At 40.7% G+C, this 57,671-nt stretch carries 56 protein-coding genes and 1 pseudogene (2 of these 57 cut by a window edge); 37 read left to right on the top strand and 20 right to left on the bottom strand.

Going from position 1 to position 57,671, the window contains the following annotated elements:
• Positions 1-1,378 carry the 3' portion of a L,D-transpeptidase family protein gene (locus OA91_RS12155; protein WP_046016809.1) on the top strand. 305 nt of this gene lie to the left of the window's left edge, so the window shows 1,378 of its 1,683 coding nt (coding positions 306-1,683); the start codon falls outside the window, past its left edge; it ends in the stop codon at positions 1,376-1,378.
• 52 nt (positions 1,379-1,430) lie between these two features.
• On the opposite strand, the gene rlmM is transcribed toward OA91_RS12155, so the two are convergent.
• The 5 genes from rlmM to puuE all read right to left on the bottom strand — a co-directional run bounded on the left by rlmM (position 1,431) and on the right by puuE (position 6,299).
• On the bottom strand, positions 1,431-2,483 hold the full coding sequence (gene rlmM, locus OA91_RS12150) for a 23S rRNA (cytidine(2498)-2'-O)-methyltransferase RlmM (RefSeq protein WP_063338667.1): 1,053 nt from the start codon (positions 2,481-2,483) through the stop codon (positions 1,431-1,433).
• Between the two features lie 100 nt (positions 2,484-2,583).
• Entirely contained in the window at positions 2,584-3,264 is a 681-nt protein-coding gene (locus OA91_RS12145; RefSeq protein WP_046016807.1) for a TIGR01621 family pseudouridine synthase, read from the bottom strand.
• 68 nt (positions 3,265-3,332) lie between these two features.
• Positions 3,333-4,424, bottom strand: a complete 1,092-nt coding sequence (locus OA91_RS12140) for a GGDEF domain-containing protein (protein ID WP_052702049.1) — start codon at positions 4,422-4,424, stop codon at positions 3,333-3,335.
• A 387-nt stretch (positions 4,425-4,811) separates the two neighbouring features.
• Positions 4,812-5,339, bottom strand: coding sequence for a 2-oxo-4-hydroxy-4-carboxy-5-ureidoimidazoline decarboxylase (uraD, locus tag OA91_RS12135; protein WP_046016806.1), 528 nt, complete (start codon positions 5,337-5,339; stop codon positions 4,812-4,814).
• 51 nt (positions 5,340-5,390) lie between these two features.
• Positions 5,391-6,299 (bottom strand): allantoinase PuuE, encoded by a 909-nt coding sequence (gene puuE, locus OA91_RS12130; RefSeq protein WP_063338666.1) that lies wholly within the window; start codon positions 6,297-6,299, stop codon positions 5,391-5,393.
• Positions 6,300-6,686: 387 nt separating this feature from the next.
• Between puuE and OA91_RS12125 the strand changes: the two genes are divergently transcribed.
• The 8 genes from OA91_RS12125 to OA91_RS12090 all read left to right on the top strand — a co-directional run bounded on the left by OA91_RS12125 (position 6,687) and on the right by OA91_RS12090 (position 14,471).
• Positions 6,687-8,288, top strand: a complete 1,602-nt coding sequence (locus OA91_RS12125) for an ABC transporter ATP-binding protein (protein WP_082827925.1) — start codon at positions 6,687-6,689, stop codon at positions 8,286-8,288.
• A complete protein-coding gene (locus OA91_RS12120; RefSeq protein ID WP_046016804.1) occupies positions 8,285-9,358 on the top strand; it encodes an ABC transporter permease in 1,074 nt (357 codons plus the stop codon). The genes OA91_RS12125 and OA91_RS12120 overlap by 4 nt, the downstream gene beginning before the upstream one ends.
• A 13-nt stretch (positions 9,359-9,371) precedes the next feature.
• Positions 9,372-10,304 carry an ABC transporter permease gene (locus OA91_RS12115; protein WP_063338665.1) on the top strand — a complete coding sequence of 311 codons (933 nt, stop codon included), beginning with the start codon at positions 9,372-9,374 and terminating at the stop codon, positions 10,302-10,304.
• Positions 10,305-10,399: 95 nt separating this feature from the next.
• Positions 10,400-11,467 carry a BMP family ABC transporter substrate-binding protein gene (locus OA91_RS12110; RefSeq protein ID WP_063338664.1) on the top strand — a complete coding sequence of 356 codons (1,068 nt, stop codon included), beginning with the start codon at positions 10,400-10,402 and terminating at the stop codon, positions 11,465-11,467.
• A 141-nt stretch (positions 11,468-11,608) separates the two neighbouring features.
• Complete coding sequence (gene uraH, locus OA91_RS12105; RefSeq protein WP_046016801.1) at positions 11,609-11,959, top strand: hydroxyisourate hydrolase; 351 nt, start codon at positions 11,609-11,611, stop codon at positions 11,957-11,959.
• 79 nt (positions 11,960-12,038) lie between these two features.
• On the top strand, positions 12,039-12,920 hold the full coding sequence (xdhC, locus tag OA91_RS12100; RefSeq protein ID WP_063338663.1) for a xanthine dehydrogenase accessory protein XdhC: 882 nt from the start codon (positions 12,039-12,041) through the stop codon (positions 12,918-12,920).
• 15 nt (positions 12,921-12,935) lie between these two features.
• The gene (locus tag OA91_RS12095) at positions 12,936-13,952 is read left to right on the top strand and encodes an adenosine deaminase (protein ID WP_157203838.1); all 1,017 of its coding nucleotides are present in this window, start codon (positions 12,936-12,938) and stop codon (positions 13,950-13,952) included.
• Between the two features lie 144 nt (positions 13,953-14,096).
• Positions 14,097-14,471, top strand: a complete 375-nt coding sequence (locus OA91_RS12090) for a DUF2750 domain-containing protein (protein WP_063338662.1) — start codon at positions 14,097-14,099, stop codon at positions 14,469-14,471.
• 74 nt (positions 14,472-14,545) lie between these two features.
• Here OA91_RS12090 and OA91_RS12085 read toward each other — a convergent pair whose 3' ends face one another.
• Complete coding sequence (locus tag OA91_RS12085) at positions 14,546-16,252, bottom strand: methyl-accepting chemotaxis protein (protein WP_063338661.1); 1,707 nt, start codon at positions 16,250-16,252, stop codon at positions 14,546-14,548.
• Positions 16,253-16,996: 744 nt separating this feature from the next.
• Positions 16,997-17,470, bottom strand: coding sequence for an Mpo1 family 2-hydroxy fatty acid dioxygenase (locus OA91_RS12080; protein WP_063338660.1), 474 nt, complete (start codon positions 17,468-17,470; stop codon positions 16,997-16,999).
• Between the two features lie 169 nt (positions 17,471-17,639).
• Between OA91_RS12080 and OA91_RS12075 the strand changes: the two genes are divergently transcribed.
• The 3 genes from OA91_RS12075 (at position 17,640) to OA91_RS12065 (ending at position 20,832) form a co-directional block, all read left to right on the top strand.
• Positions 17,640-18,668: an AraC family transcriptional regulator gene (locus OA91_RS12075; RefSeq protein ID WP_063338659.1), complete on the top strand. Its 1,029-nt coding sequence runs from the start codon at positions 17,640-17,642 to the stop codon at positions 18,666-18,668.
• A 105-nt stretch (positions 18,669-18,773) separates the two neighbouring features.
• Complete coding sequence (locus tag OA91_RS12070; protein ID WP_063338658.1) at positions 18,774-19,829, top strand: aldo/keto reductase; 1,056 nt, start codon at positions 18,774-18,776, stop codon at positions 19,827-19,829.
• 136 nt (positions 19,830-19,965) lie between these two features.
• Positions 19,966-20,832 carry a PA4780 family RIO1-like protein kinase gene (locus tag OA91_RS12065; RefSeq protein ID WP_063338657.1) on the top strand — a complete coding sequence of 289 codons (867 nt, stop codon included), beginning with the start codon at positions 19,966-19,968 and terminating at the stop codon, positions 20,830-20,832.
• Positions 20,833-20,896: 64 nt separating this feature from the next.
• Here OA91_RS12065 and nadE read toward each other — a convergent pair.
• A pseudogene (nadE, locus tag OA91_RS12060) lies at positions 20,897-22,018 on the bottom strand (NAD(+) synthase).
• Positions 22,019-22,071: 53 nt separating this feature from the next.
• The gene (locus OA91_RS24720; RefSeq protein ID WP_269447909.1) at positions 22,072-22,602 is read right to left on the bottom strand and encodes a nitrilase-related carbon-nitrogen hydrolase; all 531 of its coding nucleotides are present in this window, start codon (positions 22,600-22,602) and stop codon (positions 22,072-22,074) included.
• Positions 22,603-22,673: 71 nt separating this feature from the next.
• Between OA91_RS24720 and OA91_RS12055 the strand changes: the two genes are divergently transcribed.
• On the top strand, positions 22,674-22,916 hold the full coding sequence (locus tag OA91_RS12055; protein ID WP_046016792.1) for a PP0621 family protein: 243 nt from the start codon (positions 22,674-22,676) through the stop codon (positions 22,914-22,916).
• A 30-nt stretch (positions 22,917-22,946) separates the two neighbouring features.
• On the opposite strand, the gene OA91_RS12050 is transcribed toward OA91_RS12055, so the two are convergent.
• From OA91_RS12050 to OA91_RS12030, 5 genes are all read right to left on the bottom strand, one after another.
• Positions 22,947-23,396: a hypothetical protein gene (locus OA91_RS12050; RefSeq protein ID WP_063338656.1), complete on the bottom strand. Its 450-nt coding sequence runs from the start codon at positions 23,394-23,396 to the stop codon at positions 22,947-22,949.
• Positions 23,396-24,274, bottom strand: a complete 879-nt coding sequence (locus OA91_RS12045) for a hypothetical protein (protein ID WP_063338655.1) — start codon at positions 24,272-24,274, stop codon at positions 23,396-23,398. Before OA91_RS12045 ends, OA91_RS12050 begins: the two co-directional genes overlap by 1 nt.
• Positions 24,271-24,648 carry a hypothetical protein gene (locus OA91_RS12040; RefSeq protein ID WP_063338654.1) on the bottom strand — a complete coding sequence of 126 codons (378 nt, stop codon included), beginning with the start codon at positions 24,646-24,648 and terminating at the stop codon, positions 24,271-24,273. The genes OA91_RS12045 and OA91_RS12040 overlap by 4 nt, the downstream gene beginning before the upstream one ends.
• Positions 24,645-25,172 carry a GspH/FimT family protein gene (locus tag OA91_RS12035; RefSeq protein WP_046016788.1) on the bottom strand — a complete coding sequence of 176 codons (528 nt, stop codon included), beginning with the start codon at positions 25,170-25,172 and terminating at the stop codon, positions 24,645-24,647. The genes OA91_RS12040 and OA91_RS12035 overlap by 4 nt, the downstream gene beginning before the upstream one ends.
• Positions 25,173-25,369: 197 nt before the next feature.
• A complete protein-coding gene (locus OA91_RS12030) occupies positions 25,370-26,251 on the bottom strand; it encodes an alpha/beta fold hydrolase (protein WP_063338653.1) in 882 nt (293 codons plus the stop codon).
• A 90-nt stretch (positions 26,252-26,341) separates the two neighbouring features.
• Here OA91_RS12030 and pabB point away from each other — a divergent pair, with 90 nt between their 5' ends.
• From pabB to OA91_RS12010, 4 genes are all read left to right on the top strand, one after another.
• On the top strand, positions 26,342-27,799 hold the full coding sequence (pabB, locus tag OA91_RS12025) for an aminodeoxychorismate synthase component I (RefSeq protein WP_063338765.1): 1,458 nt from the start codon (positions 26,342-26,344) through the stop codon (positions 27,797-27,799).
• Between the two features lie 8 nt (positions 27,800-27,807).
• A complete protein-coding gene (locus OA91_RS12020) occupies positions 27,808-28,452 on the top strand; it encodes a CoA pyrophosphatase (RefSeq protein ID WP_046016786.1) in 645 nt (214 codons plus the stop codon).
• 141 nt (positions 28,453-28,593) lie between these two features.
• A complete protein-coding gene (locus tag OA91_RS12015) occupies positions 28,594-29,328 on the top strand; it encodes a phosphoadenylyl-sulfate reductase (RefSeq protein ID WP_063338652.1) in 735 nt (244 codons plus the stop codon).
• Between the two features lie 87 nt (positions 29,329-29,415).
• Positions 29,416-29,913 carry a DUF523 domain-containing protein gene (locus tag OA91_RS12010; RefSeq protein ID WP_063338651.1) on the top strand — a complete coding sequence of 166 codons (498 nt, stop codon included), beginning with the start codon at positions 29,416-29,418 and terminating at the stop codon, positions 29,911-29,913.
• Here OA91_RS12010 and OA91_RS12005 read toward each other — a convergent pair.
• A complete protein-coding gene (locus OA91_RS12005) occupies positions 29,910-30,185 on the bottom strand; it encodes a LysR family transcriptional regulator (protein WP_052702046.1) in 276 nt (91 codons plus the stop codon). The two genes, OA91_RS12010 and OA91_RS12005, sit on opposite strands and share 4 nt — an antisense overlap.
• 119 nt (positions 30,186-30,304) lie before the next feature.
• Here OA91_RS12005 and OA91_RS12000 point away from each other — a divergent pair, with 119 nt between their 5' ends.
• Positions 30,305-31,657: an anti-phage deoxyguanosine triphosphatase gene (locus OA91_RS12000; protein WP_231870367.1), complete on the top strand. Its 1,353-nt coding sequence runs from the start codon at positions 30,305-30,307 to the stop codon at positions 31,655-31,657.
• Positions 31,658-31,737: 80 nt separating this feature from the next.
• Here the strand turns inward: OA91_RS12000 and OA91_RS11995 are convergent, their stop codons facing one another.
• The 3 genes from OA91_RS11995 to OA91_RS11985 are packed head-to-tail and all read right to left on the bottom strand — an operon-like array spanning position 31,738 to position 34,208.
• Entirely contained in the window at positions 31,738-32,262 is a 525-nt protein-coding gene (locus OA91_RS11995) for a GNAT family N-acetyltransferase (protein ID WP_063338650.1), read from the bottom strand.
• Between the two features lie 2 nt (positions 32,263-32,264).
• A complete protein-coding gene (locus OA91_RS11990; protein WP_063338649.1) occupies positions 32,265-33,314 on the bottom strand; it encodes a DUF2333 family protein in 1,050 nt (349 codons plus the stop codon).
• 12 nt (positions 33,315-33,326) lie between these two features.
• Positions 33,327-34,208 carry a hypothetical protein gene (locus tag OA91_RS11985; protein ID WP_063338648.1) on the bottom strand — a complete coding sequence of 294 codons (882 nt, stop codon included), beginning with the start codon at positions 34,206-34,208 and terminating at the stop codon, positions 33,327-33,329.
• A gap of 121 nt (positions 34,209-34,329) precedes the next feature.
• On the opposite strand from OA91_RS11985, the gene dsbD reads away from it, so the two are divergent.
• The 10 genes from dsbD (at position 34,330) to purD (ending at position 45,901) form a co-directional block, all read left to right on the top strand.
• Complete coding sequence (dsbD, locus tag OA91_RS11980; protein WP_063338647.1) at positions 34,330-36,141, top strand: protein-disulfide reductase DsbD; 1,812 nt, start codon at positions 34,330-34,332, stop codon at positions 36,139-36,141.
• Positions 36,142-36,281: 140 nt separating this feature from the next.
• Positions 36,282-36,731, top strand: coding sequence for a type II 3-dehydroquinate dehydratase (aroQ, locus tag OA91_RS11975; protein ID WP_046016780.1), 450 nt, complete (start codon positions 36,282-36,284; stop codon positions 36,729-36,731).
• A gap of 73 nt (positions 36,732-36,804) precedes the next feature.
• Entirely contained in the window at positions 36,805-37,260 is a 456-nt protein-coding gene (gene accB / locus OA91_RS11970) for an acetyl-CoA carboxylase biotin carboxyl carrier protein (protein WP_063338646.1), read from the top strand.
• Between the two features lie 20 nt (positions 37,261-37,280).
• The gene (gene accC / locus OA91_RS11965; protein WP_063338645.1) at positions 37,281-38,621 is read left to right on the top strand and encodes an acetyl-CoA carboxylase biotin carboxylase subunit; all 1,341 of its coding nucleotides are present in this window, start codon (positions 37,281-37,283) and stop codon (positions 38,619-38,621) included.
• A 241-nt stretch (positions 38,622-38,862) separates the two neighbouring features.
• Positions 38,863-39,750, top strand: coding sequence for a 50S ribosomal protein L11 methyltransferase (gene prmA, locus OA91_RS11960; protein WP_063338644.1), 888 nt, complete (start codon positions 38,863-38,865; stop codon positions 39,748-39,750).
• Between the two features lie 145 nt (positions 39,751-39,895).
• The gene (locus OA91_RS11955; protein ID WP_063338643.1) at positions 39,896-41,194 is read left to right on the top strand and encodes a zinc-ribbon and DUF3426 domain-containing protein; all 1,299 of its coding nucleotides are present in this window, start codon (positions 39,896-39,898) and stop codon (positions 41,192-41,194) included.
• Positions 41,195-41,529: 335 nt separating this feature from the next.
• Entirely contained in the window at positions 41,530-42,498 is a 969-nt protein-coding gene (gene dusB, locus OA91_RS11950; protein ID WP_197477801.1) for a tRNA dihydrouridine synthase DusB, read from the top strand.
• A gap of 100 nt (positions 42,499-42,598) precedes the next feature.
• On the top strand, positions 42,599-42,877 hold the full coding sequence (fis, locus tag OA91_RS11945; RefSeq protein ID WP_046016774.1) for a DNA-binding transcriptional regulator Fis: 279 nt from the start codon (positions 42,599-42,601) through the stop codon (positions 42,875-42,877).
• An 83-nt stretch (positions 42,878-42,960) separates the two neighbouring features.
• On the top strand, positions 42,961-44,538 hold the full coding sequence (gene purH, locus OA91_RS11940) for a bifunctional phosphoribosylaminoimidazolecarboxamide formyltransferase/IMP cyclohydrolase (RefSeq protein ID WP_063338641.1): 1,578 nt from the start codon (positions 42,961-42,963) through the stop codon (positions 44,536-44,538).
• 73 nt (positions 44,539-44,611) lie between these two features.
• Positions 44,612-45,901 carry a phosphoribosylamine--glycine ligase gene (gene purD, locus OA91_RS11935; RefSeq protein WP_063338640.1) on the top strand — a complete coding sequence of 430 codons (1,290 nt, stop codon included), beginning with the start codon at positions 44,612-44,614 and terminating at the stop codon, positions 45,899-45,901.
• Positions 45,902-45,987: 86 nt separating this feature from the next.
• Here the strand turns inward: purD and OA91_RS11930 are convergent, their stop codons facing one another.
• Positions 45,988-46,239, bottom strand: a complete 252-nt coding sequence (locus OA91_RS11930; protein WP_063338639.1) for a hypothetical protein — start codon at positions 46,237-46,239, stop codon at positions 45,988-45,990.
• Positions 46,240-46,298: 59 nt separating this feature from the next.
• On the opposite strand from OA91_RS11930, the gene OA91_RS11925 reads away from it, so the two are divergent.
• The 9 genes from OA91_RS11925 (at position 46,299) to OA91_RS11885 (ending at position 56,894) form a co-directional block, all read left to right on the top strand.
• A complete protein-coding gene (locus OA91_RS11925) occupies positions 46,299-48,569 on the top strand; it encodes a 7TMR-DISM family protein (RefSeq protein ID WP_063338638.1) in 2,271 nt (756 codons plus the stop codon).
• Between the two features lie 64 nt (positions 48,570-48,633).
• Positions 48,634-48,975 carry a histidine triad nucleotide-binding protein gene (locus tag OA91_RS11920; RefSeq protein WP_046016769.1) on the top strand — a complete coding sequence of 114 codons (342 nt, stop codon included), beginning with the start codon at positions 48,634-48,636 and terminating at the stop codon, positions 48,973-48,975.
• Positions 48,976-49,044: 69 nt separating this feature from the next.
• Entirely contained in the window at positions 49,045-49,677 is a 633-nt protein-coding gene (coq7, locus tag OA91_RS11915; RefSeq protein ID WP_063338637.1) for a 2-polyprenyl-3-methyl-6-methoxy-1,4-benzoquinone monooxygenase, read from the top strand.
• Positions 49,678-49,679: 2 nt separating this feature from the next.
• Positions 49,680-50,321 carry a pyridoxamine 5'-phosphate oxidase gene (gene pdxH, locus OA91_RS11910; RefSeq protein WP_063338636.1) on the top strand — a complete coding sequence of 214 codons (642 nt, stop codon included), beginning with the start codon at positions 49,680-49,682 and terminating at the stop codon, positions 50,319-50,321.
• Between the two features lie 209 nt (positions 50,322-50,530).
• Entirely contained in the window at positions 50,531-51,289 is a 759-nt protein-coding gene (locus OA91_RS11905) for a heparan-alpha-glucosaminide N-acetyltransferase (RefSeq protein WP_231870366.1), read from the top strand.
• A 303-nt stretch (positions 51,290-51,592) separates the two neighbouring features.
• Positions 51,593-53,860, top strand: a complete 2,268-nt coding sequence (gene nrdA, locus OA91_RS11900; protein ID WP_046016766.1) for a class 1a ribonucleoside-diphosphate reductase subunit alpha — start codon at positions 51,593-51,595, stop codon at positions 53,858-53,860.
• A gap of 170 nt (positions 53,861-54,030) precedes the next feature.
• A complete protein-coding gene (gene nrdB / locus OA91_RS11895; protein ID WP_063338635.1) occupies positions 54,031-55,164 on the top strand; it encodes a class Ia ribonucleoside-diphosphate reductase subunit beta in 1,134 nt (377 codons plus the stop codon).
• A 17-nt stretch (positions 55,165-55,181) separates the two neighbouring features.
• Positions 55,182-55,469, top strand: a complete 288-nt coding sequence (yfaE, locus tag OA91_RS11890) for a class I ribonucleotide reductase maintenance protein YfaE (RefSeq protein ID WP_197477800.1) — start codon at positions 55,182-55,184, stop codon at positions 55,467-55,469.
• 201 nt (positions 55,470-55,670) lie between these two features.
• Positions 55,671-56,894: an EAL and HDOD domain-containing protein gene (locus OA91_RS11885; protein ID WP_046016763.1), complete on the top strand. Its 1,224-nt coding sequence runs from the start codon at positions 55,671-55,673 to the stop codon at positions 56,892-56,894.
• Between the two features lie 7 nt (positions 56,895-56,901).
• Here OA91_RS11885 and umuC read toward each other — a convergent pair whose 3' ends face one another.
• Positions 56,902-57,671 carry the 3' portion of a translesion error-prone DNA polymerase V subunit UmuC gene (gene umuC / locus OA91_RS11880; RefSeq protein ID WP_063338634.1) on the bottom strand. 502 nt of this gene lie beyond the right edge of the window, so the window shows 770 of its 1,272 coding nt (coding positions 503-1,272); the start codon falls outside the window, past its right edge — the gene reads right to left on this strand; the stop codon is at positions 56,902-56,904.

Raw genomic sequence — 57,671 nt, 5'->3', positions numbered from 1 at the left:
AGAAGCTGGCAGCCATGGACTCAACCCCATTTATTATCACACCAGCACCATTAAAGAATATCTCGCGATTCAGCAACCAAGTACGCAACAATTGGCAGAACTGGATGTAATCGCGACGATTGCACTATCTAGCTATGCCCATGATTTAAGCATTGGCCGCTACGAACCCCTACTTATAGACCCAAACTGGCAGTTAGATGCTCCAACTAGCCAGTGGTCTGAACTACTCTATTTAAACTCCACTAGCGATATGGTTAACTACCTACCTCAGTTAGCACCTCGCCACCCTAACTACCAGGTATTACAAAAGTGGTTGGTTTATTATCAAGACATTGCTAGCAAACAAAAAGATATCCGCGTATCTGCTGGCGTTCCACTATCACTTGGCGATCAAGGCCCAAGAATTGCGCAGCTAAGAGCACGCCTAGTTCAGCTTGGAGATATTCGTTTCTCAACTCGAACGATTCAAGAAGACAAGTTTGATAAAAAAGTTAAGCAAGCTCTTATCAACTTTCAACGACGACATGACTTAAAAGCCGATGGTCATGCCGGTTCCCAGACAATCGAAATGCTTAACGTTCCGATCGAGCTAAGAGCAAAACAAATTGCTTACAATTTAGAACGTTGGCGCTGGCTACCTTCAGAGTTAGAAGCTGAACGAATTTGGGTGGATCTAACCGACTATAAAGTGCACACGATTCTGAATGACCAACACTCCACCATGAAGGCAGTGATAGGCAAAAAAGAACGCAAAACGCCAGTATTTAAAGGTAAAATGACCTATATGGTTGCTAATCCCACTTGGCGCGTTCCTCACAGAATTGCACAAGAGAGCTTACTACCTAAGCTACATACCAACCCTAACTACTTACTAGAACAGGGCTATAAAGTTTATTCCAGCTGGACTGTTGGCGCCAAAGAACTCGATTCAAGCCAAATCGATTGGAAGAAGATCACACCTCAAAAACTTAAATATCGCTTTGAGCAAACCCCTGATGAAGGCAATGCTCTAGGCTTATATAAATTTATGTTTCCCAATCGAAACGAAATCTACCTACATGACACACCAGCCAAGCATCTCTTTAAGGAATCTAATCGTGCCTTCAGCTCTGGTTGCATTCGCCTAGAAGAGCCTGACTTATTTGCCAATAACCTGATCGCTGGCAGCAAACAAGTTGAAGTGTTGCAAAACGCAATTCAATCCAAGCAAACCAAGGTCGTAAGCCTACCCAAGCAACTGCCTGTTTATATTGTCTATTTCACAGTTGTACCTGATAGAAATGGCATGCCAGGATTTCGTAAAGACATCTACGAAAGAGATAAGTTAATGGAAGAAGCTATGGGATATTTTCCATCTCCGGAAAACTCAGCCATTTAAAACTCAAAAGGCCAATCGGATGATTGGCCTTTTTATTGACATGAAATTACCTTTAATGGCAGATAACGCACACTGTAATTTCTTCTCTATCATGATATAGATGCTTCGCCTGTATTTCGTATTGACGACCAGCTTTATCCAGCGAATCTTTCAACAAAGCCAAACAAGTTGAGACTTCTTGGAAACGCTTTTTCATAGGTAGCTTAAGATTAAAAATACTGCGCCTAGTCCAACCTTGACTCAACCACTTGGCCATTAACTCTGTCACCATTTGTGGCTTTTCGACCATGTCACAGACCAACCAATCAACCTGTCTTGGCGGTTGAAACTTAAAGCCATCAGCCTTTTGATGATCAACCAACCCCGTCGCCATTAGCAACTCACCCATAGGCCCATTATCTATAGCGGTAACTCGCATACCACGCTCAACCAACTGATAAGTCCAGCCACCAGGCGCAGCACCTAAATCAACAGCTGTCATGCCCTCTCGAAGTAATACTGGCCATTTCTTTGCAGGCACAAATTCATGCATCGCTTCTTCAAGCTTTAAGGTAGAACGGCTTGGTGCATTCGAAGGAAACTTTAGCCTTCTAATCCCCAAAGGAAATTCACTTCGACATCTTGCGTTAGAAACACCTAAAAAGGCAAGCTCACCACTCACGAGAAATAAATGATGCCTTACCCCAACCGCCTTAGTTCTCAATAAGCTCGCTTTCTTCCAGCCCTGTCGTAACGGCTTGTCTAGTTTTTTAATTAAACCAGCCAGCCCTTTGCCTTCATTTGTATCTGCTGTTTCTATCCAGAGATCTTGAGCCAGAGGCAATTTTTTAGCAGCATCAAGTAGGGCCTCAACACGCCCCCCACTTCCCATACTTATTTCGTCATTCACTGCAATTATCTGACGAGCAAAAATCAAATCAGAAAAAGAAAGCGAATCAATCAGCAATTCACCCGCATCAGACTTTTCCATAACAAAAAGAACAAAGCCCTGCTTTGGCTGCATACGCACATAACCATAGAAGCCATGCATTGCTGCCAATTCGGTAATTTCGCCAGCACAGTCTTTTTCAAAGCCTGGGCGACAGTACAATAAAACATTTTTCATTAAGTTTACCTCTGGCGGGCATTCTACAAGGATTTAATGTAAGAGTCTCAGGCTATAAGGGTTTAATTTATATGCCACAATAAAGCGAGCCTTAATCGGACTATTTAGGCCAAACAAGCTCATTTGGAGTAGAAAAACCTGCTTCTTGCATAACAGGCTCAATCATATTAAATACCTCTCCAAAATCAGGTATGAACTGATAAATTTTTGCCTCACCCAGCCATTCAAAACTTAACTGAAATGCATGCAAATACCCCCTATCACATTCCTCTCCTCCATAACGCACATCGCCAAGAATGGGCGCACCCAAACTTTTCAAAGCGACTCTAAGTTGATGCGTTTTACCCGTTTTTGGCTTCAATAAAAACAAGCGTAATCCAGGCTTTATTGGTGTCGAGAAAAACTGAGTGTGAGCAAGGTTTTCACTTGTCTGATTTAACATCCAACTTCCTCTTCTGCCTTGCTGCATCCCCCCTTTGATACTACCCTGCTTTTTCTTCGGTTTTTTTGCACTTATCGCTAAATAAAATTTAGTCACTAAGTGTTGCTCGAACATAAGCCCAAACTTTTGTGCTGCCTGTTTGTTTTTTGCTAGCAGAATCAAACCTGAGGTAATTTTATCCAACCTATGTACCGGATAAAAAGTTTGATCAGGATATTGCTCATGCATCCATTGCATAAACCCAATTTCTTGACCTTCAGCATGAAAACTCATGCCCGCAGGTTTATTAACCACCCAATAATCGGCTTCTCGATAAAGTACGTTAGGTAAAATAGACATAGAAATTTGATCTAGAAAGAAAAGAAAAATACAAGGATGTATTTATAAAGTATAAAAGTAAGACTTAATTAGAAGCTAGTATAGGCAGAAACGCGATTACGACCCTCACGCTTAGCACTATACAAAGCACTATCTGCTTCAGCTAGGATCTCTTCATATCGGTTTGTCTCAAGGGAAATAGCAGATAAACCAACACTCAATGTAACAGGAACAACAACACCCATATCGGTTTCTATGAGCATATCACTCACTTCTTGGCGTAAGCGATCCATCTCTTGTAATCCCTGTGCTATATCCGTATCAGGCATGATAACGACAAACTCTTCACCGCCATAACGCCCTAACTTATCCGCAGGCCTGATTGTTTCATCCATTTTAGCGGCAACACTTTTAAGCACCACGTCACCAGCTTCATGACCATAGGTATCATTAATTTTTTTGAAATGATCAAGATCGACGATAGCGTAAACACAAGATTCCATATTAATAACGGCATCTGCATAAATATTTACAGCATCCGCAAGCACCTTACGACGGTTAGCAATCCCTGTTAATTCATCTAACTCAGCCAATTTTCGTAAATCAGAGTTAGCTCGCCTTAAACGACCCACTACAAGTGCAGTTGCACCACTGATCGCTGCAAGCGTAATAATAAAGGTTAAATTTCTTACAACCACCTGCTGCTCAGGTGCCATTAGAATTTGAGATGAATTTGGATAGGCATAACACAAAATAAAAATAGCAACACTGACAATTAAAAAGGGGACTCGCCAATGCCTAATTTCACGACTAAATGCAGTATAAACATACACACCTATTACCGCTAAAAACCAATGAAGATGACTTTCGACACCGTAAAACACCATGGTTTTTACTGAGGTATTACATATCACTATGACAGGGAACAGAATCGCAGCGTAATTTTGACGCTGATTAATATTTAGGTATAAGCCAAATAATAAAAAACCAAGGGATAGGATTTCGAAAACAAGCAGGAAAACATTACTAAGCTGAAGACTAGGAAGAAAAAGAATCAAAAAAGCCGCAAAGGTTAGCAAATAAGATAAATTTACAACCTGAACATGGTAGGAACTACTATCAGCATCAACACCAACGCCGAGGCCTAAAAATTGATCTATACAAGCTCGGATACGACTCAAAACTCACCCAACTCCACGCTGCTGCTTTTTTTCTATCAAACACTTAACAAAAAAACACGTTAAAAAACATTAATACAATTCAACAGTATCATTTAAGCAATGATTAAAAACCGAACGACTATCTTACAGAAGCGCCATTAAAAAGCCTACCCTATATGCCAAATTGCTTTTAAAAAACACACCTTTATTGTGATAAAGCATGTTAATTCAATAACAGGTTAAACGTGATTTCCAACTTTCCTTTATTTTCATTAACTTAGCAAAACAGCAAAAAATACATGTACAAAAAAAGGTCATTAGAAAGAACGCTCCCCCAATGACCTTTTAATGAAACTTTCGATTACAAAATATGAGTATTTATCTATATACGACCCATATCTGTTACAGCTACTTTTCCGCTAATCTAAAGCCTGCAATTTTATGAACCTCATTTACTGCACGAGCAAATTCAACCTCAACACTATTATCAATTCTCGCATCAAAACCATCAAAAATTTGTGTTTTGGTTGCGCCTTTCACAGCCATAATAAAAGGAAACTCAAACTTAGCTTTATAGCTGTCATTGATATGCTGGAAGCGCTGAAACTCCTCTTCATTCAGTTCATCAAGACCAACACCTGCTTGCTCTGAGGTTGAATCATCCGTCAGTTCACCTGCAAGGGCAGCTTTACCCGCTAAATCTGGGTGAGCACGTAATAATGCTAATTTAAGGTCATAACTGGCTGTATCTACAATATTTTTCATTTGGGAAGCAATGGCATCTACAGTATCGAAACATTGCTTTTCTACACTCACTTCAAGTTGTTGCCACAACAATTCGGCAACCCAATCAGAATGCTCGTAAACACCTGCGAACTGAGCCATAAAAGCGTCTTTACTTAATTCACTTGGCTTATTGATTAAAATTGTCATCATCTATTCTCTTGTTTAGAAGCACTACACATTAGTACTTCAAATTAATCGGTATTACTTTTGATAAGGGAAATTCTCACGCCAGTGATGAGCAATATCGATACGGCGACAGCACCAAACATCATCAAACTGCTTCACATATTCTAAGAATCGACGTAAACCTGCGATACGAGCAGGACGTCCAATTAGGCGACAATGCAGGCCAATAGACAGCATTTTTGGGGAATCAGCACCTTCTGCATATAAAGTATCGAAAGCATCTTTTAGGTATTGAAAAAAGTGCTCACCCGTATTAAATCCTTGAAGCGCGGCAAAACGCATATCGTTAGTGTCTAGCGTGTATGGGATCATTAGCTGAGGGATACCAGCTTCTTCTTTCCAAAATGGAAGATCATCACTGTAATCATCTGCGTTATATAAAAAACCACCTTCTTCAGCCACGATACGGTTAGTATTTGGGCCAGTACGCCCTGTATACCAACCTAGTGGGCGATTACCCGTTAGGCGCTCAATAATTTCAATCGCCTTATGCATATGCTCGCGTTCTGTTTCTTCATCTACATACTGATAATCAATCCAGCGATAACCATGACTACAAATTTCATGGCCAGCATCAACAAAGGCTTTTGCCACCTCAGGGTGACGTTCTAACGCCATTGCGACAGCAAAAATAGTGAGAGGAATGTCCATTTCTTTAAATAGGTTGAGTAAACGCCATACCCCTGCTCGACTTCCATATTCATAAATGGATTCCATACTCATATGACGAACGCCTTCACGAGCATCCGTACCAACCATTTCTGACAAGAAGGCTTCTGAGGCTTTATCGCCATGAAGAATGCAGTTTTCACCACCTTCTTCGTAGTTAAGTACAAATTGTAAAGCAACACGTGCTTTATTAGGCCATTTAGGATGTGGCGGATTGGCACCATAGCCAGTTAAGTTTCTTGGGTAATCAGACATAAAGTGGCACTCCGTGAAAATTTCTTTTTAAATTTATAGTTGTTAAAACTAAATAGATACGTTAAAAAAATATGAGCATGTTTACGATTGATTAATATCTTCAATCTCATGTTAGATAATTCTTTATGCCCCAACTTTAAAACAAATAAAACGATTATTGAATACCTGAAACAAAAATTTCAACATTTAGATGTTTTTTTCTCAATTTTTAAGTTTCATCTAGACTAAAGTTAGCATCAAGGCGGCAATATCTGGTTCGGCATCCTTTTTGCTTAGCCACACACTAAATAATTAAGTTTGTTTTTGTTCAGCACTCAGATGTTATAAGCCCCCTTCTCCAATAACTGAGCTAGGGTTATATCAACTTAAGCCTTGAGCATTATTACTATGTCTCAAGTAAGTAGAGATGTGATTGTGATAGAGACTCCTAATTTAACTCGCAAAGAAAGCGCTCCTCCTCGCCTCACTCTTAAGAATATCACTAAGGAATATCCAGGCTGTCTTGCCAATGACAATATCAGCATGTCATTAGAAAATGGCGAAATTCATGCCTTGTTAGGTGAAAATGGTGCGGGCAAGAGTACTCTGGTTAAAGCGATCTATGGTGTTGTAGCCCCCAATGCAGGAGAGCTTATCTGGGAAGGCTCATCGGTAAAAATTAGCAATCCAGCAAATGCCAGAGACTTAGGCATAGGCATGGTTTTTCAGCACTTTTCGCTATTTGAAACCCTAAGTGTTAGCCAAAATATAGAGCTATGTCTGAGTAAAGAACAGCTGGCTTCTATTCCAGACTTGTCTCAACGTATCAGCCAACTGTCAGAACAATATGGTTTAAACGTTGACCCTGATAAATATGTTCACTCACTTTCCATAGGCGAAAGACAAAGAGTTGAGATCATGCGTTGTCTAGTTCAATCAGTAAAATTACTCATTCTAGATGAACCAACCTCAGTATTAACCCCTCAGGAAGTTGCAGGTTTATTTGTTGTATTAAAGCAGCTCTCCAAAGAAGGATGCAGCATACTTTTCATCAGTCACAAATTGCACGAAGTAACTGAGATTTGCCAAAGTGCCACTATTTTAAGAGCAGGGAAAGTAGTCGACACCTGTAATCCTAAAGAAGAAACCCCAGCAAGTCTCGCCAAGATGATGGTTGGCGATCTAGCCGAACAAGATGCTGGTTACACTAAAAAAACAGGAGACAAGGTTTGTTTAGAAGTAATAAATTTGAGTTTATCCAGCGCCCAACCTTTTGGCACCCAACTTAAAAACATTCAATTTGACCTTGTTGCTGGTGAAATTTTAGGTATTGCAGGTGTTGCAGGTAATGGCCAAGAAGAGCTGATGTCTGCCATAAGCGGTGAGGATAGCAGAGCAGCACCAGATATGATTAAGCTTAATCAAGTCCCTATTGGAGACTTAGGTGCAGGAAAGCGTAGGCAGCTTGGCATGGCCTATGTACCAGAAGAAAGGCTAGGTCGTGGTGCCGTGCCAGATATGAGCTTAAGTGAGAACACCCTACTCACTCACTCAAAAGGCTTTATTCATAAAGGCATTGTTGACTGGAAAGGTCTTAAATCTTACACCAGTCAACTCATAGATAGCTTTAAAGTAAAATGCCACGGTGAATTCTCAGAGGCGCAAAGCTTAAGTGGTGGGAATTTGCAAAAATTCATAATGGGCCGAGAAATTGGACAGAGCCCTAAAGTCCTTATTTGTGCACACCCTACTTGGGGTGTAGATGTTGGCGCGGCGTTAGCCATACATCAAGCCTTATTAAAGTTAAGAGATGAAGGTGCAGCTATCTTACTCGTCTCTGAAGATATCGATGAGCTTTTCTTATTAGCCGATCGTATGGCGGCAGTATGCGATGGCTTCCTTTCTCCTGTAATACGCTGTGAAGACACTAATATAGATCAAATAGGACAGTGGATGGCAGGCACTTTTATCAGTGAAACAGATACACCAAGTAAGGAGGCTTCAGCATGATTCAAGTTACTGCTCGTATCGAGCCCAGTAAGTTAATGACATTCGCGTCACCTTTACTGGCAATTTTCCTTACTCTTATCTTTGGCTCTATTTTATTTAGTTTACTTGATAAAGACCCATTACAAGCCATGCATCTGCTTTTAATAGCGCCTTTATCCGATGCTTACAACTTCAGCGAAATGCTCGTAAAAATGGGGCCCTTACTCCTTTGCGCAGTCGGCCTATCTCTTTGTTATCGTGCTAATTTATGGAACATTGGTGCAGAGGGGCAGCTCCTCATTGGTGCATTGGGCGGCAGTGCTATGGCGCTTCAATTTGTTGATTCTGAAGCTTGGTTTGCTCTTCCTCTTACTTTAATCGCTGGCATCCTTAGCGGTATGCTTTGGGCCGCAATACCGACGTTCTTAAAACTTAAATTCAACTCTAATCTCATACTCACCACCATAATGTTTAACTATATCGCCCTCTATCTGCTTTTATGGGGCGTGCATGGTCCATTAAGAGATCCTGATGGATTCGGTTTTCCTGAATCGGCTATTTTCTCAGATGCCACTATATTGCCCCTATTAAATGAAGATGGTCGTGCACATATAGGCATCATCTTTGCTATTTTGCTCGCCATTTTCGCCGCCTTTGTCTTGGCTAAAAGCCATTTAGGTTTTCAGATTAAAGTTTTTGGGGCAGACGAACCAGCAGCAAGATACGCAGGCTTTAACCAAACAAAGTTAACTTGGGCTGTTATGTTGTTTGCAGGCGCCCTAGCTGGGCTTGCAGGTGTTTCTGAAGTTGCGGGCCCAATAGGCCAACTGGTCCCTGGTATCTCTCCGGGTTATGGTTACTCTGCCATCATTGTCGCCTATCTTGGGCGTTTACATCCTCTTGGGGCCTTACTTTCAGCCACTTTTATGGCTGTTTTATATATGGGCGGTGATCTTGCTCAAATTGAAATGGGGATTCCTATTGCTGTTGTCGGCATGTTTCAAGGGGTTCTACTTTTCTTCTTGCTTGCCTGCGATTTCTTTATTCACTATCGCTTAACCTTTCCTTCAAATTCCCAATATCAAAACTAGGCTGGAGATAATTATGGACATTGATTTTATCACTCAAATTTTATTTGCAGCCATAAAGACAGGTACACCCTTACTTTTTATTGCTTTAGGTGAAGTAATCTGTGAAAAGTCAGGGGTATTAAATCTTGGCCAAGAAGGCATGATGCTGATGGGTGCGGTTGTAGGCTTCCTCGCCGCTTATACAACAGGCTCCGCTGGCTTAGGCATTTTTGGTGCTATTTTTATGGGCATGATCATGAGCTTGATCTTTGCCTTTTTAGTGTTACACCTTGGAGCAAACCAAGTTGCAACCGGGCTAGCTCTGACTATTTTTGGCACGGGACTTAGCGCCTTTGTTGGAGCTGATGTCGTCGGACAAACAGTGCAAGGTTTCCAGCCTATTATTATCCCTCTGTTATCTGATATTCCACTATTAGGCAAAATACTTTTCACCCATGATCTGCTTGTATATGTGTCCTTTGCTATGGCTGGGTCAGTTGCTTACGTGGCGAATAGAACTCGCACTGGATTAGTGCTAAAAGCGGTAGGAGAAAACCCTCATGCAGCCAATGCAATTGGTATAAAAGTATTAAGAGTAAGATATTGCGCCATTATGTTCGGCGGCGCTATGGCGGGCCTTTCGGGTGCTTATATGTCGCTAGTCTATACACCCATGTGGATTGAAAATATGTCTTCAGGCCGTGGCTGGATAGCCTTAGCATTAGTTGTTTTTGCCTCTTGGCGTATTGGCAACATAATGTTGGGCGCTTATTTATTTGGCTTAGCCAGCATTATGCATCTAGTTTTACAAGGCATGGGATGGTCTATTTCACCAAACCTACTTGCTATGCTGCCTTATGTCGCCACAGTGCTAGTCATGGTCATCATTAGTGCAGATAAATTTAAAGAAAAGCTTTTGGCACCAAGATCTCTTGGTAAACCTTTTGACCCAAGGCAAATGGCCTAAAATTTGCTCAACTTAACCAATTAAGGAATGTGTAAGCTTTGTAGTATCCCAATGAATGTTTCAAACTTAGTATGCCTGAGGGCGAAGGAGTGAAAATGAAATTTAAATCTTTATTAGTGGGTTTAGGCTTAGTTGCTGGCATTAGCATAGCGCAAGCAGAAGAACCCTTTAAAGTTGGCTTTGTTTATGTTGGCCCAATTGGTGACCATGGCTGGAGCTATGAGCACAACCGAGGGCGAGAAGAGCTACAGTCTTTTTTCGGTGACAAGATAGAAACGACCTTTGTTGAAAACGTACCTGAAGGCGCCGATGCTCAAAGGGTTATCACGCAACTCGCAAAAGCCGGTAACGATCTCATTTTCACTACCTCCTTTGGCTTTATGAACCCAACACTCAAAGTATCTAAGCGTTTCAAGAAAACAACGTTTGAGCATGCTACAGGCTATAAGCGTTCTAAAAACATGGGAACTTACACTCTCAGAACCTATGAAGGCCGTTATGTTTCTGGCGTTGCTGCAGGCATGCTAACCAAGACGAATACTATTGGTTACATTGCCTCCTTCCCTATTCCAGAAGTATTTAGAGATATCAATGCTGTCTATATGGGAGCAAAAACTGTCAACCCAGATATTGATATTAAAATAGTTTGGGTTAACACCTGGTACGATCCAGGTAAGGAAACAGATGCCGCTAATGCACTCATCGACCAAGGTGTTGATATCATGCTGCAGCACACAGATAGTCCAGCACCTCTTATTGCTGCCCAAAAAAGAGGCATTAAAGGCATAGGTCAAGCTTCCGATATGAGCCATTTTGCACCTGATGCGCATATTTTCTCTATCAGAGATAACTGGTTTCCTTATTATTTAAAAACCACTCAAGCTGTCATGGATGGTACTTACAAGCCACAGGATTTTTGGGGTGGTTTTAAAGACGATATGCTAAATGTCTCTTCTATTAATACAAACCTCCCAATAGAGGTAAGAGCTAAAATAGATGAAACCTATAACGCTATTCGTTCAGGTGAACTTAAACCTTTCACAGGTCCGATAAAAGACAACAGCGGCAAGCTGGTGATTGAAGCTAATCACACGCTGACAGATAAAGAGCTCTCACAAGTAAACTGGTATATAGAAGGTATCAAGGCTAAAATGCCTAATTAATTTCTAACCTATTTTGTTGAATTTAAAGGGGTATCACAATTTGGTACCCCTTTTTTGTTTGCAATACTAGCCAATTCTTCTTACCAAGGTTAATATATGAAACTATAATTTCACAATTAAGAAAAACGAAAGGAAAGTAACATGGGATATTTAACCACTCACGTACTTGATACAACCAATGGTGTTCCAGCAAGCGGTGTCGCAATTAAACTCTTTAAGATTACCGACACAAAAGAACTCATTGCAGAAACAACAACAAACAGTGATGGTCGTTGCGATAGCCCAATTTTAGCTGAGGCAGACTTTGCTAAAGGCAAATATGAGCTTGAGTTTGCAATTGGCGATTATTACCGTCGTCTTGGCGTTCAACAAGAAGAGCCTCTATTTTTAGATGATGTTGTTCTTCGTTTTGGTATCAATGATGAAACTAGCCACTATCACGTACCTGTTTTAGTTTCTCCATATAGCTACAGCACATATCGCGGCAGCTAGTTTGATATAATAAAAGAGGGTGGCTATTACCCTCTTTTAGGCACACTTTTCATTTACGACAAATAAAGAAGACTTAAGTATGAATACTCATTGGATCAAAGAAGCAGCGAGATTGGAGCAGTCAGGGATAGACTTTGTTATGGTCTCTGTTCTTTCAATCAAAGGCTCTACGCCCCGCGAAGTGGGTGCGCGTATGCTGGTTACAGCCAATCACAGTTTTGGCACAATTGGTGGTGGTCATCTTGAGTTTAAGTCTATTGATAGTGCTCGCCAGCAACTGAAACAAAATCAAGCTCAAATTATCACCCAAGACTTTCCTCTTGGTGCAACATTAGGCCAATGCTGCGGTGGCTTTGTAACCGTCTTATTTGAAACTGTGATCCAACCTAAATTCCACTTGGCTATTTTTGGCGCTGGTCACGTAGGAAGAGCTATCATCAATTGCCTAAATCAGATTCCTTGCCAAGTTAGCTGGATAGATAGCCGAGCTGATGAATATCCAGAGCATATCCCACAACATGTAAATCAAATTATCAGTGATTACCCTGTCGATGAAATCGCCGATATGCCAGAAAATACTTACTATCTTGTCCTTACCCATAATCACCAGTTAGATTTGGAATTAAGTGAAGCAATTTTAAAACGCGAAGATAGTGCTTTCTTAGGCGTCATTGGCTCAAAAACGAAAAGCGCTCGTTTCAAGCATAGATTGAGAGACAAGGGTTTTAACAAAGAGCAGATTGCTCATATGCAATGCCCTATGGGTGAAGTTGAAATTATTTCAAAACAACCAGGCGAAATTGCCATTTCAACACTTTCTCACATATTAAAAGTACGTGCAGAACTTGAAAATAAGCAGAACAAGGCAGAGAATACTGAATTAGAGTCATTGGATATAATAGACGATGTTAAGCTGCAGGAACAAAGCGTTAAGACTGAAAGCAAGGCGGAGTCAAAATAAGAATAGGACCTCCTCTTGATAGAAAAATCTAATTTGTTAGAACTTGCTTTTTGCATGCCAAAAACCGAGCTTCATTTGCACATTGAAGGTACATTTGAAGCTGAACAAATGTTTGAATTTGCCCAGCGCAATAAGATCTCCCTCTCTTACACCTCAATCGAACAACTCAAACAAGCTTACTCATTTAGCAATCTACAAGAATTTTTAGACCTGTATTATCAAGGTATGTCAGTTCTTATCACTGAACAAGATTTTTACGAACTCACTTTAGCCTATTTAACTAAAGTTCATAGCCAAAACGTGGTTCATGTAGAGATATTCTTTGACCCTCAGGGTCACCTTGAAAGAGGCATCTCCTTCTCTACCCAAATTAATGGCATTTATCGCGCCTTAAAAGAAGCAGAAACAAACTGGGGGATGAGCTTTAAACTTATCATGTCCTTCTTACGACATTTAAGTGAAGAGAGCGCTTTTAATACCTTAGAACAAGCGATTCCTCATCTTGAAAAGATTTATGCCGTTGGATTGGATAGTTCAGAACTTGGCCATCCTCCTGAAAAGTTTTTAAGAGTCTTTAAAGCCTGCAAAAATCTGGGACTAAAAGTGACTGCTCATGCTGGAGAAGAAGGCCCACCTAAATATATATGGCAAGCGGTGAATGACTTAAAAGTGGATCGTATCGATCATGGCAACCGCTGTTTAGAAGATGACGAGCTAGTTCAGCATATTAATCACGAGCAACTTACTTTGACAGTCTGCCCTCTATCAAATCAAAAGCTTTGTGTTGTTGACGATATGAGCCAGCATCCAATTAAAGAGATGCTACATCAAGGCCTAGCGGCAACCGTTAATTCTGATGACCCAGCTTATTTTGGCGGCTATATGAATGACAACTATCAAGCCTTGATAGAGCAAACACAACTGACAAAAGATGAGCTAAAACAATTAGCCAAGAATAGCTTTAACGGTGCTTGGATTAGCCCAGATAGGCGACAACATTTTTTAAATCAAATAGATACTTTATTTGCTTAAAAAATGGGTAGGATTTTTAATTTCGCTAAAGCGTATTATCACCTGCCGCTATAATCATCATTCTTTCAATTAACTCAAAATTTTGATTTTCGTCCTAATCCAATATGATATTATGATGAAAATTTTAAACTAATAGGTATAGCAATGGGCTTTGACAGCCAACAAATCGAAACTTTTTTTCGTCTTCAAACAAACTCTCGTTATGACGCCATTATGAGCCACTGTAAACAGCAAAAAGACCTTTGGGTTTTACATGATGAAGATGGCTGTATTCTTGTTGATCTTGGTAAAGACAAGGTACTTCCAATATGGCATGACCAAGAGCTAGCCAACCAATGGCGTGGAAACGAATATGAAAAGTCCCAAGCTTTACATATTAAGTTTACTGACTTTGTCGATAAATGGTTACCTGGCATGGCAAAAGATGGATTTAACCTAGGTATTGCGCCTAACCTTGCTGGCGAAGGCATTGTTGTCAGCCCTGAAGAGTTCGCGACAGACATAGGCGTTATGCTTTAATCAAGCAGATTAAAGCATAAAAAAGCCCGATTGTTTTACCTCAAACAATCGGGCTTTTTTTTCATTCATCTCAATTAGTCCGTTTTAAACTTGCCCACCAAAGCCTGAATTTTCAAACTCAAGTCAGTAGTATGCTGGCTACTATTTGCCGTTTCTTTTGAGCCTGCTGCCGTCCTCTCAACATGCTCATTAATCACTTCAACCGTTCTTCGTATTTCTTCAATTGCAGTATTCTGCTCTTCGGTCGCCGCAGCAATTTGCTGGTTAATATTACTAATAGAAGCAACTGATGTCGTAATTTCAGTCAGCGATTTACCTGAATCACGGCTATTACCAACACAAGCCAATGCACGAGATTTACTTTCATCCATACGCTCTACCGCATTTTTAGCACCTGTTTGCAGCTTTTCTATCATCAACTGTATCTCAGATGTCGAGTCTTGGGTTCGCTTAGCCAAGGTTCTAACCTCATCTGCCACCACAGCAAAACCACGGCCCTGTTCACCTGCTCGAGCAGCTTCAATCGCTGCATTTAGCGCCAGCAAATTAGTCTGATCAGCAATACCTCGAATAACATCTAATACAGATCCTATATCATCTGAGTCTTGAGCCAGTTTGTTAATGACACCCGCGGCACTGTCAATATCAGATTGTAATAGATGGATGTTTTGAATCGTTTCATCGACAACCAATAAGCCTTTACTGGCAGCTTGATCCGAGGTGTTTGCTAAGTCTGCACCTTTAGCCGCATTTGAAGCCACTTCTTGCACAGCCGGTAGAATCTGCTCTAATGCCACCAGCAGTTGCTCGATCCCTACTTTTTGCTCAGCTACAGCGATGTCGGTAGAGTTAGCGGTCGCACTTAATTGAGTTGATGAAGAAGAGATATCATCAATCACTTGGCGCAATTCAATCACCACATGTTGAATTTGGTTGGCAAATAAATTGAATCCGCGCCCTAGCGTTGATAATTCATTTGTCCCCTGATCATTCAGACGCTTACTTAAGTCACCATCCCCTTCACCAATATTCAACATGGCATTAATCGCTGATTGAAGAGGTTTAAATAACGCCTGCATGATGAAGAAAATCAAACTGATGATTAACAGAGCAACGATAATTTGACTGGCAAAACCCGCTTTTAACCACAACGATGCAGAACCTTGTGATTTAGCTAAATCGGTAGCAGTTCTTTGATCCAGCGCTTTAAAGAACTTATCGACTGGGCTAAAGATAGCTTTCACTTCCTGGTGATATTGATTATCAAATACAATTCTTGCGGCGAAAGCTTCTACTGACTCTCCTGGATAAGGTTTAAAAGGACCCTCAACAAGACGACCTTTACGAATCGACTCCATTGCCTGAGTTTCTGTTGCAATTAAAAGGTTAGAGTTTTTTGTTGCCTGATCCAGTAACCTGAATTCAGCGTTGGAGAAGTGTAGCTCCTCCATTATATCGCTTTGCTTTTTTCGTTGGCCTGGATATAAGGCGGGGTTCACATTATTTGGTCTGGCTTTATCGCCTGCTCGCCACTTCGCAATATCCCAATAGGCATCCCAATACTTTTGCTCACCAGTAACCACATAAGTACGACTTAATCTAGTAAGATCCAAGGATGTTTGTCTAAACTCGTCAGCTAATAAATAAGATAAATAACGGGTACGGCTACTTTCGTTTTGTTCTTCATTTTTGTACGTAGCAATATTTTGACAAAGAATTGCAATCAACATGAGTACCATAATGGCAACAAGGATAGCAATTAACCGAGTTTTAATTTTCATCTAGAAACCTTATAAAGAAAAATATAATGAATTTTCTTTAACAAATAAGTAATCACTATTTAAATAGCTAAACAGCCATTCTAATTTGCTAAAGCGAGATTCATTTTCTAACAACACAACATCAACAAAGCGTACATTTCATAACACTTAGTAACAGTGGCGGACGATTATAGAAAATTTTTTTTCATCATAATAGAAAATAAAACAATTAAATCAATAATTAGGTTGGTTTTTCTCACATTTTGAAATTTGAATCTCATTTGATAGAAAAATTTAAATTAAAAATTTAACCAAATAAGAAAAACATAAACTTACAAATAATAATTAATCATAGTTTAAATAAAAATTTCGCATATCTTGATTTAAAAAAGAAAGATGCAGCTGATGCAGGCAAGGTAAGGTAAGGTAAGGTAAAGTAAGGTAAGGTAAGGTAAGGTAAGGTAAGGTAAGGTGAGACAAACTGTGAAGAGATACTATTGCTTCTCTTTTTATTAAATTAGGAAAAATCTAATTTAGAGATGCTAGCACTAAGGGGGGCCGCAAAAAATACGTTCACATCAGCATCTGGGTAACAGCTATTACTTTACAATCAAAAGACCATATCAATAGTTACTCTATTAATATGGTCTTCAGTTAAGAGGCTAGGCCCTTAAGCTATACTCTTAAAGTTAAAGTTTTTGAATAGTGCTTATACAGCATTTCAAACAAGTAATGCTCTTCTATAGCTAGGTAATAAGACACCAACTAGTACTTCAGGCCTATTTTAAGGTAGATAAAACTCATCAACCAAGCAGGTCCTATCATAAGAAACTGTAGATCTTTAAAGAATGATGGCTTCTTCCCTTCAACCTTGTGTCCATAAAACTGTAAAAGCCAAAGAAAGGCGAACCATAAAATAGCAAAGCTGAGTAGAAAGCCAGGAAACAAGACTTCAAAACCTAGCATGGAAAAGTAACAAGCGAATAAAAAAACAGTCATTCCAAGCGTTAAGGATAAAGATAATCTTGAATAAAATAACAAGGTCAGTACACAGGCAAGAGAAGCAAAATTTAGATATGGAGAAACTGAAGCCATTACCTCAGGTACGGGAATGACGTACATAAACACCATTACCGTCCAAACTATTTGAGGGACACAGAACCAGTGAATCGCTTTATTCAATTTATTTTGATGACTCTCACCGTATTCATCAAGCCAGGTTTGCATAGATTTAGACATTTGAAGCACCTTCTTTTTATTTTAATTTCATATCTGCCTTAGCGATAAGGCGAGTCATATTAAAGATAACAACTCCTTCAAGAAAAACAGTCACCCAAGATAGCCAGCTAATTGACCTTACGAGCCAAAGCAAGATAATCTAATCAAAACTTTGCTAACTATGAGTATCATGAAATCTATAACACGCGTTTCAATTCATTGGATTAAAGCCATACTTGCCTCAGCAAAGTCCCTTGGCATTGAAACAGAAGTAATCTTATCTAAGGCTCAAATAGCACTGGATCTAGATAACAATCAGCCTGAATACTTATCGCTACAGCAAACACAAAAAATCTGGTATCAAGCAGAACAACTCAGCGGCCATGAACATTTTGGGCTAATCATGGGGCAAGCATTTAGACCCTCCTATTTTCATGTGGTTGCTTACCTAGCAATGACAAGCTCAAATTTAAAAGAAGCCTATCAACACTTTATTAAATTTTTACCTCTTATTACTGAAGCTGCAAGTCTGTCTTTGCATTATCAGGGCAATCAAATATGTATTGTCTTCACCCCACAGATAGAGCAAACACCTTTTAGCCGCCATCAGCACGAATCAGCTCTGACACTCTTACTCACCTTCACCCGCTGGTTAGTAGGAGATGTCAGCCTAGTACCTAACAAGGTAATGTTTGAACATGACATCACTTCTGATATAAGCGCCTACAAGGATGTCTTTAAACTCGAACCTGAGTTCAATCAAAAACAAACCTGTATTTATTTTCCCATAACATTATTAGATAAAGAGTTAATTGATAGTGATGTAAGTTTAAATCAGCTGCACTTATCCCATGCTCAAGCGTTATTGGCTAGCCACCAAAATCGAAACTGGCGTGATAAAACTCAGTTGGTATTCAGTCAATTTAATGGATTAGACCTGAGCAAAAAAGCGGTAGCAGATCATTTAAATATTAGCCCTAGAACGCTGCAAAGGCGCCTTCAAGAAGAAGGTTGTAGTTTTCAATCCCTATTAGATGAACATAAACGAGAGCAAGCAGTACATTTCATTCGTCACACAGATTTAGCGTTTAAAGTCATAGCATTACAACTGGGCTTTGCTGAGCCTTCTACATTTTATCGTGCGATAAATCGCTGGTTTAACAAAACACCTCAAGCATTAAGACAAGAAAGTAAAAAACAGGAATTTAGTGAAAGATAAAGCAATGATTTTTTGCTTACCTTTATTTTTCAACTTTTCTCCCCATCATATAAAACAATAAGATAATTTTATTCGAGATAGCCTTACTAACAGGAAGCTAGGTATATGCAATATTCAAAACTAGGCAGCAGTAATTTATCCGTTTCAAGAGTATGTTTAGGCTCTATGACTTGGGGCTCACAAAATGTCCAAAAAGATGCCGATGAGCAAATAGAGTACGCGCTAGCACAGGGAATAAACTTTATTGATACCGCCGAAATGTACGCGGTTCCCCCAACAGAAAAAACCTATGGCCGTACTGAAGAAATTATTGGTGACTGGATATCACGTCACCCTGAGCGTCGCGACGAATTTATTCTAGCGACTAAAATTGCAGGCCCGGGCCTTCCCTATATTCGTTCAGGTGCACCTATTAGTGCCGAAGGCATTTTTGCCGCTGTCGATGCCTCTCTAGCTCGATTACAGACAGATTATATTGATTTATACCAGCTTCATTGGCCCAACCGCACGACTCCTCATTTTGCTAAGCATCACCCAGGCACAGTAACATTTAGTGAAGTGAACGGAGCAGAACATTCAAGCCAAATGTTAGAAATTCTACAAGCCCTTGATGAGTGTATTAAGGCCGGCAAGATTCGCCATTATGGCTTGTCAGACGATACACCTTGGGGCATAAATGAATATATCAATTTAAGTGAGAAACACGATCTAGTAAGAGCAGTTTCGATTCAAAATGAGTTTAGCCTATTGCATGCGAAGGATTGGCCTTACCTAATTGAAAACTGCATCCATCAAGATGTGGCTTATTTACCTTGGTCTCCTTTAGCAACAGGAGCTTTAACAGGTAAATATCTTAATGGTGCGAGGCCAGAAGGTGCACGCTGGAGTTTTGCCACACAGCGTCATGGGCTCTTTAGAGATACAGATCTAGTCAATCAAGCGGTATCTGAATATATTAATGTGGCGCAAAAACATCAATTAAGCCCAGCTCAATTAGCGCTAGCTTGGTGTAATCAGGTCGATGGTGTGACATCGACAATTATTGGTGCTACCAGTATGCCTCAATTAAAAGAGAATTTAAGTGCATTTGAGCTAAGCCTTAGCGATGAAGTATTAAAGGATATTAATTCTGTATTTCGTCAGTTCCCTGCACCATTTTAATCGACTCAAAACTTTTTCAGATTAAGAGCCATAAATAGGAATCTCAATCACATTAAAACCGAATATCAAAAGGAAACCTTTACCGTCTTTTGTGATTAGTATTCACAAAAGACGGTAAATAAGGTAAAACGGCCTCATGAAAATACCAAAACGATTACAGCCACTTGTTGAAGATGGCTTGATAGACGAAGTTATTAGTCGTCTCATGAGCGGCAAAGAAGCCGATGTTTATGTAATTCGCTCCAATAACGAAATACAATGTGCCAAAGTCTACAAAGAAGCCGCGAAACGCAGCTTTAAAAAAGCCGTTCTTTATCAAGAAGGGCGTCGAGTTGGAAATAGTCGACGTGCGAGAGCGATGGAGAAAGGCTCAAAGTATGGCAGAGCACAGCAGGAAGAAGTTTGGCAAAACGCCGAAGTGGACGCCCTTTATAAATTAGCAGCGGCAGGTGTGAGAGTACCTAAGCCTTACGGTTGCTATGATGGTGTACTTCTAATGGAGTTGGTTGCAGATGATGAAGGGGATGTAGCGCCACGACTGAGTGATGTTTTTCTCACCCATGAACAAGCCATTGAAGACCATGAACTGGTTATGCATTATGTCAAACTCATGTTATGTGCAGGCATGATACATGGAGACCTTTCAGAGTTTAATGTTTTGGTTGATAGCTATGGCCCTGTGATTATTGATTTACCCCAGGCCGTCAATGCTGCTGCCAACAACAGTGCCTTTGAGATGTTAAAGCGCGATGTTGAAAATATGGCTCTATATTACGGCCAGTATGCGCCTGAGCTGAAGCATAGTCGTTATGCAGAAGAAATGTGGTCACTCTATGAAGACGGCAAACTCACACCAGAAACCCAATTAACAGGCTTGTTTGAAGACCCTAGTGACGCGGCAGATGTTGACAGTGTGCTTGAAGAAATTAAAGCGGCTTTCGCAGAAGAAGAGGAAAGAATCGAACGTATTCGTTTTGCTCGCGAGGGCGAAGCAATAGATTAATCCTTATCAAGCCGCTATAACCTTCAGGAAGGTGATAACTCACCTTCCTCCTCTCTTCTTAAGATTATTCGCCTAACTGCCAACCATTCGAAATAGGATAACGACGATCACGGCCAAAGCTTGCTTGTGTTACCCTAACGCCTAAGGGTGATTGGCGTCGCTTGAACTCACTGACGTCCACCAAAGCCAAAATACGGCAAACATTTTTTCGACTAATTTGTGTTTGTGCAGCTATCTCTTCTAAATTTAAATTCTGCTCTATATAGAGACTTAGCACCTGATCTAAAGTTTGATAATCATGAAGCGACTGAACACCCAGTAGCTGAATAATGTCGTTATCTAAGCTGTTATCTTATAGCCAGTCAGGAGGAATTATTTGCTTAATGCTATTTCGATATTGGCATAAGCTAAAAATTTGGCTTTTAAAAATATCCTTCAGCACAGAGAAGCTGCCCGACATGCCCCCATACAAAGTAGTACAACCTAAAGCCATTTCACTCTTGTTTGCATTTGATAATGCCATTACCCCCAAAGAGCTCGCCATTGTCATCAAAGTTAACGTTTTAATACGCGCTTTTAGTTTAGGTCCTGAGCTTTGTTTCTTTTTACCTTCCAAGAGAGCCATAACCTGGTAAGCAAGCATCATGGGTTCAATATCAACTTGTTCAATCATGACCTTTAACCTGTTAGATATAGTCACTAATGTATCCGAATCAGCTTTACTTGTTTGCTCGTCCAGCATTAATGCCGCTTTTACGCGATTAGCGCCTAAAGCATCAACAGCAATGATAAAGGTCAATAAGGACTCAAGACTTGTATTTAGGGCAACTAACACTCCTTTGAATTGGTTCTTTTCCACATAGTCTCGTAACCCCATCACAAGCGCTTGATATAAGCGGCTTTCAGTTGATAAGTTAGGACCCAAAGTACCAGCAAGAGGCTCTATTAAATATGCTTTTTCACCTCGAAGGGTAATGGCAGAATGCGCACTCAAATCTAAATAATACAAACCCGCTTTATACCAAGGTGCTTGAAAAACTTTTACCCCTCTATGATCAACAACAAATGAGCCTCCTTCGTACACCAGCTCATCTTGCGCCCCCATATAATTCACATAAAGGATAGGTAGATTTACCTCTAATGCCCTTTTATGCAACAAGGCTTCACGGACATTTACTTTTTCCATATGAAAAGGTGAGGCATTTAGATTAAAGATAATTTGCGCACCAGCCTCCTTAGCTAAAGCGCAAGTGAGGCATTTAGATTAAAGATAATTTGCGCACCAGCCTCCTTAGCTAAAGCGCAAGGTTCTTGATGCCAGATATCTTCACTAATACTTAACCCAACACGAATACCATCAATATCAACAACAAGGGCCTGATTTCCAGCTTCAAAATAACGCTTGTCATCAAACACCCTGTAGTTTGGCAATTTTTGTTTGTTATATTCTGCAATTAAAACCCCATTAAAAAGCACCCCTGCACAGTTAAATAAAGCCCCATCCACATGTCTTGGATAACCTAGAATCACATAGATGTCCTGCACCTGATCCAGTATGGCATCTAATGCAGTCTCAATTGCCTGCTCTAAACTTGGCTTTAACAACAAATCTTCAGGTGGATAGCCCATCAAAGTAAGTTCAGGGAAGACAATGACTCTAGCCAGCCCTTCATCTCTTGCTTTGAGCGCTTTAGTGATCACGGTTTGACTATTTTTATGAATATCACCGACAAGCATATCAACTTGTGCCATAGCTACTTTTAAGGTCATTGCTTTGTTATCCTGTCAAGTCTGTTAGAATAGCTTGGTTATGTTTTAGAGACCCAATAAAGGGAATATTGATGATCGTACGCTTAATTGTTTTTACTCTTATTTTTCTTCTTCTCTGGTGGCTATTTAGAAATATTCGAGCCCTCATCAACCAGAGAAGCGAGCAAGTAAATAAAAAAGAAAATAAAAGTAAACCTGAAGAGGAAATGATTTCCTGCAAGGTCTGTGGCGTTTACACCCCAAGAAGTCATGCGGTTAAAGGCCGGAACAATCAATTCTACTGTAGTAAAGAACACTATTTAGAAGATCAATAATTAGAGAATAGAAAACTTCCTCTCATACTTCTAATGATTGATGGGTAAACTTGCAAACCAGTAAAGTTGTCCATCAGATTGCGTTAACCACCAACAATAAGTTAAAGAGTGCAATACAGCTTTAGCACAGAGCCTATAAGTACTCTTGCCACCTAGATACTTTTCAAAAATCCAAACTAAGCTTTCATCCTGATATTCATATACATTAGGCCAAGCTGCTGTCGCCAAATCGCCAATATCTAAAATACAAAAGCCAGCACAAGTTGAATCGCTTGCTTGACTAGGCCCCACATTTGAAACAATTTGAAATTCAAATGCTCGCCATATGAGCTGTTCTTCTAATACCTGTGCTTGTTGGTAACGCCATTGTCTCTGCTGTGATTGCTTTTGATTAAACTGATATGAAAGCGAAATAACAAATAGGAATAAAAGTAAGACAGGTAAGCTGATAAAAGCGAAAGTGACTTTTGGCTGTCGCATTAGCTCACCACAAAACGAATAATAAATTCACACTTAGGAAAAAAGCGCCAGACCTCCCCTCTGTAATTCATAAACTCTTGCTCAATTTCTTTTTCTGCTTGAGTACAAGTCTTCTCTTTAACAATTAACTCTATCCATAACCCCTTTAACTGTGAGACAAAATAAGTCCCATAATTAGTCGTCATGGTGTCAAAAGTGCCATCAGAGTCTATATCTAATAAAGGGTAAAATGATAAATAACGAACACCACTCCAGAGTTCAAGTGAGTTACCAGAGGCCTCTGGTGTGTGCCAGAAAGCGTCCTCTAACTTACCCGGTGCCAAATACCAAATAAAAGCCTGCTTTGATAACACAAAACCACTTCTACCTATCACATCTGAGTCATAGAATTTCACATCGGTACTGATATCACCTACCCGCTCTACAACACCTTGAGAAGACATATCACAGTTTGAAAAAATTATTTCATCTGCCCATTCACAGCCATAATTAATCGTTTGAGATAAATTCGATACTTCAACAGGATACGCGCATGTACCTATATGCGTGGCATTAAGCCAATCACTTTGAGCTAATACTGATTTATTATCTATACGCTCTGGTAAGGTCTGATCAGCAGCTCCAATAGTGAAAGTTAAGTCACTAGCGTTTCCACAAGCTCGCCAAAACATTGGCGCAAGCTGAGATTGAAAGTGGTCTATCACAGCAGCTTCTAATTCAATTCGTGATAACAAACGAAGCTTGGTATTAGTTTGTTGTCTTACATTGCTCAAAACAGGCAATAACAATTGCATTAATATCAGAAGTACAGCGAAGGAAACTGCAAGTTCAAACATCAAATAACCTGCAAAAGCATTAGCAGAAATCAAAGGTTTCACTCAGAAACTCCCAATATCTCCTCGCTTGGTAAAAACTCAATCACACCAATAGGCGCTATCCAATACAAAAACCAAGCATCTAAAGACGTATCCGTACAGGTTTCACACTCACTAAAACCGCCAGTATCAAGGCTTGCCTCAAGCCAGGTATAATCCTGCTTTAGTCGGCGCAAGGTTAATATCTGCTGTTCACGATAGGTTTTTTTAGTGGATAGCCTGAGCTCTGTCAGCTGCTCAAAATCATGCTCATTTTGCTGATTCAGCAAACCAATCACCAAGGCAAAAACAGCTAAACTCATTAAAGTTTCTATAAGAACCCAACCAGAAGAGCTTGAGTTATCGACTTTGTAAGTCTTTATGAAAGTATGATTCATTTGCATCCCTCAATGGACTCAGACAGTTCACTAACAGGATACAGGTAGAAACGACCACTTTGATTAACAACGATTCGCGCCATTAATCCAAACTGACACAAGTAAAAAGTGCCATTTTGATAACCAGAATAACCCGTATGATAAAAATCGATTTGTTGTTTTGTAGCAGGAAAACCAGACCAGATAATCGAAATGCCTGAAGGAAATAAATGATAAGTTTTAATCATACCCTCAGATTGAATAAACCAACCTTTTGACCAATCTCCTTCACATTCTTGATCTTGGTAATCACCAGCACAAAGAGAAATTGTCTGCCTAGCTTGCACAGCATATTGACGGGCTATGGTTAACCCACGCGCCAAACTTTGTTGAGCAGATGATAGTTTTTCATAATCCGTTTGACTAAACCAACCGAGTAAACTTGAGCCAACAAGCTGCTTTGCTAACAGAATTAAAATGGCGAGTACGACTAGGACCTCAACTAAAGTAAAGGCCTGAATATCGCACTTAGATTTTAAAGACACAGGAAACCTCCTTGTTTCCAACGTTTTAAAACTAAGATAAGTCTTACTAAATTACAGCTAGACTTATAAATAAGTACTTCTAATAAGGAAGCTTTTTTACCCTAAAGTGAGAAGCACTATGAGTCAATCTACATTTAAAGTGAAACAGTCAATATCAAATCAAGCTATTGATCTCACTCAATTTTAAGTCTTTCTATTTATTCAGAAGCAAACCATTTATTCATTTTCTTCGCTATTTGCCTTGGCTTTTGAAAGGGCAAAGAATGATCACAACCAGATAAAACTTCAAAAGCCCAGCCAGAATGTTGCTGGGCAAGTAGGTCATAATGCTGCTTTAAAGCAACATGACTTAAATCACCGGCAAGCAATAAGGTGGGTGGGGCAAGTTTTAATAGATCCGCTCTCAAATCATGCGTATCAAGTTGAACATAATCGGTTACTGCATCCAACGCATAAGAGAAGCCATCCGCCCTGTACGCTAAACGGGATTGAGTCGTTGCTTCTGCAATGGGATGTTTACGTCTATTTGGCGCGACACTGTCAACAAAGTGAGCAATACCCTGCTCCACATCACCCGTTTCTCTAATCGTTTCAGCGGCTTTTTTATAATTCTCTCTCAAGGCAAGCAATTCTTTATTGTCTTCTCTATCTAAACTTGCAGGCTCTAATAAACACATTTTGGTAATGGTTAAATCTAGTTTTTTTCCGGCTTGATGCTCTTGAGCCAGCAACTGGTTAAGTTTGAGTGAAACAAGGCCTCCTAATGAATAGCCAACCAAGTCAAAATGTTTTAACTCTAAATGCTCTATTAACTGCCACACTTCTTGTGTCAGAGTATCGATAGAAACAGCCTCTTCGCCTTGATGATGCGCGTAGGTATCACCCATACCTTTTAAATCAGGCACGATGATTCTGTGCCAACTTGATAGGTGTTCCATGATTGCAGACCAAGTAATTTCTCCTCCCACTCCAGCCCCATGAATAAAGACACCGGTACGCTGGGCAGAAACATTAGGGTTTTCATAAACTCGATAGGCAAGCTTAGTATTAGCAAGGTTAAGATAAAAAACTTGGGACAATGGGAATATTCCTTTGTGAATGACGTTCAAGTGATACCACTGATGAGCGAGAGTCGATACAATAGCGTTTTTTCTTGTTTCGATATTATTATGACAGATATTAAGCTTGTAAATCTTCCTTACCTAGAAGAACTCTTTCACCTTTACCCTTTTTATCGAGATCTACCACAACCTATACTGTTAGATAGTAACCACCCTAACTTTCCTGACACAAAATGTGACATTCTAGTTGCAGACCCTTTAGCTAAACTTAGTGCGCACCTAAATGACACACAATGTCAGCTTGAATGGCGTGACCTGCCCTTATTTGATCTAGATGGCACCTTACCCGTTATGGAAGGCATCGAAAGCATCATAAATAAAGCATGTCAGTTTGACTGGGCAAAACAAGCAGACGAAGAGCTTCCTTTCACTGGCGGCCTTGTGGGCTATTTTGGTTACGATGGCGGCCACTTTGTTGAGAGCTTGCCCAACACAGTGACGCATGATGTTAACCTACCTATCATTCAAGCTGGTCTTTATGGCTGGGCAATCATCAGTCTACATGCATCTAAACAAACCTTTTTAATGTTCACCCCTTGGTGTGAGGAAGAAGAAATTAATGGAATCTTAGATCGCCATAAAAGCTTTGAACAGGCGCAAGCCAATCTAGAGGCTAACAGCACATCAAGCCTAGACCTAGCAGGGCAATCAGAGACAAAGTTTGAGCTGAAACATAAGTTTGAATCAAACATGGAAGCCAATGAGTACGCAACCAAGTTTGAAAAAGTCATGCAATATATTCAGGCTGGTGACTGCTATCAGGTCAATTTAGCTCAACGCTTTAGCAGCCAATACCTTGGTGATACGCTACAGGCTTACCAAAGTCTACGAAAAAGCTGCCCTACGCCGTTTTCAGCCTATATGGAAATCGATAAACTGGGTAGCATTCTCAGCCATTCACCAGAACGTTTCCTGCAAGTTGATCAAGGTAAAGTTGAATCAAAGCCAATAAAAGGCACACGAGCTAGAGGTAAAACACCAGCAGAAGACGAAGCATTGGCACAAGAATTGCTAAATTCTACTAAGGATAAAGCAGAAAACTTGATGATAGTCGATTTGCTACGTAACGACATGGGAAGAACTTGTGATACAGGGTCAATTAAAGTACCTAAGCTATTTGCCCTAGAAACTTACCCAAATGTCCATCATCTTGTTTCAACTATTACTGGCAGCATCCAAGAAAAGCATAAACACTTTAATGTATTTAGACATAGCTTTCCGGGTGGCTCAATAACAGGCGCACCAAAAATTAGAGCCATGCAAATCATAGATGAGCTGGAGCCACATGAGCGTTCAGTTTACTGTGGATCGATTGCATACTTCAGTTTAAACGGGCAAATGGATTCGAGCATCACGATTAGAAGCTTGGTTGCTGATAAAGAAAATATACACTGTTGGGCCGGAGGCGGCCTTGTTGCCGACTCAAAATGCGAAGAAGAATTTCGTGAAACTTTCACAAAAGTGAAGCGTTTGACCCATACTTTGGAAACAGAATTTCTAAGTTAAGGGATACTATGAAGGATGTAGAAACATTTTTGGCTTCCCCTGCGATCTCTCCCAGTATCGAAGAGATCTCACGGGCGCTCGATAGTAAATTTTACACACCTGACGTTCAGAACCCAGATCAGAAATTAGCACCAAGCGAATACGATCTAACCTTTAAACCTGCCTCTGTACTATTGCCTATTTGGCATTCGCCCACAGCAGGTTTACAAGTACTATTAACTCAAAGAGCTAAGCATATGCGTAACCATCCGGGGCAAATTGCCTTCCCGGGTGGTCAAATGGATGCCACAGATGCCACAGTTATTGCCACAGCATTAAGAGAAACAGAAGAGGAAGTGGGTCTAAAACCACAAAACTTTAATGTTATTGGCCAGTTAGGTGATTATTTCACCACATCAGGTTTTTGTGTGAGCCCAGTCATTGCTGAAGTAACCAAACTCACTCCTATTATGATTTGTTATGATGAAGTTGAGTCAGCCTATTGGGTTCCTTTAGATTATTTACTCAACCCAAAAAACTTTAAGTTTGAGCACAGAATACTCGCTGACAAACCAAGAGGTTTTTTTGAAGTGACTTATGAGAATATTCATATATGGGGTGTCACCGCTGGCATTCTATATTGCCTATACCAAGCCCTCACTAATGAGCACTAATTGCACCCTGCTCTGATAAATAAAAATCATTCTCACAGTTAATCCAAGAAAGCATAAGGTTAGTGTGCTTTCTTATTTCATTAGCGTGTCACATCTTGCTATGGTTGCGCTAAAAGAGGCTAACCATTTTAGGCACAATACATGACATCATTTGATTTAGATGCTTTTACTCAAGCAAACACGGAAGATGCGGCACAAAAAATTATTCACAACGCATTAAAAGAGTTCGACAACATTGCTATTTCCTTTAGTGGCGCTGAAGATGTTGTTCTAATTGATATGGCTGTAAAGGCAAAAAAAGACATTCAGGTATTTTCACTTGATACTGGACGTTTACACCCTGAAACTTATCGCTTTATCGAGCAAGTTAGAAAACATTATAAACTTAAAATCGATATCCTAAGCCCTGATCGTGAAGAGCTAGAAGCCTTTACCCGTGAAAAGGGATTATTTAGCTTTTTCGATGACGGTCATAAAGAATGCTGCGGTATTCGTAAAGTCGCCCCTCTACGTAAAAAGTTACATACACTTGATGCATGGATCACAGGCCAGCGAAAAGATCAAAGCCATGGCACACGAACTCAACTTGCTATCGCGGAACTGGATGACGCATTTAGCTTAGAAGATAAGCCTTTGTACAAGTTTAACCCTCTTGCCAATTGGTCATCTGAAGATGTCTGGAACTATATCAAGATGTTTGATGTACCTTACAACGAGCTACATGCAAAAGGTTACATCAGCATTGGGTGCGAGCCTTGTACCCGCCCTGTACTTCCTAATCAGCATGAAAGAGAAGGTCGCTGGTGGTGGGAAGAATCTGAGCACAAAGAGTGTGGCCTACACGCTTCAAACCTTATCCCAGTAAACAATCAATAAAACATCTAACGTTATAAAGAGAAGCTTCATAGGCTTCTCTTTATAAGTTGCAGTGTTATCATAGAGCTTTGATAACAAAGAAGCCCTATGTACAAAATTCTTGTAAGTGCCTGCCTTGATGGTCACCCTGTGCGTTACGATGGCAAAGACAATGCTTTACCCTCTCTGATTTGGAAAAAGTGGCAGGAAGAAGGACGCCTTATAAGCGTATGTCCTGAAGTAGCTGGAGGGCTTAGCACGCCAAGAGCCGCTGCAGAAATCATCTCAGATAAAGAATCAAGCAACTATCTTGAAGTCATGACCATTGAGGGTGAAACAGTTACCCAAGCATTTAGACATGGCGCTCAACTGGCTTGTGATCTCGCAGTCAAAGAAGAGATTAAACTTGCTATTTTAAAAGCTAACAGCCCCTCTTGCGGAAATGAAGAAGTTTATAATGGCCAATTTTCAGGCACAAAAATACCTGGCCAAGGCATTACCGCCGAGGCACTTAACAAACTTCAAATCAAAGTCTTTAATGAAAATCAGTTAGAACAAGCTGAGCAATACCTTAACCGACTTGAGCAAGAACACTTATCTATCTAAGCAGTCTGCGGCCAACGAGTCATAAGATCTAGATACTCCTTTTCTAAATCCTGAGCATGCTGATACAGGGTTTTACCTGCTACAGTCAATTCGATTTTACGACCATGACGAATCAACAATACTCGTCCAAGCTCTTGCTCTAACTTTTGAATATGCTGACTAACTGCTGGTTGAGTTATGCCTAGTGAACGTGCTGTTTGGGTAAAACTTTCTTGTTCCACCAAAAGTTTAAACGTAATTAAATGTTGGCTGTTTAACACGGCGTCATCCATAAGATTTCAAATATAAGCTCAAATTATGGCAGCTCTATTTACAACGAACATTGACCTAAATCGTCTTTTCGTGAAAGATGAAGACTAACCGCCTAAATCCTTAGCGAGGAGATCCTAAAGTGGCTGATTCTGAACAGCAGAATATGTTCAATGTATGGCAAGAACGTCAATCAGGTCCGGTTGAGTCAAGAGATAATGACTATCGAACCCCCTACCAAAGAGATAGGGCGAGAATCATTCACAGCGCAGCCTTTAGACGCCTACAATCAAAAACCCAAATACTCGCCATACGACAAAATGACTATAGTCGCACTAGGTTGACCCACTCTTTAGAAGTCGCTCAAATTGGTAATGGCTTAGTACACCACTTACGAAGTGCCAATTCTAGCCAAGCTGAATTTCAGACTTGGCTACCTGATGAATCTTTAATAGAAACCATTTGTTTAAGTCATGATATTGGTCACCCTCCTTTCGGCCATGGTGGAGAAGTGGCACTAAATTATCTCATGACTGAACATGGAGGCTTTGAAGGTAACGCCCAATCTTTGCGTATTCTAGGAAAACGTGGCTCCTACTCTCTTGAATACGGTATGGATGTTACCCGTCGAAGTTTATTAGGCATTTTAAAATACCCTGTGGCTCATCAAGATGTCGTAGGCAAGTATGAGGGCAAGCAAGCCTCTTTCCGTCAGTTCAAAGCTGAACTTTGGGCACCACCAAAATGTGTTTACAATGATGAGAAAGATTTACTTGACTGGATTTTAGCTCCCTTTTCTCAATCAGACAGGGACACCTTTAAGCAAGTAAAGAAACTACCTGACAGTCGGCACGCAAAGTCATGCCACTCAGGATTTGATACCAGCATTATGGACCTTGCAGATGATATTGCTTATGGGGTCCATGACCTTGAAGATGCTATCGTGCTAGGCATGGTAACTTTGAGCATGTGGCAGCAACATCTAGAGCCTAAGCTGTTAGAAGCAAACTGCCCCACCCTTACTGATAATATTACAATGATACGAGACAAGCTCTTTAGTGGAAAAAGCCACTTAAGAAAAGATGCTATAGGCTTTCTTGTCAGCCATTTCATCACCTCTTGTCAGATAGTTGAAAACTCAGATTTTGAACACCCTTTACTCAAGTTCCAAGCTAAGCTCCCTAACCCTGAAGCAACAGCACTTAGCGCATTAAAAGAGTTTGAGATGAAACATATTATTTTTAAACCAGAGGTACAAATGCTGGTTTATAAAGGACAGCAAATGTTGCTTGAAATGTTTGAAGCTCTTAGCGCTGATCCGCAAAGACTCTTGCCACAAGATCTTGCGGTTGAATGGTTAGAAGCCGAAGAGCAAAGCCAGAATGGCCATAGAATTATCTGTGATTACATGGCATCTATGACTGATGATTATGCCAGTCGACTTTATAACAAACTCTTTGTGCCTAGCCTTGGCTCTGTATTTGAACCTATGTAACTAACCCATTCATTACTCTCATTTAATCAGTACAAAAAAAGGGCCACAGGCCCTTTTTTTAAAATAACAGACTATCTCGTTTAGCTCTCTAAATCCTCAACATCTAAATACTTACCCAGAAGGCAAATATCGAATTGCTGACTCGCAACTTTAGCCGCTTTGGGCAATAAGCCCCACTCTTCAAAACCGTGTAAATTAAACAAAGCCAAGCTGGATTTATTTTGTTGAAAAACAAATGCCATTAGGTGAGAAACGCCTAATAACGTCATATCTTTTTCTAGCCTTTTTAATAAGGCTTTACCTATTCCTCGCCTATGGTTGTCAGGGCAAACATAAACACCCACTTCAACACAATCTGAAAAGGTAGGTAATCCGTGAAAATCATCTACATTTGCCCAGCCAAGCACGGTATTTTCGTACTCAAACACCCAAAAAGGACGCTCTAGATGCCCAGCTTCTAACCAGTCAAGAACATCTAAAAGCTGAATAGGCGTTAAATGCCCAGTAGCAAATCCAGTTTCAATTGCCTGATTATAGATAGACAAGATAGCAGGGGCATCTTCCAACTCAGCGAGTCGAATATGCCCCTGCTGAGATAGGTTCACAACTAGCCTTGCTCTAACAAACGACGAAGATCAATGATGGCAGCATTAGCACGTGAGATATAAGATGCCATTACCAGTGAGTGGTTCGCTAGCATCCCAAAACCACTACCATTCAATATCATTGGCGACCAAACAGTTGCCTGGCTTGCCTCTAGCTCACGAATAATCTGACGAAGACTTACAAGGGCATTCTTGTCTTGCAGAGTAAAGACAAAGTCAACCTCAACGGCTCTCAACATATGAATCAGTGCCCAACTCGCACCTCTTGCCTCATAAAATACATCATCAATTTTAAGCCAAGGTGTTTTTACTTTTTGCTGAGTCATTTCTTGGGTAGATTGTTGTGCATTGGCATCACCAGCTAAATCTGTATTTTCACGTGTCTGAGCAACACTGGCAGATAAACGTTGAGATAAACTTCCTAAACGCGTCTCAACATCTTGCAACCAGTTTTGTAAATTATCAGAACGAGCATAAAACTGAGCACCGCCTTCACCACGTACTGCTAGTCTATCCAGATACTTTAACAACTCTTCATTACCACGCTGATATTCACTTTCACTAGAAGGAAGCGCCCAGCTATTGTGATCAAAGTTAAATTGCGGCTCTACAATTTTGAGGTTTTGGTCTTCTGTAGACTGAGATTGAGAACGACTAAAATCTTTACGTAATGCACGAGACAAGTCACGTACTTGTACCAGAACACCAAACTCCCAAGCAGGAATATTATCAATAAAAACACCGGGCGGAGTGATGTCATTACTTAAAAAGCCACCCGGTTTTTCAAGCAAAATATCAACCAAGGTATACAAGGTATTTGTTGTGGTATAACCCACCACAAGCTTTTTACTATTATTAAGATAGCCTCTTTGCTCCGCTTGCTGTTTTGCCGCTGACACAACATCGAACTGATCAGGTTCATTACTCCAATAAATACCGAGAGCAGTCCATACAAGACACAAAACACCCACAAGTATGGCGACCCACTTCCCCACACTAGACAGTCGTCCAGCTCCCTGCAAAAAAGACAACTTATCTGCGAATTTCATCATGTTAAATACACCTTAACCTTGTTTAACTTCAATCATATGTTGTGCACGACAATATATCATTCCTCGCACACGAAAATCTTCCGTACGGCTATTGATAATGCGATAAAGCAATCTCGCCTCTTTATCATTCGGCCAAAAGATCTCGATATTAAGTTGATCTTTTTCAATTCTATCAATAATTGGTTGTAACTTTTGAATTACAAGCGCTTCAGGCAAACTAAACAAGTTCTGCGGCAAATAAAATTTAGTTTGCAAACTTTTTGACTGTTTCTGATCATTTTTAGTCGTTTTTGATGTCCTTTTTATACCTGCGCGCCAATCCTTAATTTCTTGCTTTGTTTGCTTTATTAAAGGGTTTGCCTCATCTACAAAACTTGCCGCGGCAAGATATTTATTGGCATTTCTCGTTTGCCCCTGCTTAGCCTTATCCAATGCCCAAGCTGTGTAATAACGGACAATTTCTTTAATCCCAGTTTGAGCTGCAAGGTTATCAGGTTCTCGACCTAAAGCGGCCTGAAAATAAAGGTTAGCGTTATCTTCTTCTGGTGTAAGTAGCTTTTGTTGCGCTAATGCTGTTTCACCTCTTTCTAATAAGCTTAGGGTTATAGGGTCTAACGAGACAGGCGCTTCATCTAGTTTAGTTGCGATAACTTTCGGTTTCTCGACTACTGCAACCTCTTCACCCACTTTTTCCAGCTGCATTAGACTATCTATTTGCTCAACATCTACAGCCTGCTTCAAACTAACATTAGTGATAAAGCCTGAATTATCACTAACATTTTCGGACACAATAGCCTCAGAAGCATTATTTTGTGCTGCATTTGCTTGTGTGGTTGAAACAGATTGGCAAGCACTCAATAATAAAACTAAAAATACCGCCAGCAATGATTTCAAACGTCTCTCCCCCTAACTTTCATAAAAAGTCATATTATTGGCAACTAATTTCACAATCACGTGTCTGACACGTTAACATTAGCCCGTTTCAGATTTTAGCATCACTATACAGATGGATTTTATGCGATACCTTACCCTGCTTATTTTATTCTTAACCAGTGCATCATTGCACGCATTGGATTTAAAACTTCCATTTAATTCAAAAAATGAATTTTTACCCGTACAAGAAGCTTTTCAGTTTAGTTTTAGTCCAAAGGAAAATAACCAAGTTGAGGTGATGTGGGACATTGCTGACGGCTACTACCTTTATCAGCACCAATTTAAACTAGTTGATCAAAGTGAATTAAATAGCCAAATTCGCTTCGAACCTTTTTCACAAGGCTTAGATAAAACTGATCCTTATTTTGGCGATGTGATAGTTTATCGAGACAAATTCAAAGCGACGCTTGTTTACGATGAAAATTTACCTGCAGGCACATTAATTAAAACGCAAGTTAAGTATCAAGGTTGTGCGGATAAAGGACTTTGCTATCCTCCTCAATCCTTACCTATTGAAGTAACAGTTACAAACAGTCAAGCAACACCCTCTATCTCCCCAGCCTTGAGTCTAGACCCGGCTTTGCCTGCACCCTCTCAAACTAGCGAAATTATCAATCTGATTCAAAGCGGTAGCAGTCTTACTATTATAATGACTCTCTTTGGTTTAGGCCTTCTTCTCTCATTAACACCTTGTGTTTTACCTATGGTGCCTATTGTTTCTGCCATTGTAGTTGGCTCGCAGAAAAAACCTTGGCAAGGTGTTTATTATACCCTTTTATATATTCTTGCCATGGCATCTACCTATGCGGCGTTAGGTGCAATTGCTGGCTTTTTTGGTACCAAATACAATATCCAAGCTTATTTACAAAGCCCGATAGTACTCATGATTAGCGCGAGTATCTTTGTTTTATTATCACTTGCCATGTTCGGTATTTTTGACTTAAAGCTCCCTTCCAGCTTACAGAACAAATTAGAGAATCTAGGCAATAGTAACGGCAAACACAAAAGCATCAGTGTCATCATCACAGGTATCGTCGCAACGTTAATCGTGTCGCCCTGCGTATCTGCACCTTTAGCCGGGATTATTTTATATGTCAGCGCTCAAGCAGACCCTCTTTACGGTGCAGGACTTATGTTTGTATTAGCGCTGGGGATGGCTACACCTTTATTATTGGTTGCACTTTTTGGACGCAAAATTTTACCTCGTGCAGGCGAATGGCTAAATGATATTAAAGCTCTCATGGGTTTTGCACTATTAGGTGTAGCAATCTGGTTGGTTAGTCGCCTAAACCTAGGCCATTACGAATTAATTCTATGGAGTGTTTTCTTTGCTTTTTTGGGTGCTTATTTTCTCATGCGCTACCAGCTTAACAAACACAATGTTTTACGCTTAGGCCTAGGTATCATCACGCTTATGATAGCGCTAATACAAGCTATTGGTGGAGCATCAGGAGGTAGAAACGCTTTAGCACCACTGCACCATTTAACCTTGAATCAAACAATCACTAAAGCAGACGCTAAAGAATTAGACTTTACCGACATTTATTCTCTTGAAGAATTAAACAAAATTATTGCCAATAACCCAAAAGGTAAGCCTATCATGCTCGACTTTTACGCCGACTGGTGTATTAGCTGCATAGTCATGGAAGAAGAAATATTTTTAGCACCAGATGTTGTCCCTCTACTAAATCAATTCACCCTAGTCAGAGCGGATGTCACAGACAACTCAGCCGATAACAAAGCGCTTCTTCAAGCTTTTTCTTTATATGGGCCTCCAAGTGTTTTGTTTTTCACTGACACAGGTAAGCATTTAAAAGACATAGCTTTGGTTGGTGAACCAAGCAAGAAAGAAGTCGTAGATCGACTAAATTATAGCTTGAAGCAAAATCAGTAACGCAAAAACCAAGTAAAAAGTTTACTAAAGAACAAAAAGCAAACAAGAAAAACAAATTATGTGTTTTTTCCCGAAGAACTAGACAAATTCCTGCTTTTTAACGATAATTTCACGTCAATTATCAATTAAGGGAAAAGTGTATGGCGTCATTTTTAGTGCTAAATGGTCCTAACCTAAATTTGTTAGGTACTCGTGAACCAGAGATTTACGGATCAACAACACTAGCTGACGTAGAAAAAACACTGACTCAACAAGCTCAAAATGCGGGACACTCGTTGGACTTTATGCAATCCAACGCTGAACACGACATCATTAATCGAATCCATGATGCTCGCGGGGCCGTAGACTTTATCATTATTAACCCTGCTGCCTTTACCCACACCAGTGTCGCCATTCGTGATGCTATTTTAGCGATTGATACACCTTTTATAGAAGTTCACCTTTCTAATGTTCATGCCCGAGAACCTTTTAGACATCACTCTTATTTTAATGATGTCGCTAAAGCAGTCATTTGTGGCCTTGGCACCAAAGGGTATGAATATGCACTAGATTTCGCTATGACTTATTGCACTCAGGATAAGCATGGCTAGCGTTCGCGCTCATAATTAACACCAAAAGGCTTAGACTTTTTGGAAAAATAAACACAGACAGAAGAGACCAAACATGGACATTCGTAAAATCAAAAAATTGATCGAACTATTGGAAGAATCCAATGTATACGAAATCGAAATTAAAGAAGGCGAAGAAGCAGTACGCATCAGCCGTGGTGGTGCAACACCTGTAGCTTACGCTGCACCAGCACCTGTTGCGGCTCCAGCTGCAGCAGCACCTGCCCCAGCGGCGGCACCTGCTGCAATCGCTCCAGCAGCAGCGCCAGAAGTATCAGGCCATGCCGTTAAATCTCCTATGGTTGGTACTCACTACAGATCTCCAGCGCCAGGCTCTAAAGCTTTTGTTGAGGTTGGCCAAAAAGTAAATGCTGGTGATACTATTTGTATCGTTGAAGCAATGAAAATGATGAACCAAATCGAAGCTGACAAGTCAGGTACTATCGGTGCCATCCTTGTTGAAGACGGCGAAGCAGTTGAATTCGACCAACCGCTTGTAACTATCGTTTAATTACTTCAATAGGTCCTATCATGCTTGATAAAGTCTTGATTGCTAACCGCGGTGAAATTGCATTGCGTATTTTACGTGCATGTAAAGAACTCGGTATCAAAACAGTGGCTGTCCACTCTAAAATTGACAGCGATTTGCTTCACGTTCGTTTGGCTGATGAGTCAATCTGTATCGGCCCAAACCCATCAGCACAAAGCTATCTAAACATTCCAGCTATCATTAGTGCTGCTGAAGTAACAAACAGTACAGCTATTCACCCAGGCTACGGCTTTTTAGCTGAAAACGCTGACTTTGCAGAGCAAGTTGAAAACTCTGGCTTCGCTTTCATTGGCCCAAAAGCTGAAACCATTCGTCTTATGGGTGACAAGGTTTCTGCCATTGTTGCTATGCGTAAAGCAGGTGTTCCGACTGTTCCTGGCTCTAACGGCCCAGTACCAACAGACGAAAGCGAATGTAAGCGTATTGCGCTAGAAATTGGCTACCCAGTTATCGTAAAAGCGGCTGCCGGTGGTGGTGGTCGTGGTATGCGTGTTGTACATGATGAAGCTAGCCTGCTTAAATCTATCAGTATTACTCAATCGGAAGCGGGTTCTTACTTTGGTGATAGCACGGTTTATATGGAGAAATTCCTTACAAACCCTCGCCACGTTGAAGTACAGGTTCTGGCAGATGGCCAAGGCAATGCTGTTCATCTTTATGACCGTGATTGCTCTTTGCAACGTCGTCACCAAAAAGTATTAGAAGAAGCGCCAGCGCCTCATCTTGATCCAGCTTCACGTGCAGCCTGTTTACAAGCTTGTGTTGACGCTTGTATTGAGATCAACTACCGCGGTGCAGGTACATTTGAATTCTTATATGAAGATGGCAGCTTCTACTTTATCGAAATGAACACTCGTGTTCAGGTAGAGCACCCAGTTACTGAAATGGTTACAGGTGTTGACATCGTTAAAGAACAGCTTCGCATAGCAAGTGGCTTAAAACTTTCTATCAAACAAGAAGATGTTGTACTAAATGGCCATGCGGTTGAATCTCGTATTAATGCGGAAGATTCTAAAACCTTCATGCCTAGCCCAGGTAAGATCAACTACTTCCATGCTCCTGGTGGCATGGGTGTTCGTGTTGACTCTCACATTTACAGTGGCTACTCAGTACCTCCTACCTATGACTCCATGATAGGTAAGATCATCTGTCATGCTGATGATAGAAGAACAGCACTCAAACGTTTATCTAATGCACTAGATGAAACCTTCATCGATGGCATCAGAACAAACATTGAACTGCAAAAAGAACTAGCGACAGACCCAAGCTTTATCGAAGGTGGTGTTAACATTCACTACCTTGAGAAGAAACTAGGTCTATAAACTTTTACTACACTTCATTTTGAGTAAAGGTTAAGCTAAGAATACGGCTCGACTATCCTAGATAGTTCGAGCCGTAATCATGTTTATCAAGCAGCTTTATTTAAACAAAATCAATATACGCACTCTTTCTGTTCTTTTATTATGTGATTAAACAGGAAGTTGATAATGCTATACCGCTTGATCAACAAAACCATTAGGTTGATATTTCACCTAACAAGCATAACAAACAGGAAAACACTATATGCCTTGGCTTCAAATCCGCGTTCAGAGCACGCCAGAACAAGTACCAGAATTAGAAGATCTTTTGCTCGGCTGTGGCGCTATGGTTGTTACATTTGAAGATGTAAATGATGACCCTGTTTATGAGCCAGAATTAAACACTACACCGCTTTGGAACCACACACGTGTTACCGGCCTCTTTGAAGCGGATGCTGATATAGAACAAATTCGCCCTCTGATCGATGAAAAAGCAGCAGAGCTTAAGACAGATTTAGCGACTAAAATCGAAATTTTAGAGGATAAGGACTGGGAACGTGAGTGGATGGATAGCTACCACCCTATTCAGTTTGGTGAACGTTTATGGGTATGCCCAAGCTGGCGAGAGATTCCTGACCCAGAAGCCGTTAACCTTATGTTAGACCCAGGCTTAGCTTTTGGTACAGGCACACACCCAACAACAGCACTTTGCCTTGAATGGTTAGATGGCCTAGATTGCCATAATAAAACCATTATAGATTATGGCTGCGGCTCAGGAATTTTAGGTATAGCTGGCCTGTTATTAGGGGCAAGCAATATGGTCGGTATTGATATTGACCCTCAAGCTGTTCAAGCCACTCAAGATAATGCTGAACGCAACAAGATTGATGCGAAACGCATTGAGGTAAAACTGCCACCTTATGAAAGTGACCTTCAAGCAGAGATTGTTGTAGCAAATATTCTAGCTGGCCCATTAGCCCAACTTGCTGACACTATTTCAGCACTTGTTGCTACGGGTGGCCAACTAGCTCTTTCAGGCATTTTATCAAACCAAGCCCAGGAAGTGATTGATGCTTACAGCCCTTGGTTTACAATTGAGTCAGTCGTTGAAAAAGAAGATTGGATCCGCATTGTCGCAACCAAGAACGCTTAACAAGACTCTATTGCTTACCATTCTCAAGATGGTAAGCAATATAAAAGAAAGGCTTTTGTTGACATAGGTTTGCCCAAATAAGCCATCCCTTTATTTTTAGGCAAAACTTTTTATTATTTTAATCGAGTAGACGAATCGCTTTATTATGCCAGACAGTATGATTACCCAATGCCCAAAATGCTCCACCGCTTTTCGAGTAAGTGCTGATGTACTGACTATGGCAAAAGGTAAAGTACGTTGTGGTCAGTGCTTCCACATCTTTGAAGCACAATCCCATGCTACACAAACATTGGATAGTACAGCATCAACATCAGACAAAACGCCAACGGCTAACAACAAAACAAAAAGTAAAAAAACGACAAAAGCAAAACCGAAAGAAGCGGCACCTAAAGGCCATAGTCCAAACTTATTTACCGCTGCGGATGATGACGACATAGTTAACCCTGATTGGTTAAACACTCTCATCTCTGATGATGACTTAGAAACACCTGATAACAGTAACAAAACCTCTGACTCAGCATCCGAGCAGCCATCAGAAGACAAAACACGCAAAGTTAACGCTAAGGTTTTAAAAGCCGAAAAAGAACCTGCGCCATGGGAGCTTGAACTTGCAGAACTTGAAGCAGCCCAAAGCCAAGCAAAAAGCAAAACCAGCACACAGGTTAAATCTACATTAAGCATGGATGATGATGACTTCTTCCTTGATGCTAAAACCTTAACCAGTCCACAAAAGCCACAAACTACAGCCTCAAGCAAACAAGCAGTCAACACAAGTGAAAGCCCCACAAAATCTGCGGCTGAACCAGAATATATGCAAGCACTTCAAGAGCTTGCTCAGTCTGTTTCTCAACAAGAAGGCAGCAACAGCAATCAAGGCCTACAATTTAACCATGATGTATCCCACAACTTAGGGGAACTAATGGATGATCCGGAGGATAACGGTGAAAGCAAACCAAAGCATACGTGGCGTTGGGCGCTTGCTTGTTTTGCTTTAATCATTATTAGCGCAGTGCAATTAATCGTCGTTAATTACGAGACTGGCAGCCGCTCAGCTTCTTTTCGACCTATCTATAATATTGTCTGCTCTTATTATGGCTGTGTGCTACCTATCTTTGAGGATGTGAAAGCCATTGATATCCAACATGTCAGAGTACAAAGCCATCCAACCAAAGAAAATGCATTAGTTGTTAATGCGATCATGACAAACCACAGCAATTTCTCACAACCTATGCCTAAGATAGCCATGGAGTTTTACGACTTAAATGGCAGCCCAGTTGCCGCTCGACTTTTCTCTCAAAAAGACTTTCTCGATAAAGACTTTTTAGACATTACCTATATGCCGCCGAAAACCCCTATTCATCTGGTTATTCCAATTGCAGATCCAGGTGCAACAGCGGTTACTCATAAGCTAAAAGTATATCGTGCAGAAACGCGTTCTTATTAGAATCAGCGCCTCCTTCTTATCTATTTAAGAGGGAGTGACAAAGCAAAACGCCTTACATCAGATAAAACTAATATTATTCTCCTCCCATCTTGTGCTCAAGCTGACGCACCAATCACCCTTTATATTCAGCGCAATTAAAACAAGACCAAAATTAACGCCTGACTCGAGCTAATTGTTTTAATAGACTTTTTAAACTAATAATCGAAAAAAGCACAAAAAACAGTCAATTTTATGCATGTCAAGACTTCAAAAATACCCTTGGCATAGGTATTATTCACGCCCGCTCGACGCTGTAACTGATCTTTAACAATACCGTACCAGTAAACAGGAATATCATGGCTTTCGCTATCGGTCCTTATTCTATTTCATCACCTGTAATTCTTGCCCCTATGGCAGGCATTACGGATATCCCTTTTCGTCGCCTTTGTCATCAACAAGGTGCCGGTCTAGTGGTATCTGAAATGGTTACATCTGATGTGAGATTGTGGAACACCAACAAAAGCCGTAATCGCCTCGTACATGATGCAGAAGTCTCACCAAGGTCAGTTCAAATTGCTGGCGGAGATGCTGACATGATGGCACAGGCAGCTCGTCAAAACATTGAACTTGGCGCCCAGATTATTGATATCAATATGGGGTGTCCAGCCAAAAAAGTATGTAATAAAGCAGCAGGTTCTGCTCTATTAAAAGACGAAGCTTTAGTCCGTGACATACTGGAAGCGGTAGTAGAAAGTGTCGATGCACCAGTGACGTTGAAAATTCGTACTGGCTGGAGTGAAGATCAAAAAAATGGTTTACGCATTGCTAGAATGGCAGAAGATATAGGCATCCAAGCCCTAGCAGTACATGGCCGCACTCGAGCATGTAAATTTCAAGGTAATGCTGAGTATGACACCATAGCAGAAATCAAACAGGCTCTCTCAATTCCTGTTTTTGCTAACGGTGACATTAATGATGCCCATAAAGCAAAATTCGTGAAAGATTATACTGGTGCTGATGGCATCATGATTGGACGCGCAGCTCAAGGCAGACCTTGGATTTTTCGAGAAGTCGCACACTTTTTAGAACACAATGAAGAACTTGCAGCGCCAACTTTAGATGAAGTAAAACAACTGGTACTTTCACACGTAGCAGCACTCCATCAATTTTATGGCGATTATTTAGGTGTTCGGATTGCGAGAAAGCATGTGGGTTGGTATCTACGTACTTTATCGGATCAGAGCACATTTAGAGCTGTTTTTAACCGTATTGATAATACGAGTGAACAGCTTGATAAATTAGAAGATTTTTTTGTCGGTCAATAGTCCTACAGAATTTGCACATAGTCGATAAAGCAAAAGTAGCGTCACCCATTTTTGCTTTGTTTGCTAGAAATTGGTTAGCTTTAAACTAAAAGGTTTTTCAGTGGTAGAACAAATTAACACTCAATCGTTTCAATCAACCTCTTCTGAACAGTCACATACACTGCGTGACAATGTCGATAGAGCGTTACAGAATTATTTTGCTCATCTTGATGGGCAACCCATTACTGACTTATATCAGTTAGTACTAGCAGAGGTAGAAGCACCTTTACTAGAGTCAGTAATGAGCTTCACGAAAGATAATCAGACTAAAGCGTCTGCTATTCTTGGCTTAAACCGAGGTACGCTGCGCAAAAAACTAAAGCAGTATGGCATGTTATAGTTTCCAAAAAAGGGCGTTTTCGACGCCCTTTTTTTGTTTTTCTACCCCGTTCTTTGGCTAAATAAATAATTGAGAAATCCACGATGGCAAATCAAAACCCAGTTACTCCGATTAAACGCGCACTAATCAGTGTTTCCGACAAATCAGGCATTGTTGCTTTTGCTGAGCAACTTGTTGCCCAAGGCGTTGAAATTCTGTCTACTGGCGGCACTTTCAAACTTTTAACAGAATCAAATGTTAAAGCGACCGAAGTGTCTGATTACACAGGCTTCCCTGAAATGATGGACGGCCGTGTAAAAACCTTACACCCTAAGATTCATGGCGGTATTCTTGGTCGCCGTGATCTTGATAAAAACATCATGTCAGAGCATGGCATTGATGAAATCGATATGGTGATTGTGAACCTATATCCTTTTGAGGCAACTATTGAGCGCCCTGATTGTGATTTACCTATGGCAATAGAGAACATCGACATTGGTGGTCCAACCATGGTTCGCTCTGCGGCTAAAAACCATAAAGACGTTGCTATCGTTGTTAATCCGAATGACTATGAAGGCATTCTTACTAGCCTAAAAGAAAATGGCGGCCTTAGTTACGAACAACGCTTTGACCTAGCTGTACAAGCATTTGAGCATACCTCTCATTATGATGGCGCCATTGCTAACTTCTTAGGCAAAAAAGTATCTGGTGGCAGCGAAGACTTTGCTCGTACTTTTAACTTGCAGTTCAACAAGCAAGAAGAAATGCGTTACGGCGAGAACCCTCATCAAAAAGCCGCTTTCTATGTTGAAGCTAATCCACAAGAAGCGTCTATTAGCACAGCAAAACAAATTCAAGGCAAGGCACTGTCTTACAACAACATCGCCGATACTGATGCAGCACTTGAGTGCGTAAAAAGCTTTACAACGCCAGCTTGCGTTATCGTTAAGCACGCCAACCCATGTGGCGTCGCTACTGCTGAAAGCCAACTAGCAGCGTATGACAAAGCTTTTGAAACGGATCCTACCTCTGCTTTTGGCGGCATCATTGCTTTCAACCAAGAGTTGGATGCAGAAACTGCAAAAGCCATTGTAGATCGCCAATTCGTTGAAGTAATCATTGCCCCTAGTGTCAGCGCTGAAGCCGCTGAAATCGTTAGTGCGAAACAAAATGTTCGCCTTCTTAGCTGTGGTCAATGGCAAGCGGATAAACCAGCTGCACTTGATTACAAGCGTGTTAATGGCGGTTTATTGGTTCAAGATCGTGACGATGGCAACATCACACTAGCAGACCTTAAAGTCGTTTCTAAACGCCAGCCAAGTGAAACAGAACTAAATGATCTTTTATTTGCGTGGAAAGTTGCTAAGTTTGTTAAATCCAATGCCATTGTTTACGCTAAAGCAGGCCAAACAATTGGTGTGGGCGCAGGCCAAATGAGTCGCGTTTATAGCGCTAAAATTGCAGGCATTAAAGCGGCTGACGAAAATCTACAAGTTGAAGGTTCTGTGATGGCATCTGATGCCTTCTTCCCTTTCCGTGACGGTATTGATGCTGCCGCTGCCGCAGGTATTTCTGCAGTTATCCAACCAGGTGGCTCTATGCGTGATGAAGAAGTTATAGCTGCAGCAGATGAAGCTGGCATGGCGATGGTCTTTACTGGCATGCGTCACTTCCGCCACTAAGCCAAACAAAATTAATTAACATTGTGATAGCAGGTGGTGTAAAGCACCATCTGCAAACTCAAGGAGAAACTCCATGCAAGTATTAGTTATTGGTAATGGCGGTCGCGAACACGCTCTGGCTTGGAAAGTCGCAGAAGCAGAAGACATCACTAAAGTGTTTGTTGCTCCTGGAAACGCTGGCACAGCACTAGAAAACAAAGTAGAAAATATTGACATTGGTGTTACTGACACTGACGCATTGGTTGCTTTTGCATTAGAAAACAAAATTGACCTTACGATTGTTGGCCCTGAAGCACCACTTGTTATTGGCGTAGTCGATGCATTTGAAAAAGCTGGCTTGGCTATTTTTGGCCCGACAGCGGCAGCAGCACAGCTTGAAGGCTCAAAAGCCTTTACCAAAGACTTCTTAGCACGTCACAACATTCCGACTGCAGCTTATGGCAACTTTACTCAAATTGACGAAGCTGTCGCTTATATCAAGCAACAGGGTGCACCAATTGTTGTTAAAGCCGACGGTTTAGCAGCAGGTAAAGGTGTTATCTTAGCGCAAACAGAAGCTGAAGCGATCGCTGCGGTTGAAGACATGCTACAGGGCAACAGCTTTGGCGATGCTGGTAGTCGTGTCGTTATTGAAGAGTTTTTAACCGGCGAAGAAGCCAGCTTTATCTGCATGGTAGATGGTGAAACGGTTCTACCTCTTGCCTCTAGCCAAGACCATAAAGCACGTGATAATGGCGACCTTGGTCCAAACACTGGCGGCATGGGTGCGTATTCTCCAGCCCCTGTTGTTACCCCTGAAATTCATGATCGCATCATGAACGAAGTCATTATGCCAACCGTAAAAGGCATGAATGCCGAAGGCAATCGCTACCGTGGTTTCTTGTATGCAGGCGTGATGGTTGCCGCTGATGGCACACCAAAAACACTTGAATATAATTGCCGTTTTGGTGATCCTGAAACACAGCCTATTTTAATGCGTTTACGTTCCAACCTAACTGAGCTTTGTTTAGCCGCTATCAATGGCAAACTAGATCAAGTGTCTGCTGATTGGGACCCTAGAGCCAGCGTAGGCGTAGTACTTGCTGCCGGTGGTTACCCTGAAGCTTACGCTAAAGGTGATACTATTTCTGGTCACGATGCACAGCTTCCTAGCCATCAAAAAATATTCCACGCTGGCACACGCCAACAAGATGGTAATGTTGTGACTAATGGTGGCCGTGTTCTATGTGCAGTTTCTCTAGGTGATACTGTTTCACAAGCACAAGCTGCCGCTTATGACGTTGTAAACAAAGTAAGCTGGGACAAGGTTTACTTTAGAACAGACATTGCTCACAGAGCGATTAAGCGCGAACAATCAAACTAGTTTGAAAAAGTGTTCATAGCTTAATTAAGCACAAAAAAAACCGTGGCCTCAAAGTCACGGTTTTTTTATATCTTGACTAAACCCTACTACTTCTTAAGTTGCTCAGCTTTTTTATCTAACCAACGTCTTAACAATCGACCTAATTCCAATAGTATCAAGCCAAAAATAACGCCTCCCATCCAATCAAGCGCTAATAAAAAGCCTAGCGCGGACAGCAAACCATACCCGTATAATAAATTTGTTCTCAGTGACGGCTTTGTAGCACGGGTAAACCAAGTAATCGCCAGTAAGGCAAAACAAAAATATAAATAATACTCAAGCAAAATCGGATATAGCATTTAATCCCCTATCTAGTTAATAATATGGCTTTGACAACTCTTGTTCATGGACTAACACAGTGATCATTCGACTCTGCATTGTATTTCTTTTGTTTTTATCAAATCAGGCATTTGCGCAATTTGAAGTCAGCTTGTTAGATAACCGTAATTCCCGTGTTGATATTGGTTTAGTAGGTGATTACCTACATGACCCTTCTGGTCAATTAAATCTCGCTCAACTCATGAATGAGAAATATAGCTCGCAATTTTTACCTATCAATAAAAGCTTTATGCAATTCGGCCTCAATGAAGGCAACATTTGGATTCGAGCCAAACTTGCAATACACCTAACTGAACAAAACAGTCTCGCACTTCAAGTCCAAGCGCCTAGACTGCAAATTCTCGATATCTATATGCCCCATCTAAGCATAGCTTTTCCCATTGCAGAACTGGGGGAGTTACGCCCTTATAGTAATAGACCACTTAACCATCCTCACTATTTAGTACCGTTTCCTACCCGAAACCCACCTATTACTAATGTGTATATTAAGCTGGCTTCCAGTACACCCATTAATGCTCAAATTGACATTTTACCACTCAATGATATCGCCAGTGACTTTCAGGTTGAGTCCTTAATTACCGGAATCTTAATTGGTATTATCGTATTACTAATGGCGGCAAATATTTTATTCTTTTCCTTTTCCCGTAACCCCATGTATCTATTTTACAGCATGTTACTGGCGGGGATGATTATCTTACATCTCTCTTTACATGGCTACCTGATCCAGCTTTTCCCCAATAGTATTGGCATTCAAATACGAAGCTATAATTTTGCAGCACTCTTCTCAGCGATGGCTTTGGTATTTTTCTCTCGTTATTACCTTGATAGTAAAAACACCTTACCGAAAATTGATAAATTTTTAGTTGCCTTAGGCATAACAAATGGCGCTCTCGCTCTACTCTATAGCTTGGCACCAGATAGGTTTAGTATCTTCCTCTTATCAACAGCGACGGTGACAACAGTAACCAGCTTAACCATTTTAAGTATTATCGCTAGCTTCAAGCACATTCCATATTCAGGCTATTACTTAGCCGCTCGCCTCTTGCTCTTTATTGGCCATAGTTTTTGGATACTAACCATGTATGGCATTCTTGCTAGCCCTACCTTCTTTATTTGGGGATTAATGGTCACGGTTATATTAGAGGGCTTAATTCACTTTGTTGCCATGCTACTAAAGCTCAACTCACTCAATGGCAGCCGCATTGAAAAAAGCAATTTTCATGACTCTCAGTTATTCGACTTTGTGAATGACTTGGCCTCAAGAATGCGCCGCCAGACCAATATTATCAGCGGAGCCTTTAACGAAAAGGACAAACTCAATACTGACTTATCATCAGATAACAAAGATACCGCCTTACTTGCGAACCGCAATTTAGAGAACATGCTAGAAAGGTTAGATAACCTTGGGCAAATGAACACCAACCTCAAAGATACATCAAGTGACTTTGCTGACATTGATACTCTAATTGATGAGACGCTAAATTTATTCCATGAAATAGATCAAGACGGTGTCTTAGTTGAGATTAATACAGCTAATACTCAAGCCTACGAGCAAATTGACCAAGGTAAAAAGATCCAACATTTACTCTTAACATTATTGTTAGAACTAAAGCATTATGGAGATAAGGCATTAACTATCACCTTAAAAAAATTGGATGATAACAGAGACAACCTAAGTCATTTAGATATCAGCATCTCCCCTTTACCAAGACGCTTTACCCAACTACAGGACCATCTACTTAATCTTGGCCTAGGTTATGTGGAGTTTTTACTAAGCAGCATGCATGGAAAAATGAGCATTTCGGGCGATAAACAGCAAAGACGCCTTAATATACATTTTCCTGCCAGATACCGAATTCAAAGCCGCCTACCTGACAATGACCTTATTTACGCTTGTCAGTTGTTTATCATGGGGAATGATTCAATTGCTTGCCAAAAGCTATTAAGCTTATTACAGTCTTGGCCAATTAATATTATACAAATTAAGAACATCAGTGAGCTCTCATCACTACAGCCAGCTCAAGCAGATAAGAAGGTTATAAATTTGGTTGTATTGTTTGAACACGATGGCTACATACCACAGCTTGTTGTTCGCCAGATAAAACCACTACTAAGATTAGAAGATCAGTGCTTACTGGTAAGTGACAATGTTAAAATGCCCAAAGATTTTGCTCTTACCTTAGGTTTTGATGAGCTAATACACACACTAGAGCTGCCCCAGCAGCTTAAACACACCATTACCCGACTCACAGCAAAAGGTTTACGCTTACAAAAAGCAACCCTGCTCTAAGTCAAGATGAACCAGCTTAAAGCTTGCTTCAATGAAGCGAGTCACAGACTATTACGGAGTTAATATGGATTGCTTATTTTGTTCTATCAGTGCGGGAAAGATCCCTGCTACTGTGCTTTATGAAGATGATGATGTCATTGCATTTGAAGATATTATGCCGGCAGCCCCAGTACATTTTTTGGTCATCCCTAAAAAGCATATCAGCACACTCAATGACCTCACCGAGGAAGATATTCCATTAATCGGTAAAATGCATTTTGTTGCCAAAACGATTGCAAAAGCTAAAGGAGTGGATGAATCAGGTTTTAGAACTGTGATGAACTGCAACCAAGACGGTGGCCAAACCGTATATCATATTCATATGCACGTACTTGGTGAACGCAAGCTGACTTGGCCACCAGGTTAGCAATAGACATTTTCCTTTCCTTACAGATATGAGGGAAGTCACACAGAAGAGTATTACCAGAGTTTATTTATGATGTCTTTTATTGATAACAGCATTTTAAATCTTGACCGAGCATTACGCACTCTTGTTCCTAATGCCGCAAAAGCCAATCGTCCTTCGCCAGCAAATACAGTGGATGAAGCACCTATGGATGAGCAAGACAAGCGCCATAGTATTGGCCTAATGCGGATTAATCATACTGGTGAAGTCTGTGCTCAAGCCCTTTATTCTGGCCAAGCCCTAACTGCGAAGTTACCCAGTGTTAGAGAAGAAATGGATGAGGCCGCAGCTGAAGAAATTGACCACCTTGTTTGGTGTGAGCAAAGGCTGCATGAGCTTGGTAGCCATACCAGCCTACTCAATCCTTTATTTTTTGGTGCCTCTTTTGCAATCGGAGCAGGTGCAGGTTTAATCAGTGATCGTCTAAGCTTAGGTTTTGTTGCTGCAACAGAAGAGCAGGTCTGTCTTCATATAGACAAGCACCTAGACTCTCTGCCCCATGAGGATGAAAAGAGCAAAGCGATACTGAACCAAATGCGTATTGATGAAGCTAAACATAAAATTGCAGCTTTAGAATCGGGTGGTTTAGTTTTTCCTGAGACCGTAATGAAAACCATGACTTTAATTTCCAAAGTGATGACAAAATCGACTTATAGAGTTTAATTATGAACCGAGATATTAGTGCTATTCGACGTGATTACCAATTCAAAGACTTATTAGAAGATGAGTCTAACCTTGATCCAATGACGTTTTTTGACGCCTGGCTAAAAGATGCTATAGAAGCTTGCCCGAATGATCCAACCGCTATGGTATTTAGCTCTGTGGACCAAACAGGTGCTCCCCACTCTCGCATAGTGCTACTGAAGCAAAGAGATGAGCAGGGCTTCTCCTTTTTTACTAACTATGACAGTGATAAAGGGCAGGATCTTGCAAATAACAATAAGGCCTGCATGAATTTTTTCTGGTCTGAATTAAGTCGCCAAGTGCGTATAGAAGGCGAGATAGTAAAAGTGTCTCGCAAAGTGTCTGAAGACTATTTTGCTTCGCGCCCTCAAGGCAGCAAGTTAGCGGCATCTGTCTCTCCACAAAGTCACACTATAGAAAGAGATGAACTGCATAAACGTTTTCATGATCTGGAACAGAAAATACAAGAAGACACAGTACCTTGCCCAGAAAATTGGGGTGGATATGTTTTAAAAGCAAATTTCATTGAGTTCTGGCAAGGTAGACCAAGTCGCCTGCATGACCGCCTATGTTATACACTCGATTCAAATGACCATTGGGTAAGGTCTCGTAAAGCGCCTTAATCTTAATTTGTAATACTCAATATCCTAATAGGTATTGAGTATTCATTCCCACCTTGGTGCTTTCAAGTCCCCAAAGCTTATATCACAAATCCTATCCAGCTCTATTTTCGGCTTCTGCCATTGCGTATAATAAATCTAGGCGCTTTTATCCACACGCTGAGGCGGGAGGACTTATTCGCAGGTTCCTTAAACGTTTACCAAGGTAAGATATGAAATCTCTCTCTCACAAATGGATATCATGGACAGGCTATAACAAGCATACTTCAACTCAGCGCAGTTCTAGTCTTGATATATATCGAGGCCTCGCCGTTTTACTCATGATTATCTTCCACCTTTGCTGGGATTTACGAGAGTTTGATTATATAGACTATTCACTAAGAGACCCTTTCTGGGTGGGATTTCGTAGCGTTATTATCACCCTATTTATGACAGCTGTTGGTTGGTCGACCTATATCAGCTGCCAAAATGGCTACCAATGGCCGAACATTTTCAAACGACAATTCAAGCTCTTCCTGGCTGCTAGTGGTATCTCACTGGCGACTTACTTAACTGTGCCCCAAAATTGGATCTTCTTTGGCATCTTACATTTTATCTTTTTAGCGAGCTGGCTAGTGCTTCCAGTTGCTAGAAAGCCTTGGTTGAGTTTAGCCATAGGCATAGGCCTACTTGCCGCCTACTTTGGTATAGACAGTGTCCGTAACTTTAGTTTGCATACTTATCTCACAGGCGAGTTTGGCTTCCCTCAACGTACTCTAGATATAGTGAATCTATTCCCTTGGATTGGCGTTGTATTTCTCGGGCCTATAATGGGGCATTTCAAACTTCATAAAATGCGCCTTCCTAGTGCGCTAAATAGTAAATTGCTTACCTTTTTAGGTAGACATGCCCTACCCGTTTACCTTTGCCACCAACTTGTGCTCTATACTTTGGTCGCCTTATTTAGCCAATTCGTTCTGTTGGTATTTTGACCAAAGAACAACTAGTTGAATATTTTTAAATCAGTCATGAATTGGCTCAAAAAAATTAAAAATTTAATTTAAAAGAGTTGCAATAAGCAGTTAACGAAGACTTAAGGCGGCTCAAGTAAGTAACCACTTATTAGTTAAGCAAGACCTAAATTCAGGTCTTTTTCAAGGCTTGATTTTCACCTCAATGCACACTATCGTCTGCATCAACAAATCAAATTAATTACTATATCTAGTGCTTCATATTGGATTAAGACACTAGATACAGTATTTTAAATCAAATCAGCATTTATCTTAGGCATGGGCATGACCACACTGACAGTCACTAAGCGTAACGGCGAAACAGAGTCGATTAATCTAGAAAAAATACACAAGGTTGTAACATGGGCTGCAGAAGGCTTAGACAATGTTTCTGTTTCTCAAGTTGAACTAAAAGCACAGATTCAATTCTTCGAAGGAATCAAAACCACAGACATTCATGAAACACTAATAAAGTCTGCTGCGGATCTGATTTCTGAAGATACGCCTGATTATCAGTACATGGCAGCACGCCTTGCTATCTTCCACTTACGTAAGAAAGCATTTGGCGAATTTGAACCGCCACATTTACTTGCCCACGTACAAAACCTAGTAGAACAAAAGCGGTATGATGCTGATATTCTAACGGCTTATACAGCAGAAGAGTTCGACCAGCTAAATAGCTTCCTAGATCACAGCCGTGATATGAACTTCTCTTACGCAGCAGTGAAACAACTTGAAGGTAAGTATCTGGTTCAAAACCGTGTCACAGGTGATATTTACGAAAGCCCTCAGTTCATCTACTTGTTAGTTGCAGCTTGCTTATTTGCAAACTACGACACGAGTGTTCGTCTTGATTATATTCGTCGTTTTTACGATGCCGTATCTAATTTCAAGATTTCACTACCAACGCCTATTATGGCTGGCATTCGTACACCAACCCGTCAATTCAGCTCATGTGTCCTAATTGAATGTGGTGACTCTCTAGATTCTATCAATGCAACTTCTAGCGCCATTGTTAAATATGTCAGTCAGCGTGCTGGTATTGGCGTGAATGCTGGTGCAATTCGTGCGCTAGGAAGTGCAATTCGTGGTGGTGAAGCTTTCCACACAGGTTGTATTCCTTTCTACAAACACTTCCAAACAGCGGTTAAGAGCTGTTCTCAAGGTGGTGTGCGCGGTGGTGCAGCAACCGTTTTCTATCCTATTTGGCACCTTGAAGTTGAAAGCCTATTAGTATTGAAGAACAACCGTGGTGTTGAAGAAAACCGTGTTCGTCACCTTGATTATGGCGTTCAGTTCAACCGTCTTATGTACCAACGCCTTATTTCTGGTGGCAACATTACATTGTTTAGCCCATCAGATGTACCAGGCCTTTACGATGCTTTCTTCGCAAACCAAGAAGAGTTTGAGCGCTTATACGTTCAATACGAAGCTGACGACAGCATTCGTAAGCAAACAATAAAAGCCTCAGAGCTATTCACCTTATTTGCATCTGAGCGTGCAAGTACTGGCCGTATTTACCTACAAAACGTCGACCACTGTAATACTCACAGTCCTTTCGATCCTGCTGTAGCACCAGTGAAACAGAGTAATCTATGCCTTGAGATTGCTTTACCGACTAAGCCTTTAGAGCATATCTATGACGAAAATGGTGAGATCGCACTTTGTACTCTATCTGCGTTTAACCTAGGGTCTCTTGAAAGCTTAGATGAACTAGAAGAGTTATCTGACTTAATCGTACGTGCACTAGACTCCTTGTTAGATTATCAGAACTACCCAGTTCCTGCGGCGCAAAGAGCAACAGACTTACGTAGAACATTGGGTGTTGGTGTTATCAACTATGCTTACTACCTTGCTAAGAATGGCGTACGTTATTCTGATGGCAGTGCGAATGAGCTAACTCACAAAACATTTGAAGCGATTCAGTACAACTTACTTAAAGCGTCTAACAACTTGTCTAAAGAACGTGGTGCATGTGAAGCTTTCCATGAGACCACATACTCTAAAGGCATTTTGCCAATCGATAGCTATAAGAAAGAAATCGATAAAGTTTGCTCACCAGAACTGTATTATGACTGGGAAACTTTGCGTAAAGACATCGTTGAACACGGTCTACGTAACTCAACACTGACAGCACTTATGCCATCTGAAACCTCGTCTCAGATCCATAATGCAACAAACGGTATTGAGCCACCACGTGGTTTCGTTTCTGTTAAAGCCAGTAAAGACGGTATCCTAAAGCAGGTAGTACCAGAATTTGAACGCCTTAAAGATGAGTATGAGCTATTATGGTCTATCCCATCTAATGATGGTTACTTGCAGCTTGTTGGTATCATGCAAAAGTTTGTTGACCAAGCAATTTCGGCTAATACAAACTATGACCCAGCTAAGTTCGAGTCTTCAAAAGTGCCTATGAAGCTACTTCTTAAAGATCTTCTAACTGCTTATAAACTGGGTATTAAGACCCTTTATTACCATAACACCCGTGATGGTGCAGACGATCAGCAAGATGACTTAGAAGATGATTGCGCTGGTGGTGCTTGTAAAATATAGGCTTCCAAGGCCTATATACTCATGACACCGAGTCAAATTTAGCCATATCATAGTTTAAATTCGCAGCACAAAAGACACCTTGTGCTGCGTTTTTATGTGATAATTAACACATGTTAAACTTGTGTTTACTCAGCCATACCTGCAAACCGATTAAAGGACACCTTATTTAAATGAGCTACTCTACTTTCAACCGCAAACGCTTTGATAGTATGAAAGAACCTATGTTCTTTGGTGAGAATGTTAACGTCGCACGTTACGACCAACAAAAGCACCCTATCTTTGAGAAGCTCATTGAAAAGCAATTATCTTTCTTTTGGCGTCCTGAAGAGGTTGATCTATCTTCAGATAGAAAAGACTTCCAACGTCTTGAAGCACACGAGCAGCACATCTTTTTGAGCAACCTAAAATACCAAACACTACTAGACAGTGTACAAGGCCGCTCACCTAACGTTGCCCTTTTACCTATTGTTTCTATTCCTGAACTTGAAACTTGGATTGAAACTTGGTCTTTTAGTGAAACTATTCACAGTCGCTCTTACACTCATATTATCCGTAACATTGTTAATGACCCGAGTTTGGTTTTCGACGATATCACTGAAAATGCCGAAATTACAAAACGTGCTGAAAGTGTTTCAAAATGGTATGACGATCTCATCTTGTTAGTCGGTTTATACAACACCTTAGGCCCAGGCGTTCATAATGTTCCAGGCAAAGGCGAAGTTGATGTAAACCTAAAAGCGCTTAAAAAAGCCCTTTATCTAACCATGGTGTCAGTCAATGTATTAGAAGCCATTCGCTTCTACGTGAGTTTTGCTTGTAGCTTTGCTTTTGCAGAACGTACCTTAATGGAAGGTAATGCAAAAATTATTAAATTGATTGCCCGTGATGAAGCCCTACATTTAACAGGGACTCAACACATACTCAATTTGATGGCATCAGGCAAAGATGATCCAGAAATGGAAGAAATTGCAAAAGAGTGTGAAGACGAAGCCTACCAAATCTTTTTTGAAGCAGCAGAGCAAGAAAAAGAATGGGCAAGTTACCTTTTCAAAGATGGTTCTATGATTGGTTTGAATGCACAAATTCTAGGCCAATATGTTGAATACATTACTAACATTCGTATGCAAGCCATTGGTTTATTACCAACCTTTGAAACCAAGCATAACCCTATCCCTTGGATTAACGCTTGGTTGGTTAGTGACAATGTACAGGTTGCACCTCAAGAAGCAGAAATCAGCTCTTACTTAGTCGGCCAAATCGATAACGATTTGGATGAATCTGATTTTGATGATTTCGACCTTTAATAAGGAAGACAGCTTTAATGACAGCAATTTCTAACAACCAAGACCTATTACATAGGGTACTTTTGGGAAAGAAAGAAATTCTTGTTACTGAAGACGAGCCTCTACTTGCTCAGCTTGAACGCGCTGGTATTCTCGTTGAATACCAGTGTCGTGAAGGCTACTGCAGCTCATGCTCCCTTAAGCTTCTACGAGGCAATGTAATCTATTTAGAAGAGCCTCTAGCTTGGGTACAAAGCGGCTATCTACTCGCTTGCTGTGCCATCGTCAAAAGTGATATCGAAATCGCTTTTTTTAGCAACAACTAATATCTGACTCCACACCCTTTTATTTTTTTAGCAATCCGACTCAAATTTCTGCTATTTTCTTAATCTAAGTTACTCTGATCGAACTTTTACAACTATTATTGATTATGCAGCTCGTAATCTATGAAATAGCCCTGTTAATATCTGCTGACATAGATGTTGGCAGGCTCGGTCCTGCTAAGTTCACCTTCAAAAGGATATAGAATGGCTTCACTACCTGGCACACTTAATGATTTGATGATGGCTCAGCAGCCCATTTTTGACAAAAAAAGTAAGTTGTTTGGCTATGAATTATTATTTCGTAATAATGACGAAACTATGGCGAATGTCATCGATGGCGAGGATGCGACAAGTCAGGTGCTAGTGAATTTATGTATTGGTATTACCGAGTTAGAAACGCAAATGCGAACACCTTACTTTGTTAATATCACCCGTGACTTATTAATGTCCGACGCCTTTTTTCCAATCGATCCAACCTTAGTCTATATAGAAATTCTTGAAGATCAAAAAATCACACCAGCCTTTGTTGAGTCCGTTGCCAAGTGGCATAAGGCAGGCTATCGATTTGTACTGGATGATTATAATTTTGATCCAAGCTACGCGGACCTTTTCCCTTATATACAAATGGTCAAAATTGATGTTTTACACACAGATCCTTATAAACATCACAAGCAAATTCAAGCACTCAAAGATCAAAAACTCATCCTAGTGGCAGAAAAGGTTGAAGACCAAAAAATGTACGATGAGTGCAAAGAATTAGGCTTTGATCTTTTTCAGGGTTATTACCTACAAAAACCCTCCATTGTGAAAGGTCGGCGTATCAACTCAAGCATGAGTAACGCTTTAGAATTAGTAAGTGAGCTATCCAATGAAAACATCACTGTCGAAAAAGTGACTAAGTTGGTAAGCAAAGATCCTAGGCTGTCTTACCAATTATTGCGTATCCTAAATAGCCCTATCTGTGGACTACAGCGCAAAGTCACTAACCTCAAAGAAGCGGTTGTTTTTCTTGGTTTAAAACAAATTAAAAAGTGGGCTCTGCTCATTACGATTACAGCCAACTCAAAACACTCAAACGAAATATTTCGGTTTTTGCTTATACGAGCCAAATGCTGCGAAGCGCTTGCAGTTCAAGAAAAATCCCCGAGTCCAGATACGGATTTTATGGCGGGTATCATGTCAGGCATTGACCTAGTACTTCAGGTTGAAAAAAAGATAGTGTTTGAACAGATCAATTTAGACGATGAAGTGCTTGAAGCAATCAAGCATTATCGTGGTGACATTGGTGCACGTTTACGTAAGGCCTGCGCCTTAGAGAAACAAGATTGGAACTATATTGCGGTTCTACCTTCTTCTGAAAGAATCGCGCTAAGTCGCTCTTATGGTGAAGCCAGTCTATGGGCAAATGACACCTTAAAGTACGTTTAATATCCAATTAACGTACTTTGGGCAGATCCTGCCAGTTAGTCGTATAGGCTGGCGATAAATACTCTCGCTTCATCTGCCAAACTGGGGCGGTTCCCTGTGCGGCAAAGTACACATGCCCTAGGCCTTTTTGATTAATCTTATCCAATACCTGCATAAGTTCTTTGGATTTTTCCTGTGGTCGAGAAGAAGAAAACAGCTCGCACTGTCCTTGCTCTGCATCATATAAATCTAGTAACACGACTCCCGCTTTGGCGTAATAAAAGCCTTCTCTCCATAACTTATCTAAACTCGTCTCTACAATGGCAATAAGATCTCTGGTGTCATCACTAGGGCAAGCAAGTTCAGCCACGAGAGAGTTTGCATATTGCGCCTCATTTGGGCTATAAGCACTGGTTCGAATAAACACACTGACTAGTTTAGCGGTACGTTTTTGTTCTCTTAACCTTTCCGCTGCACGGGTCACATATTTACAAAGGGCTTCACGCATTTGGCTTTTTTCCGTAATGCGATAAGCAAAAGAGCGACTACAAATAACTTGCTGCCTACTAGGAGGCACCTGCTCAAGGTCAATACAAGCAACACCATTCAACTCTCGCACTGTCCGCTCAAGCACAACCGAAAACTGCTCACGTATCATATTCACATCCGCTTGAGCTAAATCTAACGCGGTATGTATTCCTAATTGATACAACTTTTTAGATAAACGTCTACCTACTCCCCAAACTTCGACCACATCAATTAAAGCTAACAGACGTGTTTGCCGCTCAGGAGACATAA

Origin of the sequence: Marinomonas sp. SBI8L (assembly GCF_001624705.1) — a bacterium.
Classification (GTDB): Bacteria; Pseudomonadota; Gammaproteobacteria; order Pseudomonadales; family Marinomonadaceae; genus Marinomonas.
Note: the sequence above shows the minus strand (reverse complement) of the source record. Positions and strands in the feature narration are given on the sequence as shown.

What these genes read in the sequence shown, in the direction of transcription:
- rlmM (WP_063338667.1), bottom strand. Translation starts at nt 2,483, where the DNA reads ATGAAAAATGTTTTATTGTACTGTCGCCCAGGCTTTGAAAAAGACTGT.
- OA91_RS12145 (WP_046016807.1), bottom strand. Translation starts at nt 3,264, where the DNA reads ATGTCTATTTTACCTAACGTACTTTATCGAGAAGCCGATTATTGGGTG.
- uraD (WP_046016806.1), bottom strand. Translation starts at nt 5,339, where the DNA reads ATGATGACAATTTTAATCAATAAGCCAAGTGAATTAAGTAAAGACGCT.
- puuE (WP_063338666.1), bottom strand. Translation starts at nt 6,299, where the DNA reads ATGTCTGATTACCCAAGAAACTTAACTGGCTATGGTGCCAATCCGCCA.
- OA91_RS12125 (WP_082827925.1), top strand. Translation starts at nt 6,687, where the DNA reads ATGTCTCAAGTAAGTAGAGATGTGATTGTGATAGAGACTCCTAATTTA.
- OA91_RS12120 (WP_046016804.1), top strand. Translation starts at nt 8,285, where the DNA reads ATGATTCAAGTTACTGCTCGTATCGAGCCCAGTAAGTTAATGACATTC.
- OA91_RS12115 (WP_063338665.1), top strand. Translation starts at nt 9,372, where the DNA reads ATGGACATTGATTTTATCACTCAAATTTTATTTGCAGCCATAAAGACA.
- OA91_RS12110 (WP_063338664.1), top strand. Translation starts at nt 10,400, where the DNA reads ATGAAATTTAAATCTTTATTAGTGGGTTTAGGCTTAGTTGCTGGCATT.
- uraH (WP_046016801.1), top strand. Translation starts at nt 11,609, where the DNA reads ATGGGATATTTAACCACTCACGTACTTGATACAACCAATGGTGTTCCA.
- xdhC (WP_063338663.1), top strand. Translation starts at nt 12,039, where the DNA reads ATGAATACTCATTGGATCAAAGAAGCAGCGAGATTGGAGCAGTCAGGG.
- OA91_RS12090 (WP_063338662.1), top strand. Translation starts at nt 14,097, where the DNA reads ATGGGCTTTGACAGCCAACAAATCGAAACTTTTTTTCGTCTTCAAACA.
- OA91_RS12085 (WP_063338661.1), bottom strand. Translation starts at nt 16,252, where the DNA reads ATGAAAATTAAAACTCGGTTAATTGCTATCCTTGTTGCCATTATGGTA.
- OA91_RS12080 (WP_063338660.1), bottom strand. Translation starts at nt 17,470, where the DNA reads ATGTCTAAATCTATGCAAACCTGGCTTGATGAATACGGTGAGAGTCAT.
- OA91_RS12075 (WP_063338659.1), top strand. Translation starts at nt 17,640, where the DNA reads ATGAAATCTATAACACGCGTTTCAATTCATTGGATTAAAGCCATACTT.
- OA91_RS12070 (WP_063338658.1), top strand. Translation starts at nt 18,774, where the DNA reads ATGCAATATTCAAAACTAGGCAGCAGTAATTTATCCGTTTCAAGAGTA.
- OA91_RS12065 (WP_063338657.1), top strand. Translation starts at nt 19,966, where the DNA reads ATGAAAATACCAAAACGATTACAGCCACTTGTTGAAGATGGCTTGATA.
- OA91_RS24720 (WP_269447909.1), bottom strand. Translation starts at nt 22,602, where the DNA reads ATGACCTTAAAAGTAGCTATGGCACAAGTTGATATGCTTGTCGGTGAT.
- OA91_RS12055 (WP_046016792.1), top strand. Translation starts at nt 22,674, where the DNA reads ATGATCGTACGCTTAATTGTTTTTACTCTTATTTTTCTTCTTCTCTGG.
- OA91_RS12050 (WP_063338656.1), bottom strand. Translation starts at nt 23,396, where the DNA reads ATGCGACAGCCAAAAGTCACTTTCGCTTTTATCAGCTTACCTGTCTTA.
- OA91_RS12040 (WP_063338654.1), bottom strand. Translation starts at nt 24,648, where the DNA reads ATGAATCATACTTTCATAAAGACTTACAAAGTCGATAACTCAAGCTCT.
- pabB (WP_063338765.1), top strand. Translation starts at nt 26,342, where the DNA reads ATGACAGATATTAAGCTTGTAAATCTTCCTTACCTAGAAGAACTCTTT.
- OA91_RS12020 (WP_046016786.1), top strand. Translation starts at nt 27,808, where the DNA reads ATGAAGGATGTAGAAACATTTTTGGCTTCCCCTGCGATCTCTCCCAGT.
- OA91_RS12015 (WP_063338652.1), top strand. Translation starts at nt 28,594, where the DNA reads ATGACATCATTTGATTTAGATGCTTTTACTCAAGCAAACACGGAAGAT.
- OA91_RS12010 (WP_063338651.1), top strand. Translation starts at nt 29,416, where the DNA reads ATGTACAAAATTCTTGTAAGTGCCTGCCTTGATGGTCACCCTGTGCGT.
- OA91_RS12005 (WP_052702046.1), bottom strand. Translation starts at nt 30,185, where the DNA reads ATGGATGACGCCGTGTTAAACAGCCAACATTTAATTACGTTTAAACTT.
- OA91_RS11990 (WP_063338649.1), bottom strand. Translation starts at nt 33,314, where the DNA reads ATGATGAAATTCGCAGATAAGTTGTCTTTTTTGCAGGGAGCTGGACGA.
- dsbD (WP_063338647.1), top strand. Translation starts at nt 34,330, where the DNA reads ATGCGATACCTTACCCTGCTTATTTTATTCTTAACCAGTGCATCATTG.
- aroQ (WP_046016780.1), top strand. Translation starts at nt 36,282, where the DNA reads ATGGCGTCATTTTTAGTGCTAAATGGTCCTAACCTAAATTTGTTAGGT.
- accB (WP_063338646.1), top strand. Translation starts at nt 36,805, where the DNA reads ATGGACATTCGTAAAATCAAAAAATTGATCGAACTATTGGAAGAATCC.
- accC (WP_063338645.1), top strand. Translation starts at nt 37,281, where the DNA reads ATGCTTGATAAAGTCTTGATTGCTAACCGCGGTGAAATTGCATTGCGT.
- prmA (WP_063338644.1), top strand. Translation starts at nt 38,863, where the DNA reads ATGCCTTGGCTTCAAATCCGCGTTCAGAGCACGCCAGAACAAGTACCA.
- OA91_RS11955 (WP_063338643.1), top strand. Translation starts at nt 39,896, where the DNA reads ATGCCAGACAGTATGATTACCCAATGCCCAAAATGCTCCACCGCTTTT.
- dusB (WP_197477801.1), top strand. Translation starts at nt 41,530, where the DNA reads ATGGCTTTCGCTATCGGTCCTTATTCTATTTCATCACCTGTAATTCTT.
- purH (WP_063338641.1), top strand. Translation starts at nt 42,961, where the DNA reads ATGGCAAATCAAAACCCAGTTACTCCGATTAAACGCGCACTAATCAGT.
- purD (WP_063338640.1), top strand. Translation starts at nt 44,612, where the DNA reads ATGCAAGTATTAGTTATTGGTAATGGCGGTCGCGAACACGCTCTGGCT.
- OA91_RS11930 (WP_063338639.1), bottom strand. Translation starts at nt 46,239, where the DNA reads ATGCTATATCCGATTTTGCTTGAGTATTATTTATATTTTTGTTTTGCC.
- OA91_RS11920 (WP_046016769.1), top strand. Translation starts at nt 48,634, where the DNA reads ATGGATTGCTTATTTTGTTCTATCAGTGCGGGAAAGATCCCTGCTACT.
- coq7 (WP_063338637.1), top strand. Translation starts at nt 49,045, where the DNA reads ATGATGTCTTTTATTGATAACAGCATTTTAAATCTTGACCGAGCATTA.
- pdxH (WP_063338636.1), top strand. Translation starts at nt 49,680, where the DNA reads ATGAACCGAGATATTAGTGCTATTCGACGTGATTACCAATTCAAAGAC.
- OA91_RS11905 (WP_231870366.1), top strand. Translation starts at nt 50,531, where the DNA reads ATGAAATCTCTCTCTCACAAATGGATATCATGGACAGGCTATAACAAG.
- nrdA (WP_046016766.1), top strand. Translation starts at nt 51,593, where the DNA reads ATGACCACACTGACAGTCACTAAGCGTAACGGCGAAACAGAGTCGATT.
- nrdB (WP_063338635.1), top strand. Translation starts at nt 54,031, where the DNA reads ATGAGCTACTCTACTTTCAACCGCAAACGCTTTGATAGTATGAAAGAA.
- yfaE (WP_197477800.1), top strand. Translation starts at nt 55,182, where the DNA reads ATGACAGCAATTTCTAACAACCAAGACCTATTACATAGGGTACTTTTG.
- OA91_RS11885 (WP_046016763.1), top strand. Translation starts at nt 55,671, where the DNA reads ATGGCTTCACTACCTGGCACACTTAATGATTTGATGATGGCTCAGCAG.